Raw genomic sequence first — 57,325 nt, 5'->3', positions numbered from 1 at the left:
CCATGGGGCGACGGCAATATTGTCAGGAAATGCGATAGAAGAAAGTCTGCCTGATTCATGTACAAGCTTTAATTGGTTGGTAGGCTTGTTTAAATCGGTGAGTTGAAATATTTGTCCTTTTTCTAGTTGTCCGCCCTCTGTAGCAGAAAAATATATGACTCCATTATGAAACCATAAACCTTCTCCTCTGTGGATAAGAGCTGCGCCTTTTTGTTGACCTTGTAGCCTGCAGGTATCATCCATTGAATTGGGTTCATCAATATCGACCCAATGAATACTGTAGTTGGTATTGGCTCTGATATTTCTGCTGGTACTGAATTTAGGTTGTTCAGAAATGGCCATGGCTTGAAGCTGGCCAAAGCCAAAGGGAGTAGACCTGTCTGCTGGCAAGTATCTATAAAAGCAGCTGTCATCTCTGTCTTCGGTCATATAGCTGATGCCGGTACGAGGATCAAAAGCAAAAGCTTCACGATAAAATCGCCCCAGATTGGTCAATTTTTTAGGAGGAGATAATTTGGAAGCGCGATAGTCGCAGAGAAAAGCGTAACCATGCCCTTTGTCGGTACTTTCTTCACAGGAGATCCACCCCCAGGGTGATGGACCGCCGGCGCAGTTTCTGGTTGTACCCGCTAAAACCAGATTGCTGCTTAATACTTTCAGATTGTCCGGGCGAATAACGAGGCGACTAACGCAGCCATAGCTAGCTGGGTCATACAATAGCTCTTTTGTTGTAGTGGTTAATGTTGGACTGTTTTTTGAGTTCCACTGATCCAGTTCATGGTTTCTCATTAGAACGATATTGCCTTTGTCGTCCAGAAATGAAGCCATGCCGTCCGGGCTGCCGGGTACCATATAGCCATCAGACATTCTGTCATTGCAGGTTTGAAGAACCTTGTATGTAAAGCCTTCGGGTAAATCGAGAATATTATTGGTATCTTGCCTGAGAGGCTTGAAGAAGTTTCCGGTGCGGCATCCTGTCAATGAACCAAGAGCTCCTAAGGCTAAAAATGAAGAACTGCTTTGTAAGAGTTGACGTCGGTTGATAGCCATAGCGAGTATTTCCTGAAGATATTGTTTGATACTAAGCAGGACCATGTGACATCAGTGTTATCGGTTGAGAGGAAGGTTTCACCAGAGGTGGTTTGGTATCAGAGGCGGTTGTTCTGTGAGGCGTGGCTAATGTCAAAAATGAGGTTTCTAATTTAAGCGGTTTATACTTTATTATGTCGCGCTTGTTTTTGATTGATATTTGAAGGATTCATGTTGATAGATTCTCACTGCCATATCGACCGCCTTAAACTGGATACCTATGATGGTGATCTGGATAAGGCGGTAGCTGCCGCAAAAGAGGCGGGCGTTGACAAAATCCTCTGTGTTGGCATTGATCTGGAACACGCTGACCAGGTGGTCGGTATTGCCGAGAAATATCAAGATGTTTTTGCATCAGTAGGTATTCACCCGCTGGAGAAAGACGCTGCTGAACCTGATCTGGAAACCCTGCTGAAATATGCAAAGCATGAAAAAGTGGTGGCCATTGGTGAAAGTGGTCTCGACTACTATTACTCCGCTGATAATAAGGAAGTACAGCGGGAGCGTTTTCGCATCCACCTTCAGGCCGCCGCTCAGTCTCAACTGCCGATTATTGTTCATACCCGTGATGCCCGTGAAGATACGCTTGATCTGATCAGGCAGCATGGTGATCTGGATAGAGCAGGCGTACTGCACTGTTTCACCGAAAGTCTGGAAATGGCTCAGGCAGTCATGGAGATGAACTATATGATCTCTATTTCCGGTATCGTGACCTTCAGAAATGCCAGTGAGCTTCGGGAAGTGGTTAAAAATATTCCCTTAGATCGATTGCTGATTGAAACGGATTCTCCTTATCTTGCGCCAGTCCCAAATCGTGGCAAGCCTAATGAACCCAAGTACTTGCCGGATGTCGCACGATGTGTGGCGGGGCTTAAGGGTGTAACTGTGGCTGAACTGGCGGAAGCCACAACGGCAAACTTCTACCGCTTGTTCCCGAAAGCTCTGCGATAAACCCTTATCCCTTGATGGTTATGTTTTTTGTTATGATCATAACTATCAAGGGGTTATCGATATACGACAAAAGGAATAAATCTGCATAATACTTTTTGCTAATTGCTGTCCGGACGGGTGAGATTATTTGTAATTTTGTACCAGTTATTCCGGTTTCAGCCTCTCACGCCTATAGCATATCCATCTGACTGTCTTTATAATTGCGCCACCATTTTTCTATGGTAAGTCGTTACGGCATTACAAGGATAAATTGATATGCGAATGACAACTGATGTCGAGTCTCTTTGCAGTGATTCAGTGGTTGTTATCTGTTTCGGTTTACCTGGCTGAGTTTACACAATCTTGACTCATTCCGGGGGGGATAGGGTCGTTTTCGTGTGTCTTCAGTCAGGGTTGTAGTACGTGATCGGTCTTACCGAAGAGGCGGGTTTATTCCGGACCTGAACGTTGATTGATTAGGCGAAAAGTATGATCAAAATCAAACAGGGACTGGATCTTCCGATTACAGGAGCGCCTGAACAAAGCATTGCGGAAGGCCGAGCGGTACGCTCGGTCGCTGTAATTGGCTTTGATTACGTAGGTATGAAGCCTACTATGGCGGTCGCTGTCGGGGATCGGGTCAAGAAAGGGCAAGAGCTCTTTACAGATAAAAAGACACCGGGCGTGCGTTACACCGCACCGGCCTCTGGTACGGTGTCTGCGATTAATCGTGGTGAGAAGCGTATCCTGCAATCCGTTGTGATTGATGTGGAAGGCGAAGATGAGGTGACTTTCACCGAATACGCCGCTGATCAACTGAGCAGCCTGAACGCTGATAAAGTGGAAGAGCAGCTGAACCAGTCCGGTCTCTGGACGGCTCTGCGTACTCGTCCATTCAGCAAGGTGCCAGCTCTGGGCTCACGTCCCAACTCCATCTTTGTTACTGCCATGGATAGCAATCCGCTGGCGGCTAATCCTGAAGTGATTATTGCTGAACATGCTGAAGCCTTTGAACAGGGTATCTCTATCCTGGGCAAGCTGAGCGGCGGCAAGATCTTCCTGTGCAAGGCGCCGGGCGCTCGCATTCCAGCCGGTATCGCTACCGCTGAAGAATTCGACGGTCCTCACCCTGCCGGTCAGCCAAGTACTCACATCCACTTCCTGGATCCAGTGAGTGCCACCAAGACCGTATGGCAGATCAACTACCAGGACGTTATCGCAGTCGGCAAACTGTTCACCACCGGTAAACTGTTTACCGATCGTGTTGTTGCCCTGGCCGGTCCACAGGCTGAAAAGCCGCGTCTGGTTCGCACCCGTATCGGTGCCAACACTGACGAACTGACCGCTGGTGAAATGAAAGCCGGTGACAACCGTGTTATTTCCGGTTCTGTCTTCGGTGGTCGTACCGCTAAAGGTCCTTACGCGTATCTGGGTCGTTACCACACTCAGGTCTCCGTACTGGAGGAAGGTAATGAGCGTCTGTTCATCGGTTGGATCAACCCGACTGTAGATCGTCACTCGGTACTGAACGTTCTGACTTCCAAGCTGAGCAGCAACCGTCTGTTCAATTTCTCCACGACCACCAACGGCTCCGAGCGTGCCATGGTGCCAGTGGGTCAGTACGAGAAAGTCATGCCTCTGGACATTCTTGCGACTCAGCTGCTGCGTGCCATTGTGGTAGGCGACACTGACACAGCACAGAAACTGGGTGCTCTGGAACTGGAAGAAGACGATCTGGCTCTGTGCTCCTATGTATGTGCCGGTAAGTACGAGTACGGTCCAATCCTGCGCGACAACCTCACCCGTATCGAGCTGGAGGGCTAACCGGTTATGGCATTGAGAAAATTACTGGACTCGCTCGAGCCGCACTTTGTAAAAGGCGGCAAATACGAGAAGTTCTATGCTCTGTTCGAGGCAGCGGATACTCTGCTGTTCTCACCAACAGATAAGACCCATAACACGTCTCACGTCCGCGATGCGGTCGATCTGAAGCGTATGATGGGTATGGTGTGGCTGTGTACGTTCCCGGCCATGTTCTTCGGTATGTGGAACGTAGGTTTCCAGGCCAACACTGCTATTGCACAAGGTCTGGCGACTCTGCCGACTGACTGGCACGGTAACCTGATCAGCATGCTGGCAGGCAACGATCCGAGCAGCCTGCTGGATAATATGCTTTATGGCGCTGTTTACTTCCTGCCTATTTACGCCATGGTTTTTGCCGTGGGCGGCTTCTGGGAAGTTGTATTCGCCATCGTGCGTGGTCACGAAGTTAACGAAGGCTTCTTCGTAACCTCTGTCTTGTTTGCCCTGATCGTTCCGCCAAGCATTCCGCTGTGGCAGGTAGCTCTGGGTATTTCCTTCGGTGTTGTTATCGGTAAGGAAGTATTTGGTGGTACTGGCAAGAACTTCCTGAACCCGGCTTTGACGGGCCGTGCGTTCCTGTTCTTCGCTTATCCTGGACAGATCTCTGGTGATCTGGTGTGGACTGCGGCTGACGGCTTCTCCGGTGCAACTGCGCTAAGTCTCGCTCAACAGGGCGGTGTTGAGGCACTGCAACAGACAGTGACCTGGTTTGACGCTTTCTTTGGTACCGTTCAAGGTTCCATCGGTGAAACTTCTACCTTGGCTATCTTCCTGGGTGGTGCTGTGCTGCTGATGACCGGAATCGCTTCCTGGAGAATCGTTGCCGGTACGCTGCTGGGTATGATCGCTACAGCAACGCTGTTCAATATCATTGGTTCCGACACCAATATGATGTTCAACATGCCGTGGTACTGGCATCTGGTGCTGGGTGGTTTTGCTTTCGGTCTGATCTTCATGACCACCGACCCTGTGTCTGCGTCCATGACCAACACTGGCCGCTGGTATTTTGGTGCCCTGATCGGCGTCATGGTAGTTCTGATTCGTACCGTCAACCCGGCTTACCCGGAAGGTATGATGCTGGCTATCCTGTTTGCCAACCTGTTTGCGCCGCTGATTGACCACTTTGTTGTGGAAGCCAACATCAAGCGTAGGGAGGCTCGTGCACATGTCTAAGAAAGCGGGTAACGATAGCATTCAGAAGACGCTGATTATCACCGTCGTGCTTTCTCTCGTCTGCTCTGTGCTGGTATCTGCTGCGGCAGTTATCCTGAAGCCAAAGCAGGACGAGAATATTGTTCTGGACGTTCAGCGTAACATCCTGAACATCTCCGGTCTGACCAAAGACGCCAAGGCACTCAGCAACGCTGAAGTGGCTGAAATGTATAAGCAGATTCAGCCTCGTCTGGTGAACGTTGAGACAGGTAAATTTGTTAAAGCGTCTGCTGAAGACGTAGCGGCTTACGATCAGCGTGCTGCGTCCAAGCTGCCTAAAGAGTCAAAGACTCTGACCGGCGCTGAAGACATTGCCAGCATCAGACGTATGGCGAATGTGGCCAAGGTTTACGTTGTTGAGAAGAACGGCAAGCTGGACACCATGATTCTGCCAGTACACGGCTATGGCCTGTGGTCTACCATGTACGGCTTTATGGCTTTGGAAGCGGATTTGAACACCATTAAGGGCTTCGGCTTCTACTCTCAGGCAGAAACGCCTGGACTGGGAGGTGAAGTGGACAACCCGCTGTGGAAAGCCAAATGGCCTGGCAAGAAAATCTACGACACTAAAGGTGTAGTGGAAGCCGGTCTGGTGAAAGGTGGTGCTGATCCTAAGTCCAAGTACAAGGTTGACGGCCTGTCCGGCGCAACCCTGACCAGTAACGGTGTTACTAATCTGATTAAGTTCTGGATGGGTAACAATGGCTTTAAGCCATTCCTTAACAACCTGAAAGCGGGGGATGCGTAATGTCTGAGAAGACTAAAGATATCCTGCTGGAGCCGGTCGTAAAGAATAACCCCATTACCCTGCAGATCCTCGGTATCTGCTCGGCACTGGCGGTAACGACCAGCATGCAGGTGAGCCTGGTAATGGCTCTCGCGGTAATCGGCGTAACCGCCTTTTCCAACTTGGCTGTATCCCTGATCCGTAACTACATTCCGGGTAGCATTCGAATCATCTGTCAGATGACCGTTATTGCTTCCCTGGTAATTGTGGTGGATCAGATTCTGAAAGCTTACGCATACGACATCTCCAAGCAGTTGTCGGTATTCGTTGGCCTGATCATCACTAACTGTATCGTAATGGGTCGTGCGGAAGCCTTCGCCATGAAGAACCCGCCACTCCCTTCCTTCCTGGACGGTATTGGTAACGGTCTTGGTTACGGTGCGGTACTGATGATTGTTGCCTTCTTCCGTGAGCTCTTCGGTGCAGGCAACCTGTTTGGCATCGAAATTTTCCAGACCGTGAATAACGGTGGCTGGTATCCGCCTAACGGCTTGATGTTGCTCGCTCCTTCTGCTTTCTTCCTGATCGGCTTGCTGATCTGGGCTATTCGCAGCTGGAAGACTGATCAGGTGGAAGAGGCAGATTTCAAGATTGCATCTAATACCAAGTTCAGCGGGGCGCACTAAACCATGGAACATTACATCTCACTTTTCGTGAAAGCAGTGTTCGTAGAAAACATGGCGCTCGCTTTCTTCCTGGGTATGTGTACCTTCCTGGCCGTATCCAAGCAGGTTAAAACTGCAGTTGGTCTGGGTGTTGCGGTTATCGCGGTACTGACCATCACTGTACCGATCAACAACCTGATCTACCAGAACGTGCTGAAGCCAGACGCACTGGTAAAAGGTGTTGATCTGAGCTTCCTGGGTCTGATTACCTACATCGGCGTTATCGCTGCTCTGGTTCAGATTCTGGAAATGTTCCTGGATAAGTTTGTACCGGCTTTGTACAACGCTCTGGGCGTATTCCTGCCACTGATCACCGTAAACTGCGCAATCATGGGGGCTTCCCTGTTCATGGTTGAGCGTGACTACGGTTTCGGTGAGTCTGTCGTATACGGCCTGGGCGCCGGTGTTGGTTGGGCGTTGGCAATTGCCGCCCTGGCTGGTATCCGCGAAAAGCTGAAGTACTCTGACGTGCCTCCGGGTCTGCGTGGTCTGGGCATCACCTTCATTACTGTTGGTCTGATGTCTCTGGGCTTCCTTTCCTTCTCCGGCGTACAGCTGTAAGGAGACTGTGTAAATATGGATTCTACGATTGTATTGGGCGTAGTCATGTTTACCGTTATCGTGCTGACGCTCGTAGCGGTAATCCTGGCGGCTCGCTCCAAACTGGTAAGTACCGGTGATGTCACTATCGACATCAACGAAGACCCTGAAAAAGCAGTAACCACCCCGGCGGGTGACAAGCTGCTGAACACTCTGTCCAGTGCCGGCGTATTTTTGCCATCGGCTTGTGGCGGTGGTGGTACTTGTGCTCAGTGCAGGTGCAAGGTTCTGGACGGTGGCGGTGAAATGCTGCCAACCGAACGTTCTCACTTCACTAAACGTGAAGAGAAGGAAGGCTGGAGATTATCCTGTCAGGTTCCTGTAAAGCAGAACATGAAGATTGAAGTTGAAGAAGAACTCTTCGGCGTGAAAAAGTGGGAATGTGAAGTTATTTCTAACGATAACGTTGCTACTTTCATCAAGGAACTGGTTCTGAAACTGCCTGAAGGGGAAGATGTAAACTTCCGCGCAGGTGGTTACATGCAGCTGGAATGTCCTGCTCACGTGGTTGAATACAAAAACTTCGAGATTCAGGAAGAGTATCGTGGCGACTGGGATCGCTTCAACCAGTGGAAGTATGTGTCCAAGGTTGATGAAGAGACCATCCGTGCGTACTCCATGGCTAACTACCCTGAAGAGAAAGGCCTGCTGAAGTTCAATATCCGTATTGCTTCACCACCTCCGGGTGGCCCTGATGGCATTCCTCCGGGCAAGATGTCTTCCTACGTTTTCAACCTGAAGCCAGGCGACAAGATGTCTGTTTACGGTCCATTTGGTGAGTTCTTCGCTAAAGAAACCGAGAACGAAATGGTCTTTGTTGGTGGTGGTGCGGGTATGGCGCCAATGCGCTCCCACATCTTCGATCAGCTGAAGCGTCTGTCTTCCGATCGCAAGATCTCTTTCTGGTACGGTGCCCGTTCCCTGCGTGAAGCTTTCTACGTAGACGAGTTTGATAAGCTGGCTGAAGAGAACCCGAACTTTACCTGGCATCTGGCCCTGTCCGATCCTCAGCCTGAGGACAACTGGACTGGCAAGAGCGGCTTTATCCATAATGTGTTGTATGACAATTATCTGAAGGATCACGCTGCGCCTGAAGATTGTGAGTTCTACATGTGTGGACCCCCTATGATGAACGCTGCAGTGATCAAGCTGCTTCAGGATCAGGGTGTTGAGCCTGAAAATATTCTGTTGGACGACTTTGGTGGTTAATCCATAAAGTCTGAAAATAGGGTTTGGTAGTTGCTTCGGTAGCTCCAGAAAAAAACCGGTAACTCGAAAGGGTACCGGTTTTTTTGTATGTATACTTCTGAACTAAATTTCAAAGAGATTCATGAAAGCGATGAGTGATTCCAGCGAGCAAGTCAGCTCCATGTCGAAAGCTACGAAGACTTTCCTGACTGTGATAGTTCTGGTCATGACTATTGCTGGCTTTCTCAGGTTTCCCGATGATCGTACTCATGAAAGTCTGAATAACTCAATGGTGACAGCTGGAGCGAGCTTTGCTGTGGCCAGAAGTCTTGATGCGGCGATTTCGGTTGTGAAAAGTACTGAAGTTTCCATTGGGGTTGCATCGGTGGATCTTGGTCAGGTATTGAATCCGTTAAGTGATCTGATTGATAAGTTCTCATGGGTGATGACTGCAGCTGTAGGCTCGCTTGCCCTGCAAAAGATTCTAGTGTCGATGACTTCATCGACATTAGTTAATGTGGTCTTTGCTCTGGCAGGGTTTATATTTCTGGTAGTGCTTTGGAGCAAGAATACAAAAAACTTTAAGCCTGTCGTAATGAAAGTGTTCAAAATAGCTCTCCTGCTCAGATTTTTAGTGGTCGCAGCTGTCGGCTTGAGCCTGATTGTTGATCAGGTGTTTCTTAATGAGCAGATAGAAGAGTCTTCAACTCAGATAGAGTCGGTTTCAAAAGTAGTGACAGGTCTGGCCGAGCATAAGATTGAAGTTAAGTCTGAGCAGGAAGGGCAGGGCTTTATTGATTCAATAAAAAGTAAAATCAGTAACCTTTCCAGCCCTGGTGAAAAAGTCTCTATGATTAAGGAAAAAGTTGAAGACTCTATTCTTGGCTTTATGAACCTGATTGCACTGTTTCTGCTTAAAACCATTTTGATACCACTGGGCTTTTTAATGTTTCTTAAAGGTGTACTGTTTAGTGCTGGAAGTTTGAGATAGGTAACAAGAAAGAGAAGCTGCATTTACTTGCAGATGAGTATTTAGGTCAGTTCGGTAGTGGGGCTGAGCAGCACCCTTCGCTGCTTATAGCTTGAGATTTGTTTTTCTGTGTGCTTTTGGTTGCTTTTTAATCCGAGAAGATTCTGCACCGCCTAAACACTCCGTTACTGTACTTGTCAGGCCGGAAGCTGAAGTCTATATAATGCCGACTGGCTTCTGTCAGTTCTCCGATAACTTGTCTGCAATTATTCAGTGATGTCCCATTTTCTTCAAACACTTCCCTTGCATCCTGAAGGTTGTTGAGTGAGAAATGATAGTTTCCACAAGAGCTGGACATACTTACTTTTTCTTGTGTCTGGGGAGGAATTAATTCCATAAGTATATTGAGCTCAGGATCACTGCGCAGGCATACATCCTTTTCATTACCTTCAACACGGAAACTGATGGTGACCACAGGTGTGTGGATAGGACATAGGGAGGCGTTGTGACTCTCACAGACTGATAACCTCTCTGTGCCGTTGTCCTTAAGTACACCGGTACGGCTCAAAAACTGGTCAATACCACTGCCCTCAAGTATATTCCAGCTTATTCCCTCTTCATTAATCCCTATAATCTCTGGTGAAAAAGAATTTTCGATTAATATGTGATCCATAGCTTTGAGATAAGCAGGATCTGAGAAAGTTTTGCTTTCAGTAGCGTAAACTCTTTTTTCTTGCAGCTTTTTACGTTGATATTCTCTCTCTGAATGAGAAGTTGGTCTAGATCGAAGAAAATTTATTTTAGCTTCCTCTAATAGATCGAGTCTATATTCCTTGTCTTCTATTTGTTTATCAATTTCATATCTTTCGTAATCAACTAAAGAGGGGGCCTGTGGAGATAAAGAGATGGTTTTTGTTCCAGAATGGGTACTGTATTTATATTCACACTGGAGTTGATATTGTTCGAATTCGCTTTTTGAGCCATAAATAATACGCTTAGTTATTATTGCTGTTGAAAAAACTATAATACCTTGTCCTTTCAAAGGTGGAGTGCCACCTAATTTATCTGATTGAAGATATTTCCAGTGGCTTGGCATTCCGTCAACCAGGTCACTTTGCCAGTAATATGAGTGCTCATCAGTAGAGATGATTGGTCGAATAGCATTTCCATTCGGGCAGGAGTAACTGGACGATGCATGACTGATTGCAGATTGAGAAATTAATAAAATGCTGAATAATATTTTATCTTTAAACACTTTATATTCCTTTGAAAAAATGCCAATGATTAGAACAGTCTGAATATATTGTTTTTACTTTTGAATCACAGTTGAATGATTATTCAGTGTTGAGTAGATATGACAATGAGTCTATGTCAATCTCACCTGCCCTGGAATAATCGGTTAGGAGATTCAGGATGCTATCTTTAGTAACTGAGATGTTATTCGTTTTATTCGAAAACTCTAATGTGAGTTCACTTACAGTGGCTGCAAAGTCAATAATGGCTATCGAGCTGCAGGGTAGTCGTTTATCAATAATCATCAAGTCAGCCCCTGCCAGTAAAAAGTAGAAATCACTTACCAATTCATTCTCATAAAATATGAAAGTGATCGATGTGTTGGTAGCTATAGGGAAATGATATTTCTGGCAAGTTGCCTTCATACTATGCATGATGAAGCTATTATGAATCGTTTTGAGCATGAACGATTGAAGGTAATCAAGCAAAAAGGAATAAGTTGGAGTAGGGAAAATATAAGAATGTAGGCTTTTAATTAGCTTGTACGAATTCCCTGATTCTAAATAAGGAGAGCTGTAAGTAAAGGATTTTGAAATGTTATAATCGTTGATAGTAACAGAATTACGACTTCTACATTGATGTTTTTCAGACCAGTCTTCAGCTGAGGCATATGGTCTGTTTTCAGTATGATCTATTGAGTCAGAAATATTGTTTGCAGAAGATGGAAGTGTGTAAGTCAGAGAAAATATGTATAACAGTGCTAATAGTTTTTTTTTAGATTTCAGGTGAAAAAGCATTTTTATAATACTCACTTAAATTTATATTTTTTTGATTGTGGTTTTTCTTCGACATTAATGAAAGCTATTAGTTTCATTCTGATTTTTAATTGCAATGTATAACGAATGTCGTAATAGACTACTTTTTTAGCTAAAAAGGTTAGAGTGTTCTCCAAATTAAAGGTGAGTTATTTTTTACCATTTGTTTGATTGTGGTTCTCGTTGCTAAGAAAGTATCGATATAACTTCTAGTTAGAAAGTTGAAAACTAACAGGCAGAAAAGAAAATAGAAGCTAACATTTTCTATTACCCGCAACTTTCTTCGTGAGGTAAATATGTCTGAGTGGAAGTTTGGCAGACAGCTGATTATGCCAGCTGTTCTTGGCATGGTGCTCTTCTTAAACCATTTAACTGCTGATGCAAAAGGTTCCGAGCGGACCAAGAGGACTGATCCGGTCAGTATTCTTATCGGTAACCTGGAAGAGAATTTTTTTCCATTTCAACAACCGACCGATATTCCTGAAATCTCTGCCAGTTTTACCTATTCCGGCCAGCTGAATAAAGCGTCATCAAGACTGTTCTTCAGCATTCCCCATGAAGTGGCTGGGCCTGTGTTCCCTGAGCAGAATACCGATCAACAGACTTGTAACCCTATGGATACAGAAAGCTGCTCGGGAGGCTTTCGGCAATTCTATAGCTTTAGCGAGCTTGAAGGCTTTCCGGTAAAGACTATTCAACTGATCTGGAGTCCCAGAGGGAATTTACCGCTTTTACCTTCGGTTAATCAGGTCGCTGTGTATTTCCATCAGCAATCCATTTCCGAGATAAAGGCAATTGCTGCAGGAACCTGCACCCCGATGTTTATTGATTGTGACCTTAAGCAGTCTGCCCTCACTCCAGTTGCCAGCCAGTTTTTGCCGACAGGATTCAGTCAACCTGATGAGCAAAGCCTGGCCCCCTGGGCAGGAGCGAGTATGTTTGAAGCTACCAAACTACCAGCTAATGCAGGGGCGTTTACTCAGGTTTATTCATATGGTGCTTTTGCTGGTAACCTGGCTTTTCAGGGGCCAATCATCTCTGTTGATTTCATGAAGCAGCTGCCAGCAAATAGCCGACAGTGCTTTGATATCCCACACCCGCAAGAGTGGCAGGACAACAGTTTTTATCCTCAGCAATGGTGTCTGATGCGATACACATCATCAGCTGGTGACAGTTACTCTCTTTCCTTGCAGGATTTCACCGCAGGAAATCTGGGAACTAATGCCGCTGACAGACTGACTATGGGGATAACCACGCTGATAGCCTTTACGCTGCTCAGTATGACGATGTAGTTTCAGGCAATATTGACTGATTTATCTCTACTCGCTGTGATTCACTGTATTTGAAAGGGGATAGGCTAAGAAGGGCTTTTATCCCCGCACAAATCTCCGTATGATCTGCACCGCCATGACGGCACCCTATAAATCCTTCTATTAGCTATTGAACCTAATAAGGACATACCTTTGAAACGTCTGCTATCTACTACTGGCAAGGCTGTTGCCTTGCTGTCCATGTTTTTTGTATCTGCTCTTCAGGCACAGGAAACTTTTACCTTTACCGCCATTCCCGATCAGGATGAAACCCGTCTGCAGGAACGCTTTGGCAAGGTTGCTGATTATCTCGAAAAGGAGCTGGGCGTAGAAGTTAACTACATTCCGGTTAAAAGCTATGCTGCTGCCATTTCAGCCTTTAGAAACAATCAGGTGCAACTGGCCTGGTTTGGTGGTCTGTCCGGTGTCCGTGCCAGGTTGTTGGTGCCAGGCTCCAAAGCGCTTGCTCAGGGTTACGAAGACCAGTTCTTTAAAACGTATCTGATTGCGAATGCCAAAACCGGCTTCAGCGCTTCCAAAGCCTTCCCGGAAGATATTGCTGGCAGCAGCTTTACCTTCGGCTCCAAAGGCTCTACTTCAGGTCGACTGATGCCGGAGTTCTATATTCGTGAACACTTGAATGCAGCGCCGAAAGATGCTTTCAAACGTGTTGGTTTTTCCGGCGATCACAGTCGTACAATCAGTCTGGTACAGTCCGGCGCCTATGAAGTCGGCGCGGTGAACTACAAGGTTTGGGAGCGCGAACTGGCAGAAGGGAAAATCGATACCAGCAAGGTTGAGGTGATCTGGTCTACTCCTGAATATCCCGACTATCAGTGGAGTATTCGTGGCGATGTCGACAAGCGTTTCGGTGCCGGTTTTCAGCAGAAAGTGCAGACTGCATTGTTGAATATTGAACAGCCAGAGCTTCTGAAAGCGTTCCCGCGACAGTCATTTGTTGAGGCAGAGAACAGCTTCTATCAACCAATAGAAGACACAGCACGCAAGATCGGTTTGCTGGACTGATACTGTGACAAAGACCTGTCAGCCCTTATTCAGGCTGGAAAATGAGTCTTTGGGTTATGGTGATCATCAGGTTCTTCAGCCGTTCGATTTGACGGTCAATCAGGGCGAAAAAATCGCCCTGATTGGTCAAAGTGGTTCGGGAAAGTCGACACTGTTGCGCCATCTTCGAAGCTTGTCGCCTGATATCATTGCCTGGTGTCCTCAAGACCCCGGGCTTGTGCCAATGCTCAGCACCTTCCATAACACCTATGCAGGCAGCCTGGGGCAATACTCACTGTTCTATAACCTGTTGAACCTTGTTTTTCCCCAGAAGAAAGCTATCGCTGATGTTCGTGATATTCTGATGCTGCTGGGACTTTCAGAATACCTGTCTAAACCGGTGTCACAGTTATCTGGCGGACAAATGCAGCGGGTAGGACTGGCCCGGGCCATGGCTTCAGGACAATCCCTGTTTCTTGGTGATGAGCCGGTCTCTGCTGTGGATGAATATCAGGCTAAAGAGCTGATGAGGCTGATTTCGGAAAAGCACGACACCTGTATTGTTGCTCTGCACGATATCGAGCTTGCACTGGCATTCGCTACTCGTATTATTGGTCTGAAAGATGGCCAGATAATGATTGATCAATCCGCTGAAACAATCTCAAGCGAGCAGATCACCGCTCTATATTCGGCCGATAATGAAGACTGAAGCCGCTATTTTGCGCAGAAATTCTCTGCTGCTAATACTTCTGGCAATGCTTTGCCTGCCTCTTGCCGACCTTGAACTGTCCTTTCCTGATTTCTGGCCTGAGCTGTCCCGGCTTGGTATAGCGATAGTGACGCCAGAGGTGATTGATGGTTGGCAGTTGTTGTCTGTTCTGACAACAACGCTTAGTTTTGCTTTTCAAGGTGTAGTCATAGGTGCTGTCGCGGGTTTTGTACTGGCTCTTGGCTACGGTAATGCCTGGGTTCGTGGTTTTGCAGCCTTTATTCGAGCCATACATGAACTCTTCTGGGCACTGATTTTTATCCAGCTTACAGGGCTGACCTCCTTAACCGGGCTCTTGGCGCTGGCTATTCCCTATGCTGGAACCTTTGCCAAGGTATTCGGTGAGATCTTCGAAGAATCTGACCACAAACCACGGGATGCTCTTACAGGGAGCCGCTTTGTGGTGTTCTTCTATACAACGTTGCCGTTGGCCTGGCGAAGAATGGTTGATTATTCGGCGTATCGCTTTGAGTGCGGTATTCGTTCCAGTGTGGTTCTCGGATTTGTCGGTTTGCCAACCGTCGGTTTTCATCTGGAAAGTTTGTTCAGTCAGGGGGAGTACAGTCAGGCCGTTGCCATGCTGTATGCGCTGTTTCTGATCATAGGCTCTACACGACTATGGTTAATAAAGCAGCTGATACCTCTTTACGTTCTGCTTTCATTTGTCTGGTTGCCACCGGTTGCTGATATTCAGTGGTCAATGATCTGGCAGTTTTTCACCGTTGATATTGTCCCCGCACCCCTGAAATACAGTACTGGAAGTTTGTCAGACTGGTTCAGGTTGTTGTTCAGTAAGCAAATCGGCCCAGGTATTGCTAATACCATGATACTGACACAGTTATCATTGGCCATGACACTATTGTTTGCTGTGCTTTTAATTCCGTTAAGATCAAAACTGTTTTGTGGTAACGGTCGTATTGTTGGGCACAGTTTACTGGTTATGCTGCGAACGACACCTGAATACCTTTTGGCTTTTATCGGTGTCATTGTTCTGGGGCCGTCAATGCTTCCCGGTATGCTGGCGTTGTCTATTCATAATGCCGCTATTCTTGCGCATTTATCCGGCCGTTTTGTTGATCAATTGGCTTTTCGGGAAGACAGACCTTCTGGAATGCTGCTCTATTGCTATGAGGTGCTGCCAAGAATCTACCGGCAGTTTATGGCGTTGCTGCTTTATCGCTGGGAAGTGATTCAGAGGGAAAGTGCCATTCTGGGTATTTTAGGTATACCAACACTGGGTTTTTATATCGATTCTGCGTTTGAAGAGTTCAGGCTGGACAGGGCAATGCTTCTGATACTGGTTACAGCTTTGCTGAATGTCCTGATCGATAAGTGTGCACGGAGCTTAAGGCCAAGCAGCGGTTAAGTTTTAGAAATGGTTTCCAGAGACCCGGTTTATCTCAGTGGTTCTGACGGGTATGTTAGTTATTGCATGGGGTTATCCATCGGAATCCAGGTAACGCTGGTCATCAAAACTGCGAACCCAATCCGGAAGGTAGACGGTCAGTGCCCAAGCCAGAGGCAGAGCAGAAACACAATTGTGAACAACCATTGATCATGGGGAGATACTCACGACCTACAATTGTTTTACTTTTTCTGTTCAGGGGTCTGGAGTTCGCTTTGCAGAGCTGTAATATTCAGTTCGATTCTTGGTAGCTGTTGATCAAGAGTTTTAATCTCTTTCTTCACGCTTCTAGTCTGCCTTTGTTGCCTGAGTTCAAACAGCCTTTCTTCAATCTGATCTTTTCTGTTGTCCAGTGTGTTTATCTGACTTTCAATATTCTTCGTATTTATCAATGTTTGTAATTCTTTCATTTGATTACCAAGAGAAGTCACGGACTCCCTGAGAGCACTGATGTCTGCACCGGACTTTCTGGCTTCAAAAAGAGCCTGTTCTGCTTTTGCCAGTTGAGAGTAAAGCTGGTTATGTTTACTCTGTAACTGGACGCTACTCATGGTTTTGGTATCTGTGCCGGAAAAGTAAGGATGGGCAGCTGCCTGCTTTGCTGATAAGCGCTTGTCAGGATCTCTTTCCAGCATCCCTTTAATAAGGCTCTTAAATTCCGGGGATAAATTTCTGTTTTTGCTGACAAGCAGTTTAAAGCGAGCCAGATTTTTTTCATTAACAGAGATCTTCTTCAGTGTTTTACCATCAGGGTTAACTTTCATATCTGGTACCGGTGGTTCTTTTCCGGTGGCCATTTCAGCCAGCAGCATTCCCATAGACCAGACATCCGCTTTCTGACCGTACTTTTTTCCCTCAATCATTTCGGGTGCCATATAAATAGCTGACCCGGCAGTTCCGCGTAACCGGGCTGTGGAAGGGTCTTCATTGGTGGTGTGTGCAGCGTTACCATAATCGACCAGTGCTGCCTTTCCCTGATTGTTTACCAGAACATTTTCAGCCTTAATGTCTCTGTGTATGACACCGGCTGCATGAATGTCTCTCAACTGACTCACCAGTTGCCTGCTCAGATCTATTGTTTGCTCGGCGGGAAGGGCGCCTTCTTTTCTATCGCCTCTTTCTGTAAATTCACCCATAACGCTCGACAGGCTGCCTCCACCATGCTCCATCATTGTCTCGTGAAACTTCCCATCAGCACTGACTTTTGAGGCTGTGACGGGTAAGGCGCCCGGTGCGATATTTTGAATAGTGTTTTCACTGGAAATGGACTTGATCTGAGCCGCCTTGTCAGCCTCTGTGCCCGTCAAAGCTTGACGTTTAACGACATAGTGCTTGCCTAACTGCTGAGGTGAGCTGATTTTTGACTTGATTCTGAGCATTGATCTGAATTTTTCTCTCAGACTCTGCTTGCTCTCAACGACGGATTCCTGTGCCTGATAGACAGTACCAAAAGCACCTTCACCGAGTGTCTTGCCCTGGGTCAAGGCTGTTAAAGAGGGGGCAGACTTCACTTTGCCTGCCTGGTAGTCTGGCAGAATAGCTCTGGCATCGGTTTGCCTTGGCAGGGGCTCTATGATTTCAACCTTTCTGCTGGTAAGTGCTTTCAGTTTTGGCTGAGCCTGTTGATAGGCAGTCTTGATGAGACTTAGAGGGCTGAATTTAGTGACTTTTCTTTTTGAATGGCCAGTGATGCCTTCTTCTGAACAAGCTTTCTCTGTACTGGTAGGAGTTGGTTGCGAAGCTACTGAAATTGACCCGGTTGATTCAACAGCCATTGTTGCTTGTTCATCCTTGATAACTGGCTTTAATTATAGGATGAAACTGAAAATAGAGACTTTTAAGGGAGGAAATAGATAATAGTCGAAAAAAACAGTGATTTTTTTGCGCTGTTCTCTTTTTATCCAGTAAGATGGATTCTGCACATGATAAGTACCCGGACATACGAATTCATAAGCTATATTCCCGCCATTGGTGGAGATATAGCTACTTAATATTCGACTACGTGTGTCTGCACACTTAAACACCCGATGGATGTAGGAGTTTTCTAAACTCTTCTGGGTCAAAAAATAATAAAAAGCAGGGAATCATCCAAATGTTCAGCCGTAAATCTCTGGCGCTGGCTGTTGGCGCAGTAACACTCTCCATGACACTACCCATGGCCGCTGTAACAGCCCAGGCCGATAAAATCCTTCTAAAGACGCCCATTGCCTTTAACTCCAGCCTTCCCGCACTTGGTACACCTATTGTTAAGGTGTCAAATCAGCTGAAACTGATCAGTGGCGGCAAGATCAAAATGAAAATCTATGAGCCGGGCAAGCTGGTGCCGCCTCTGCAGATTCTGGATGCTGTTTCGTCCGGCAAGGTTAACTCCGGTTACGCCACCGCTGGCTACTGGAAGGGTAAGATGAAAGCTGCTTCGCTGTTTTCTTCTGTACCTTTTGGCCCGGAAGCCGGCGAGTATATGGCCTGGATGTACTATGGCAATGGTTTGAAGCTGTATCAGGAGATGTACGACACCAACGGTTATAACGTTAAGGTATTGCCTTGCGCGATTATCAGCCCAGAGACGTCTGGCTGGTACAAGAAACCGATCAATAAACCATCCGACCTGAAAGGTATGAATATCCGCTACTTTGGTCTGGGTGCCGCAGTATTGGAAAAACTGGGTGCCGGTACGGTTCAGCTGCCCGGTGGTGAAATCTTTGGCGCTTTGGAAAAAGGTGTTATCGATGGTGCTGAGTACTCTCAGCCAGCCATTGATAAACGACTGGGGCTTCAGAAAATCGTCAAGTACAACTACTTCCCAGGCTGGCACCAGCAGGCCACAGTCTTTGAGTTGCTGATCAACAAGAACACCTGGGCGAAGATGGATAACCAGCAACAGGCGATTGTTGAAACCACCTGTAAAGCCTCCATGGCCGACTCTATCGCTGAAGGTGAAGCCAGTCAGTACGCTGAAATGGAAGCCATGAAGAAGAACGGTGTTAAGCAGATGTACTGGAACCAGGAAATGCTGACCGCCTTTGAAACAAGCTGGAATGAAGTAGCGGTTGAGTATTCTGCAGAAGATCCGCTGTTTAATAAAGTCTGGAGTGATTTGTCCAAGTTCCGTACAGGTTATGACCTCTGGGAACAGCACGCCTTCCTGCCTCGCAAAACCAAGTAATTTGGTATGGCCCCGCCAGCCCGCTTAATGCGGGTTGGCTTTTTCAAGCAGTGCGAGGCGTAAATATGCAAACGAATACATCAGCCGGATGGATGCTGCGGCTGTCTTCTCTTATTGATAGTGGCATTGAACGTATCAGCAAAATAGTTTGCTGGGGTTATCTGTTACTGGTTCTTATTATTATTCTTCAGGTGGTGCTACGGAAGGGCTTTGCCAGCGGACTGATTGCTCTGGAAGAGTTGCAATGGCACCTGTTTGCTGTTGGTTTCCTGTTCGGCCTTTCTTACGCCCAGATAAAAAACAACCATATCCGTGTTGACCTGCTTCACCATCATTTTTCCGAAAGAAAAAAAGCCGTTGTTGAGATTCTGGGTATTCTTCTGCTGGCTTTTCCTTTTCTGGCAACACTGTTATGGCACAGTATTCCTTTTGCTTACGACGCCTGGCGAATTGATGAGTCGTCATCGTCGCCTTCCGGTCTGCCCATGCGCTGGCTGATCAAGTCAGCCATTCCGGCCAGTATGATGCTACTGATTCTGGCGATGTTCTCTTCATTGCTGAAAAAACTCGATGTCCTTGTCTCCTCCGGAAGAGAAGGTGGAAAGGGAGGTGTTCAGCATGGACGCTAATACGGTTCTGGTACTGGCCATGTTTGCCAGTTTTATTCTGTTGCTGATGTCAGGTTATCCGGTGGCCTGGGTGTTGGGTGGTGTAGCCATTGCTTTCGCCGGCATCGGTTATTTCTCTGATATCTATCTCGATACTATCACCGGGCTGGATTTTCTGACGTTGGGGCTGCTAGTTAATCGGCTCTATGATGTCATGGATAACTGGATACTGGTCGCTCTGCCCATGTTTATCTTTATGGGCATCATGCTTGACAATTCCGGTCTGGCTGAAAAACTGATGTCGTCTATTCAGGCGCTGCTGGGCAAGGTTCATGGTGGTTTGGCGATTACTGTTACCCTGATTGGTATTATTCTCGCTGCATCCACGGGCATTATTGGTGCCTCGGTGGTTTTGCTTGCGCTGATTTCTCTACCTGCCATGCAGCAGCAAAAATATCATCTGCCCACGGCACTCGGAACTATTGCCAGTGCCGGTACCCTCGGTATTCTGATTCCTCCCAGTATTATGCTGGTGATCATGGCTGACCAGTTAGGTTTGTCCGTGGGTGATCTGTTTATGGGGGCTGTTTTCCCCGGCTTGATGCTGGCGCTGTTCTACGTTTTGTTTATTGTGATTAAAGGCGTAGTCAAACCAGAAACAATGCCGATTCCGGAGCAGACCGATGAATACAACTGGAGTCTGGTTTTTAATCTGCTGAAAAACATTCTGCCACCGGTAGCCTTGATCGGCATGGTCTTGGGTTCAATTTTTGTCGGTATTGCTACGCCTACAGAAGCCAGTGGTATAGGTGCTTTGGGTGCGATGCTGCTGACCATAAAAAACGGCAACTTTAATTTTAAAATACTGCAACAGTCGTTAGAGCAAACCTTTAATACGACAGCCTATATCTTTGCCATTTTTATCGGAGCCAGTGCCTTTGCTCTGGTGTTGAGAGAACTGGGTGGTGATGAGTTGATTGAATCTGCACTGACCAGCCTGCCTTTCGGGCCTTATGGTGTGATTGCCCTGATTCTGCTGGCGGTTTTCTTCCTGGGTTTCTTCCTCGACTGGATCGAGATTACGCTGATTATTTTGCCGCTGGTGGCGCCGGTGGTGTCAGGACTGGACCTTGCCATTAATGGTTTTGGCTCTGTGGATAACCCGCAGCTGCTCTGGTTTGTCATACTGGTGGCGCTGGCCTTACAGACGTCATTTCTTACGCCTCCCGTCGGGTTTGCGCTGTTCTATCTTAAAGGCGTCTGTCCACCTGAAGTTACTCTGAAGCATATTTATGCAGGGGTCGTACCGTTTATCGGTCTTCAGTTACTGGCGTTAATGGTGGTCATAATCTGGCCGGAGCTGGTGACCTGGTTGCCATCTGTCGCCTATTAGATGAATCCTTGCGAAGAGGAAATAGTGATGAGAACTGCGTTGGTAACAGGTGCCGCCAGTGGTATTGGTAAAGCCATTGCCATCCAGCTGGCCCAGTCAGGTTATAAGGTACTGGCTGTGGACCAGCATGTCATTGCCGAAGCAGAGCTGACTCATTCGAAGAGTATCGAGACAGCTACCATCGATTTATCAGACTTTAAAGCCTGCCGAGCGCTGGTAAAAGACTTTGGTGCCGGTATTGATGTGCTGGTGAACAATGCTGGCTTCCAGCATGTCTGTGCTATTGAGGACTTTCCACTGGCAACCTGGCAGAAAATGCAGGATGTGATGGTGACTGCGCCTTTTGTGCTGACTCAGGCGGTCTGGCCAGCCATGAAAGCCAAGGGGTGGGGGCGTATTATCAATATTGCTTCTGTCCATGGGCTGGTGGCTTCTCTCTACAAATCTTCCTATATCACGGCAAAGCATGGCTTGATTGGTCTGACTAAAACACTGGCGCTGGAAGGAGGGGAACATGGTATTACGGCCAACGCTATCTGCCCGGGTTATGTCCGGACACCATTAGTAGAAAGTCAGATAGCCGATCAGGCGAGGTTATTGAATATTCCGGAAGAGCAGGTGATCAGTGATGTCATGCTGAAAAATGCTGCCATTAAAAGACTGCTGTCGGCTGATGAGATTGCCGCAATGGCCCTTTATCTTTGCACTGATGCAGCAGGCTGTGTGACGGGATCCAGTTGGACAATAGACCAGGGTTGGACGGCGCAGTAAGGATAAATATTCATTTATTATGGATTTTTGTCAGGCAGTCAACACGTAAGAATAACGATTCTCTTTTAGAGAACACCTGTGTAGTCTGTTTGGTTCATAAAAAAACACACTGGATTGTTGTGAGTATGTTTGAGCACTTCAAGGGAAAGTATGAAGTCGAGTTGAAGTTCCGACTGGAGTCACTAGAGTCATTCAGGGATCGTTTGATGGCAATGGCGCCTGAAATAATGCTGGAAGACAATATTGAGTCAGACTGGTATTTTGAATCTGGGCAATCAGGTCTGGCCAATCAGGAAAAATCTCTCTCTATTCGGGAAATGCAGCCAGCTGACATCAAACTCTGGATTGTAAAAGGGCCAGGACCGGATCGCTGTGAAGCGGTAGAAATCAATAATATCGCTATTGCCAAAAATATGCTGGCCACCATGAATTACCGACAGAGTCTGACTGTTCAGAAAGTGCGCAGCATTTATTTTCTGGGTGAATACCATGTAACCATTGATCAGCTTGAAGGCATTGGTGAGTTTGCGGAAGTGGCTGTCATGACCGATGACGTCGGGAAACTGGATGGCTATCGTCGTGATTTACATGCGCTGGCTAACCAGTTGGGCTTGAAAGAAGAGTTACTGGAGACCCGCTCCTATCGTGAAATATGTATGAACCATTCACTTTCTGATTGCGCCTGATTCTCTCTATTAGTAAACAGGATATTGCTCAGAAGCAGCCAGTCTGGCTGCCTCCGAGAACATTTCAGTTATCCGTGCCTGACTAATAACCTCTTAATGAGTCAATGTATTCCGGCAGGAACAGGGATATCTGCGGAACATAAGTAATCAACCCCAGGAACAGCAGCAGCAGGCTGAGCCATGGCAGACAGGCCTTGATTACCCAGCCCATACTCTGACCGGTTATACCCGCGGTCACAAAAAGATTTAACCCCACCGGTGGCGTTAGCATGCCAATCTCCATATTCACCACCATGATAATACCGAGGTGAATCGGATCTATACCCAGTTGTGTAGCAATCGGGAACAGGATCGGTGCCATAATCAGCAGAATGGCGGAAGGTTCCATAAAGTTACCCGCCATCAGCAGCAGCAGGTTCACCACGATCAGGAAGGCCCAGGGTGGCAGACCCATACTGACAATGCTTTCAGCAATGGCATGGGGAATACGTTCGGTGGTCAGAACGTGAGCAAACAGGAACGCGTTGGCAATAATAAACAACAGCATCAGGCTGGTTTTTACCGCGTCGCCTACAACCTTGTTGGTTTCCTTATTGGTCAGAGACTGTGGCAGTGCCAGCAACATCTGAACTGTATTTCGCAGACCGGCAACAATCAGTGATTCCCTGTCTTTACGCCAGGCTACACCTTTCAATGGACCAATATCGCGATAACCAAGCACTGCAATCAACCAGGCATAGACGGTTGCAACAGCTGCTGCTTCGGTAGGGCTGGCGATACCGCCATAAATAGAGCCCAGCACAATAACGATCAACATCAGGCCGCCCATGGCTTTACCTGCTGTGCTGAAAAGATGTCTGGCTCCCGGGAAAGGTTGTGAAGGCAGCTTCTTGATGCGGGCGGCAATATAAATAGCCACCATCAGAATACCGCCCATCATCAGGCCGGGAATCATACCGGCCATAAACATACGGGCAGCAGACACTTCGGTAGCAGACGCATAAACCAGCATCACGATAGACGGCGGAATCAGAATACCCAAAGTACCGGCATTGGCAATAACACCCGCTGCAAACGACTGTGGATAACCGGAACGCACCATGCCGGCAATAACGATACTGCCGATGGCGGCTACGGTTGCTGGAGACGAGCCGGAAACCGCTGCGAACATCATGCAGGCCATAACCGATGCCATCGCCAGACCACCACGGATATGACCGACGCAGGCAATGGCAAAATCAATCAGACGTCGTGCAACACCACCGGTCGACAGGAAGGCCGACGACAGAATAAAGAAAGGAATGGCCAGTAGCGTGTAATGTTCGGAGGTAGCCTCAAACATCTTCAGGGCGACAGATGCCAGTGAGTCACTGGAAAAGGCCAGAATGGTAACGATACTGGAAAGGCCCAAGGATATGGCGATGGGCAGGCCCAGAAACATGCACAGGAACAATAGAATAAACAGAGTTGCCGTAGCCATTAGCGTGCACCTCCATTCTGGTTCACATCATTGCTTGTTTTTTGAATGCTTTCAGTTTGTTCTTTATAAATTTCTTCAGCCAGCTTCATACTATCCTTGGCTTCATCAGCGTGGTGGAAGCCATCAGCTTCACCGGTAATCAGTTGTTTCATAAGCACCAGCAGGCGCACAGCCAGCAGAGAAAAGCCAATCACCAGAATGGACAGGGCAATCCACTTAGGCATGGGAACATCTTCCATTTCGATGCCGATCATTTTGATCTTGCTGACATAAATCCAGCTGCCGTAAACAAACAGGCCGGAATAAACCAGTCCCATCGCTACGGCGATCATGCCAGCTATACGACGAGGTGTTTCTGGTAACAGCTTAACGAAGGCATCAACACCGATATGAGCACCGGTACGTATACCCCATGAGGCACCAAAGAGTACAAACCAGGCTGCCATATAGAGGGTGACTTCCTGTGCCCAGAGCAGACCCGTGTTAAAGCCAAAGCGGAGAACGGTTTCAAAAAAAACCAGAAGTGTTATGGCGACAAGAAGCGTGCGGAGTATCGCTTCCTCCAGCCAGTGAAGAGCCTTTAGCCAACGGTCAGCATTAAGAAGGCGCAACTGCATGGGTGAGACCTGTCTTGTTCTTTTTCTGTGGGCAATATGCTGCCCGGGTGTATGCACCCGGACAGCGATCAATGATGAGAAAGGTGGGATTACTGTTTGTTGGAATCCAGAGCAGCCTGAATCAGATCCTTACCAACCTGACCTTCAAATTGCTTCCAAACTGGCTTCATCGCTTTAACCCACTGCGCACGCTCTTCAGCGCTGATGGCAATAACCTGGGTGCGGCCGGAATCGATAACGGCTTGACGATCAGACAGAGTCTTTTCAGCAGCGACTTTGTTACCGTAAGCAATGGCTTCTTTCAGAGACTGTTCTACAACCGGACGGATATCTGCAGGCAGGCCCATCAGGAATTCCTTGGAAGTAACGACCATGTAGTCCAGCAGACCATGGTTGGATTCAGTGATGAAAGGCTGAACTTCATGGAACTTCTTGGAGTAGATGTTGGACCATGGGTTTTCGGTACCGTCTACTGCTTTGGTTTGCAGCAGGGTAAATACTTCAGAGAAAGGCTTTTTGAGTGGAATACCACCCACCTGTGCAAACTGAGCGGCCAGAATATCGGAGGTCTGGATACGGAACTTCTTGCCTTTGGCGTCGGATGGCAGTTTCAGAGGCTCATAGGCGGACAGCTGCTTCATGCCGTTATGGATATAACCCATACCCACCAGGCCTTTCTTTTCCACGGACTTCAGCATGTTCTGACCCACTTCACTCTGCTGAAAGCGTTCAACGGCTGCCATGTCTTCAAACAGGAATGGCAGGTCAAATAGCTGCAGCTGTTTGGTGTACTTCTGGAACTTGGACAGGGAAGGTGCCGCCAGCTGTACATCGCCCAGCAGCATGGCTTCCAGTACCTTGTTGTCACCAAACAACTGAGAGTTTGGGTAAACCTTGACGTCTACCTGACCAGGCAGACGCTGCTCAACCAGCTCTTCAAAGCGGATGGCCATCTTACCCTTAGGGGTATTTTCCGCCACAACGTGGGCAAACTTGATTTCGATCGGGGCAGCTTGAGTAACCGGAGAGGTCAGGGCTGCACAGGCAACAGCAGCAGTCAGCAGGCTTTTAACAAATTTCATATTTATTGCTCTTATTGTGGTTGTGATTTTTTTTATTGGTGGGTGAATAAAAGCAAATGCTTTGCCAACTTTTTAATATTGGTCAAAAACATATATCTAACAATTAGATAGGGTTGTTTTGTGGGTTTTGGCGGGTTGTTAAATGGGTGAGGGTTCACCCATTTAATGTTTTCCGATGTGTTCAGAATGACACGTTATTGGTAAGGCTTAGTTCTGCTTGAACAGATCTTTCTCCAGGCCATGCTTCTTCATTTTGTCGTAAAGGGTTTTTCGGGCGATGCCTAAATCAACCATAGTATCTTTTATACGACCATGCTGGTCCTTTAGAGTCTGTTCGATAATCATGCGTTCAAACTGATCGATACGTTCCGGTAAAGAATTTCGAGCCTGTATCTCCTGATTTGCGTCCTTTGACTGACTGACAAAACTGCTCATACCGCCAGTAATGACATGTCTTTCCGCAGTGTTACGAAGCTCCCGCACGTTTCCGGGCCAGTGATGCTGAAGCAGTGAGTCCATCAGTTGAGCACTGGGTGGCTCATAGGTACGTTGATAGCGGGCAGCGGCAATCAGGGCAAAGTGTTCGAACAGTAAGGGAACGTCTTTCAGTCGGTCTCTCAGTGGTGGAATATTCAGGGTCACCAGATTCAATCGGTAATAAAGATCCTGACGAAATTCGCCTTGATCGGTCAGTTCCAACAGGTCAGTTTTGGTGGCGGCAATAATTCGAATATCCAGTGGAACCAGACTGTTAGTGCCCAGTGGTTCGACGGCGCGTTCCTCCAAAACGCGTAAGATTTTTACCTGCAGTGACATGGGCATGCTTTCTATTTCATCAAGAAAGAGTGTGCCTTTGTTTGCGTGCTCAAATTTACCGACCCGTTTTTTTTCAGCGCCGGTAAAGGCTCCGGCAACATGGCCAAAGAGTTCTGACTCAATCAGGTTTTCCGGTACGGCACCACAGTTAATAGCAACAAAGGGGTGACTTCGACGCGAACTCAGTTCATGCAATGAACGTGCAACCAACTCTTTGCCAGTGCCTGTTTCACCATGAATCAGGATATCTGCCGGAGTGTCCAGTACCTGATGAATCTGGTTTCTAAGTTGTCGTATACCGGGTGTATTGCCAAGAATACGGGGGCCAGGAGCAGACTGAGCTTCCAGCTCAACCCTGAGCTGACGATTTTCCTGAATCAAACGTCGGCGTTCCAGTGCCCGCTGAACAACAGAAACCAGATGCTTATTGGTGAAGGGCTTTTCGATAAAGTCATAAGCGCCGTCACGCATGGCATTAACCGCGGTGGATACATCACCATGGCCGGTTATCAGGATTACCGGAATATCCGCGTCAATAGCGTGAACCTGAGCCATCAGCTCAAGGCCATCCATAGGCGACATATTGATATCGGTAACAATGACGCCTGTATAGCTTCTGATATAGCTTTGTTCAATATGCTCCAGTGCCTGGTTGGCACTGGCGAAAGGCTGGCAGGGCAGGTCAGCCAGCTCAAAGGTCTGACTCAAGCTGTTGAGAATGGCTTTATCATCGTCGACGGCAATGACTTTAATGGCATTGGCTGAGGTATTATTCTTCATAACACTCCTGTGATTTTTTCTCATCCCGTTGGGTAACTGCTGAGCGGGTAGACTCCAGAAGTGGCAGGCAAACAGTGAAGCAGGCGCCCCCCTCCAGAGTATTATTGGCCTGAATCGAACCGTTAAGGGATTCAATAATATGGCGGCTGATGGAAAGGCCTAACCCAAGCCCCTGATCAATAGAGCGAGTAGTAAAGAAAGGTTCAAAAACCTGCTCGGCGTTGCCTTTTGGCAAGCCGCTGCCGTTATCAATCACCTGTAATTCAGCATGGCTGTCTTTTTGCCTCAACCTTATCCAGATAATCCCCGGCTCTCGACCTTTTGCCGCATCTATGGCGTTGGACAGCAGATTAACAATAACTTGCTCCAGTCGTACAAGGTCGGCACTGACAATAATCGGATCAACATTTGCCCTCTCGTGATGAAGTATGACATTGCTGTTGTTTAGACTCGGGCCAACAATTTTTAATGCCGCCGTCAGTGCAGTTTGCAAGTCAACAGGCTCGCCACTCGCTTCACTTTTTCGGGCAAATACCTTTAATTGACGAACAATACTGCTCATATGATCAGTCAGTTCCAGCACTTCACTCATGTTCTGGTGAGCGATGTCAGTGCGCTCCCGTTCGATGAATGCCATGGCATTTTCGGTATAGCTGCGAATGGCCGTCAGGGGCTGGTTGAGCTCGTGGTTGATGCCTGCCGACATTTGCCCCAGCACAGCCAGCTTCGCTGCCTGAACCAGCTGGTGATTAGCAGAGTTTAATTCCTGTGTGCGCTTTTGAACGGTTCGATCAAGGGTATCTCTGGCTTTTTTCATGGCCTGATAACGGCGCCGGCGTTCTCTGAGATACAGCCAGCCAAACAGTGCGAGTATTATTACCGTTGCGGTAATCATCGCCGCCATCAATGTTGCTGAATAAACCGATGTTGTACGAATAAACAGATAGAGCTGCCAGTCCGCTTCCGGCATTGCCACACGCTGAACCAGAAATTGTCTCGGAAGATACTTTGGCAGGCCCACCTGTCGAATCTGACTGTTACTCCCTTGCAGACTGTAAGGCAGCTCTTCTGCAAGAAACGTCAGTGGTTTCAGAGAGAGGTTATCGTAGCGGCGTTCCAGAGCCAGTTGTTGCTCTTGCTGATCTGATAGAGCTTCAAGGGTATGGAAGCGCCATTTGGGGCGAGTGCTGATAAATACGACACCGTTATTATCAGTAACGACAAAGGCCGCCTCATGGCGTTCCCATGGACTTTCCCAGGCTTCCTCTATGCCGTCCATATCCAGTTTTACGACCAGTACCCCTGCAGGCAGGCCATTGATATCAATTCGTCGTGAAAAGTAATAACCCCGTGTCTTGGAGGTGGTGCCCAGTGCAAAATAGTGACCACTGCCTTCCATAATGGCTTGTCTGAAATAGGGGCGGAAGCTGAAGTTTTTACCGAGAAAGTTGACTGGCGACTGCCAGTTGCTGGCAGCAATGGTATTACCTTGAGCATCCATAAGATAAATAACAGAGGCCTCGGAAGCCTCTGCCATTTGTTCAAGGTAGATATTGATATCCTGCTGCTGCCCCGCATTCTGAAGGCCTTCGACCAGCCGTGGATTGCCGGCCATGATTTCGGGCAGAGGCTGATACTGCTCTAGAAGGTATTGAATAGAGGTTCGATAGCGAAACAGTTCGTTGAGGGCGTTCTTGCGCAGCTCGGTATAACTGACCTGCATACCAACCCAGCCCGCCAGACTGACTACAGCAGTGGCCAGCAAACAGAGAAAGGCCGGCAGTCTGGTTTTGGTGTTCATGGCTACTCCCTGAGCCTGATGTTTTTGTTTTTAGCGGTACTGAGAATAGTACCAAGTCAAAAGTGGCAGTCACAGAGAGGTTATAACCATTCAGGCGTTTTTTGACGATATATGGCATTATTCTGTGATCAGACGACGATGTCTAACATTTGATGCCAGGAGCTCTGCAAAGCGGTAGCAGGCAAGTTAGTATGCTCAGTTTAAGAGATTATAATGATGACAAATTCCGCACGATTGATTTATGTCTATGATCCTATGTGCAGCTGGTGCTGGGGCTACAGGCCTACCTGGCTTGCGTTAAAAGAGCAATTAGCAGAACAGATTCCTGAGCTGACGATAGAGTATCAATTGGGTGGTTTAGCGCCTGATTCCGATGTACCTATGCCTGAAGACATGCAGCAGTTTTTAGCCAAGACATGGCATAAGATAGAAGAGCAACTGGGTACTGAGTTTAATCATGCTTTCTGGCAAGAGTGCCAGCCAAGGCGTTCAACCTATCCAGCCTGTCGAGCCTGTTTGATCGCCAGGGAGTTTGGTGTCGAACAACAAATGATATTTGCGCTTCAACAGGCTTATTATTTACAGGCAAAGAACCCATCCGATCACGATACACTCATTGATGCTGCTGTCAGTGTTGGTATCGATAAAACGCTTTTTATCGATCGACTATCGTCGGCTGAGCTGAATCAGGCTTTTATGACTGAACTGGATACTGTGCGACAGTTGCCTATTAGAGGCTTTCCTTCACTGGTGTTGCAGGCTAACGGGCAATACATAGGAATTCCGCTGGATTACCATAATCCAAAGACTAGTGTTGATGCGATCACTCAAGCTTTGCAATAACTCAAACTTTGTAATAACTCTTTTTTCTTATGCTCAAAAAGTCATAGGTTCCTTAAGGAACCGCCCCTGCTTGTCATGATGACCGTTATGATTTAATGGCCAGCCGCTTTCCCAGCCTGTGCAGGTTTCCAGCGTCAATGCCTAAAGCACGTGCGGTAGCTGCCCAGTTACCCTGATGCTCTTCAAGGGTTTGTTTGATCAGGTGTCGTTGAAATTCGTCTGTTGCTGTTTTCAGATCTTCGCCAGGCATTGTTTTCACCGGCTGCATTCTATGAGGGTGAGAGGCTGAAGCTGCTGGCTGGTCAACGGTATCCGTCAGATTAAGCGCGAAGTGTCGAGGCAGAATAGTCAGATATTTATCGGTACACTCCGCTTTCGCGAGAATCGCGGCCCTGTGAATAGCGTGTTCCAGCTCACGAACGTTACCAGGCCAGGAATAAGAAAGAAGCAGGTTCTGGCAGCCGGAATCCAGACTGAGATGCTCAAGCCCCAGTTGTCCCCGGCTCTTTTCAATAAAGAAACCAGACAGTAGTAGTACATCCTGCTCCCTTTCTCGCAGTGGTGGTACATGAACAGGAAAGACACTGAGACGATGGTAAAGGTCTGCTCTGAAATGACCGTCCATCACTTCCTGTTTCAGGTCACGGTTGGTAGCAGCAACAATGCGGGTATTTACCTTAAGGCTTCTATCGTCGCCCACTCGTTGCAGATCACCGTATTGCAACACTCTTAGTAACTTGGACTGCAATGACAGTGACAGTTCACCGACTTCATCAAGAAACAATGTGCCTTTGTCCGCCAGCTCAAATTTCCCCTTTCGGTTACTGATAGCGCCAGTGAATGCGCCTTTAACATGACCAAACAGCTCGCTTTCAGCCACGGATTCTGGCAGAGCAGCACAGTTCAGATAAACCATCGGCTGGCTAGCTCGAGTAGAAAAGTGATGAATGTTGGCTGCAACCAGCTCTTTACCTGTGCCGGTTTCCCCCAGAATCAGTGCTGTCATGTCTGTGGTGGCTACCACACTGATCTCTTTTTTTAGCGTATTCATGGCGGATGATTCACCGACCATCTCCATTGAGTTGCCAGACTTATTTGTTTCACTGGCCTCAGGACTGTTTCCCGCTGCCAGCTTTTCCAGTCGAACCATCATCAAGGCATTGTTCAGCGAGGCAGAGGCCAGAGCACTGACCATCCTGAGATCATCATTACTGAAGCTGTCGAACAGATGTGGGTCAAAACCATCGATGGTCAGTGCCCCGATCAACCGTTCATTGGCAATCAACGGTAAACCAATACAGGCGTGTACCTTCAGTTCACCTTCATGGGACTCAATCAGGCTGTCATAAGGGTCAGGCAAGTCACTGTCGGCCGGAAAACGAACAATGTCGCCAGCACGGGCAATGGCTTCCAGTCTTGGGTGTTCATTAATAGCAAAGTGTCGTCCACGGACATCAGCGGTCAGGCCATTAATGGCCAGAGGCAGAAACTTCTGTTGCTGATAGACCAGCAGGGCGGAAGCATCACAATTCAACAGGTTACGAACGGTGGTCAGTAGTCGTTCAAACCGGTCGCTGCTGGAAATTTCACTGGTCAGATCCAGTGCCAGTTGAGTGAGATCTTTATAGCTGAGAGAGGGCTGCATAGCTTCCGATTACTTCGTTATCACGGCATACAAAATAGTCATATTAACAGTGTGCTGTCTTATTGACTGTGTTTAGTGTTTGTCATTATGACACCTATAAACTAAAAATATCAACAAAATCAACAAGATAAAAGTTGGCACGCTGCCTGCAATATAGAAAACATATTCTGATTTCTAATGCTTTCGAGCGGAGCCACTATTATGTCCATTCATATTAAAAACAACATTCATTGGGTTGGCCAACGTGACTGGGAAATCCGTGACTTCCACGGCACCGAATACAAAACCGATAAAGGCACCAGCTATAACAGTTACCTGATTCGTGAAGAAAAGAACGTGCTGATTGATACCGTCGACAGCAAGTTCAGCCACGAGTTTGTTCAGAACCTGGAACAGGAAATTGATCTGAACGACATCAACTACATCGTAGTCAACCATGCAGAAGAAGACCACTCGGGCGCCATGGCAGCACTGCTGGCAAAGATCCCCGGTACGCCGATTTACTGCACTGAAAATGCTATTGATTCCATTGTCGGTCATCATCATCAGCCAGACTGGAATTTCAGAACCGTAAAAACCGGTGACAGCCTGGACATTGGTAACGGCAAACAGTTGGTGTTTGTTGAAGCGCCTATGTTGCACTGGCCTGACAGCATGATGACCTATATGACCGGCGATGCGGTGCTGTTCAGTAACGATGCGTTTGGTCAGCACTATTGTGATGAGCGCCTGTTCAACGATGAGGTGGACCAGACTGAATTGATGGAGCAGTGCCTGCGTTACTACTCAAATATTCTGACACCGTTCAGCAATCTGGTGATTGCCAAGATCAAGGAAGTGCTCAGCTTCAATCTGCCGGTGGATATGATCGCGACGTCTCACGGTATTGTATGGCGTGACAACCCGATTCAGATCATTGAAAAGTATCTGGAATGGGCTGACGACTACCAGGAAGACCGCATCACCATCTTCTACGACTCCATGTCCAACAACACCCGCATGATGGCTGACGCCATTGCACAGGGTATTCATGAAGTGGACTCAAAAGTCGGGGTGAAGGTGTTTAACGTTTCCCGTCATGACAAGAACGAAATTCTGGCCAACGTATTCCGATCCAAAGGTGTGCTGGTGGGTTCATCCACTATGAATAATGTCATGATGCCGAAAGTGGCAGGCATGCTGGAAGAGATCACCGGTCTGCGTTTCAAAAACAAGAAAGCCGGTGCTTTTGGTAGCTACGGCTGGAATGGTGGTGCGGTTGACCGTATTCATACCCGCCTGACCGATGCCGGTTTTGAAACCGCTGAAGGTTTGAAGAGCAAGTGGAAACCGGACGGCAAGGCTATTGCTGAATGCCGTGCCCATGGTCGCAAGGTTGCACGACTTTGGGCTATTAGGGATCTGTCGTCTGAAGCGGTTTTTCCTACCGAAATGTCGCCAGCGATTGAGGCTAAGCAGTCATGCTGTGAAAAAACAGATGCTGCAGAAGTAAGCACCTGCACACCTGAAACCCGCACAGAATCAATCCAGCAGCCAGCTGCTCAGAAGCAGGAACAAAGCTGTAGCTCAACCGACGATATGTCATCCATGCTCTGCACCGTCTGCCAGTGGATTTATGATCCGGAACAGGGAGAGGTAAATCAGGGTGTTGCCCCCGGAACACCCTGGTCTGAAGTTCCGGATTACTTCCTTTGCCCTGATTGCGGGCTGGGTAAACAGGTATTCGAAGCTGTGAAAAACGAGGCGGCAGCATGAGCATGGAGCCAACAGAAAAGGGCGTTGTTATCGTAGGCAGCGGCTTTGCTGCCTACCAGCTGGTGCGCATGATTCGCCGTCAGGATCGGGCTGTTCCTGTCACGGTGGTCACCGCTGACAGTGGTGATGATTATTCCAAGCCTGACTTGAGTCACGTGTTCAGCAAACAACAGCGGGCCAGTGATCTGGTGAAGCAGTCAGCGGCAGACTTTGCCAGCGAGCAGAATATCACTCTGCTGACTCATACCCGGGTTGAGCAGATTCTGCGGGAAGAGAAGTGTCTGGTCACAGCGACTCGAACCATCAGTTACGACAAGTTGGTGCTCGCCACCGGAGCCAGCCCTTTTAAACTGCCAATTGAAGGCGACGGGGTTGATCATATGATTACCCTCAATAGTCTGCAGGAATACGACAATGCTCATGAGCAGCTGGCTAAAGCAAAGAAAGTGCTGGTGGTGGGTGCTGGTCTGGTGGGAACCGAGATTGCCATGGATCTGCTGTCAGCGGATCGCAAGGTGATTCTTAATGACCGAGCCGAACGATTGATTCCCGGTTTGCTGCCTGAGTTTGTCGCTAATCAGCTGTTTCGCAGCCTTGCGGCTGAAGGTTGCGATCTGGCTTTGGGGACTGAACTGGTTCGTGTTAATCGAATGGAGCAGGGCTTTGAAGTGTTGCTCGCCAATGGTCAGAGCTATCAGGTAGACGCCGTGATTTCAGCGGCAGGCCTTGTACCTCATAAACAGCTGGCAGAGCAGGCAGGCTTGAAGACGGGGCGTGGCATTATAGTTAATAAGCAATTACTGACGTCTGATTCGGCTATCTATGCACTGGGTGATGTGGCCGAGATTGAAGGGCAGGTAATGCCTTTTCTTCAGCCCATCATGCTCAGTGCCGGGGCGTTGGCCAATACTCTGGTCGGTAAGGAAACCAGTGTTCATATGCCTGCCATGCTGGTGAAAGTGAAGACTCCGGCCTATCCCATCCAGCTGGCGGGTCGTACAGCAGGCGATGACCTGAGCTGGAAAGTGGATGTGTCTGGTCAGGGCATGCTGGTGCAGAGTTACGATGAAGCGGGTCAACTGGCAGGCTTTATCACTACCGAACAGCGTATGCCGGAAGGTTTTCCATTACTGCGACAGCTGCCCGCTGTGATTCAGGGAGTGTAAGCCATGCAGCAACGTATCAGCTTTGCAGAGCCGGAAAGGCTCACGGAGATCTTTGATTCAGAGACTCGGCAGGAATGGCAGAACACCAACTACATTCTTAACTGTCTGGCATTGAAAAACGACACCGTTATTGCGGATCTGGGTGCTGGCACCGGGTATTTTAGTAGCCTGTTTGCAGAAACCGCAGACAAGGTTTATGCGCTGGACTGCGAACCCAATATGGTTAGTCATATGGTGCAGCGATTTGAAGCTGAGTGTAAGGGAAATGTTGAAGCCAGGCTGACAGATGCCCTGAAACCCTGCCTGCCGGATGCTGTTGATGTTGTATTTCTGGCAAATGTTTACCGCTTTATTGAACAGCGAGATCTATTCTTGAACCATCTTTATCAACAAGCTGACAAAGACACCGAGTTTGTCTTTGTCGACCTTGACAGTGAGCACGCCAGAGTCGGTTTTGATCGAGTGGTCAGTGAGGTTCGACAGGCCGGATTCGAGATTACATTCAGCGACAGAGAGTCCTGTCCATCCCACTATGTTTTAAAGTTTCGTCAAGCATAGAGCATTAATCGTTCAGTATTTATTAAGGGCGTTCATCGCCCGGAGGTTAACCGTATGAGCCATTTCCGTATTCCTGCAGACTGGACCATTCAGCGTTCCACACCCTTTTTTACCAAGGGTAATGTGCCGGATGCACTGCTCACTCATCACAATACGGCCGAAGGCGTATTCGGCCAGCTCTGCGTGATGGAAGGTACTGTTACTTACTTTGGTTTTCCCGACAGTGAAACCCTGGAGCCGGAGGTGACGGTAGTTATTAATGCGGGACAGTTCGCTACCAGCCCACCTCAATACTGGCACCGTATTGAAATCAGTGACGATGCCCAGTTCAATATTAACTTCTGGTCATCTACTGACAAGAAAGACGAGCCAATGTTTTATACAAAATAATGTCGATTCATTGTATTAATGCGCAGAACAGAAGAAACAGCCGTTGTTTTCTGCCTCTCTGAGGAGAGTGCTGCCTGCATTCGCAGGCTTTGAGGTTATAACATCTTCATTAAGAATCAGGCTTGGTTGCAACTCGAATCTTTACGAAGCAGGAAGCGAGCGACAGCTTTACCTAAAGTAATATGGTTCTGTCGTGAGAAGTGCACACCATCAATACCATCAGTGGTAATAATCTGACCTGCATCCAATAAGTGAATATCTGTATGTTTATCAGCTTCTTTTAGAAAAGCAGCTGCTATTTGCTTCGATGGTGTCTGGGCACCATCGAATATACCGTGCAGCGGTGTATTCACTGTTGAACCAATAGGTGGCGGAACAATCAGCAGCACTTGGGGAGCACGATAGGCTGAATACAAAATGTTGTCTTGTTGGCGTGCTTTTTCTGCCAAAGCGAAGGCTGCCTCAGCTATTTCCTTGGGAGAACGTTCGTATGATGGAGCAAGGTCATTGGTTCCGAGCATGATAACAATCCAGTCCAGTGGTGCATGCTTTGCCATTGAGTTGACTATATCCCGGGAGCCGTTGAATGCTTCTTTCGTTAACTCACCGACGGCCTGCCCTGCATCCAGATTAATAGTGCGACTGATTAACCCGTCAGCGATAACAGAAGCAGGGTGCTGGTTGTTGAGCGTCGACTCCAGAATGCTGGTCCATCGCTCATATTTTGCATACCGTCGTGCCGGAAAGCCTTCGGCGACAGGTTTCCAGCCCCATGTGTTTGAATCACCAAACACTAGTACCTGTTGCTTGTTTTCGTGCCAGCATTGCCGATCAGTACGTTCTCTGTCTGAAGTAGTGTTCGCATAAAGTGGTGTCGTAAAAATACTGAAAATAAGGATCGTAATAAACGACACAAATACATGGACACTTTCATGTTTTCGAATGGTACGAGTCAACGTCTTCACCTCAGTTAATTTCAGGCTGTATTGTGATGAGCTGTCAGCTTGTTTACAAAAGAATTTCTCTCATTTATAAGTAACATCTATTCATCTTTATGGATTTTGTTATGAGTCCTCGTCTTCCTTCTCTCGTTGCGTTGAAGGCTTTTGAAGCTGCTGCCAGGCTAGGCAGTTTCAAAGCAGCTGCTGAAGAACTTCACGTCACACCAACAGCTATTTCACACCAGATTAAAACCCTGGAAGAGCAGCTTCAGACAGCTTTATTCACCCGTCGTATACGCAGTATTTATCTGACAGACGCAGGTAAGGCGTTATCCCCCACGATCACCCGTGCCTTTGGTGACATCAGCGAAGCTATTGATGTTGTTACTGCTCGGAATCAGGTCATCACGCTGTCGACAACACCCTCCTTTGCTACGTTGTTTCTGGTGCCGCGACTGATTGATTTTTATGAGAAATATCCACAATACAGTGTGCAGCTCGATACCAGTACTCAGTCGCTGGATTTACAGCGAAACCGACATATTGATCTGGTTATACGTTACGGAAGTGAAACGCCCAGGGGCGGTGTCGGAGAATGTTTTTTGCAGGAAACATTTGGTGCTTACGTGGCATCCTCGATGGTTCTCGACAGAAGTGCGATTAGGGAATTGCCGCTCATTGAAACGGAATGGCAGCAAAATGTGCTTCAGGAAGTCAACTGGACAAGTTGGATACAGAAAGCCCGGTTCGAATGGATGACTAATAATATTATTCGTTTTAAAGAAGAGTCACATGTGTTGCAGGCTGCTGTAGCAGGCAAGGGTATAGCTCTGGCCAGCTCGGTTCTGGTGGAGGATTTTCTGACCCGTAACTTATTGAAAGCCTATCAGCCAGAGGTTCAGGTCGACGGTAGTCGATATCAGATAATCTATCGACCCGAGAGTATTCAGCACAGAAAGGTGATCGATTTTATCCATTGGCTGCAAACAGATTCGGCAGTAGTGCCGCTGTGACTGGATTATTTATAAAGTAATTAAACTCATCTATGATGAGTAATATTCAGCTGCCAGATGACAATGGATAAATAGAATGGAACATGATTCCGTAATGAGGTGGGTTCATGAATTCCGTTCTGGTGATTAACAGTAGTGCACGACAGCAGCGTTCTATTACACGTCAGCTTATTGATACACTGCTGAACGAACTGACTGACAATATAGAGACCGATGTAGTTCATCGTGATGTGGGAGCGCAACCTCCTGGATTTATTGATGAGCAATGGATTGATGCAGTATTTACCTCGCCACAACAACGATCTGCCAGTCAGCAAGCCAGGTTGGCCGAGTCTGAAAGGCTTATCGCTGAGCTCAAGAATGCCAGTATCATTGTTATTGGTGCCCCTATGTATAACTATGGTATGCCCGCTGCATTAAAGGCCTGGTTTGATCAAATCATTCGTGTTGATAAAACATTTTCATTCGATCTGAGTCGAGGAGATTATCCGATAGAGCCTCTCCTTAATGATAAAACACTTGTCTTGCTAACGTCTAAAGGTGAGTTTGGCTTTAGTCCGGAAGGTCCTCGCGCTATGCATAATCATTTGGACAATCATATTCAAACCCTGTCACGTTATCTGGGTGCTTCCAGAACCCATGAAGTTCATGTGGAATATCAGGAATTTTCGGATGATCGCCATCAGTATTCTCTGAATGCTGCACGGCTTAAAGCAAAAGAACTGGGCATCAAACTGCGTTCTTAACTTGTTACCCATCGAATCATTAAGTAGAAGAGGCTTTATTCAAATGAAATCCAATATCAACGCTTCAGATTTGACCAGGCCAGGTATTATTGAATATGTTACTTTTCCAGCGCTCCCTGATATTCAGGACTATGAGATTATCAATGCGCTTGAAATAACCGATGCGGTACTTAATAACATTGATGGCTTTATTCACCGCTACTGTTCACAGCAGGATGATGGCTTCTGGGCAGAAACTGTTTTCTGGCGCGATCGTGAAGCCGCCGAAAGCGGCTTGAAAGTATTTCTGGCTGACCCGCGAAGTCAGTCATTGCTTCAACTCATTGATTCACAGAACGTTGTAATCCGCTACAGTGAAGTGTTTGCAGGCAATGCAGGGTTAAGTATATAGGCGCAGGCAATTGAATATGAGAAGCAGTGCTCCGAATTCACCGGAGCGCGTGAGAAGTATTATTTTGCTGGTGGAAAAAATGCATCGGAGTGGTCGTCTTGCTGGATCAGTAGTATGCAGTCTTCTTTACTGGTGCAGCGGTCATTGTGTAATTCGCCCCCCTTTTGAGAAACGTATGACCCTGGAGGAAGTTGTTTCCACTCGCCCTCAAACTTATGCTCCCAGACGCCCTGAATAGTGACTCCGTTGTAATTGTGTGAATGGCCATGGACTCCCACTTCAAAACCTGAAGGCAGTTTTAAGTATGTACCATTGGCACCAGCTTCACGGTCTCCCCATATGACAGCGTATTCAATGGGTGTTTCACCCAGTTGCTGCCATTGAATTTCATTAGTTGCGAGCATCTTGTTTTCAGTTGTGTGCGCCATAGCTGTGGTTGTGGTCAGAATGGATGAGGTAATCAGTGCCTGACAGAGTTTATTCAGTTTCATGGAATCTTCCTGGTTGTTAATAGTGATCCGTGTTAGACAGTTTATCGATAATGACAGTTTGTGGAATTTGCAGGCGTGAAATCTATGAATGCACAAATGCCTATTGAGCTTGAAAGCAGAGATCTCCTTGTTATTCACGCCATGGTGGAAGCAGGTACTCTGGAAGCAGCAGGTCGACTATTAGGGCGGGATGTCTCATCCGTTTTTCGTTCGATCAAACGTATTGAGAAGCAACAGGGAATAGTTCTCTTTAATCGATCGCAAAATGGTTATTCAGCATTGCCTGTAACAAGGATGCTTGCACAACAGGGGGCTCATATTCTGGAGGCGATCGGCATAGCCAATCAGATACTTCGGAATAATGAGCAGACCCTTCGTGGTCAATTGACGATTACATCCACAGATTTGCTGGTTCAATACCTGCTGCTGCCCTGTTCAGAGGTTTTCAGTGCAGAATATCCGGAAGTTTCCTTGAGTTTCGACACGCGAAACGATGAGGCACAGTTGTGGGAGCGCAACATAGATTTGGCATTGCGTCCAACCAATCAGCCCCCGAATGCTATGATTGGCCACTACCTGGCAGAGTTGCAATATGCGGTTGTCAGTGCAAAACACTATAAATCATCGGGCGACAGACAAAAATGGCTGATTCCTGGAGGGGCTATCAACAGGCACTGGAGTCGACAGTGGGTGGAGAATCATAAGCAAAAAAATGATACATGCACTGCTTTTGATTCAATGGCCGCTCTGGTGAATGCTTTGCAAGGTGGTTATGGGGTCGGAGTAGTTCCGAGGCTCGATACGGTGGTGAGAGGTATGGATATACACGATAGCTACACGGTGAGTGACACTACGCAACTCTGGCTGCTCTATCATCCAGATAATAAAGGAAATCCGGTGCTGAAAGCTTTTATTCAATCGTGTCAGGCTTATGTGCAAGCTCGATTGAGAAACACCTGTAAAGCAGTAACATGAAAGGATTTGACATTTGTTATTCGCAGGTTCTCTAAAAGTAAGTGTGTAGACACACGTAATCGAATATTAAATGGCTGCTTGCCCGCCTGCGGCAGGCAAGCAGCTTATGAATTCGTATGTCTGGGTACGTAGTATCGCTCATCTGAGCATATCTACGTATTTTTTGATCTATGTCGTATGTCGCATAATTAAACACGTAAAAAAATTGCATCTTTAAGTGCTTCTGAATAAGAATGGCGGCAGTACAAACTGCATCACCATTTTCAGATTGAGTCAGGGGGACGCCTGACCAATAAGTACGAAAAATAAGATGCAAAAAAAATATATGTTTAGATGAGGCGTTATTAATGTTCTGTGTTCAGTGCGAGCAAACCATTCGAACTCCTGCCGGTAACGGTTGTTCCTACGCTCAGGGTATGTGCGGTAAAACGTCCGAGACCTCTGACCTGCAAGACGTTCTGATTTACATGCTGCAGGGCGTTTCCTGGTATGCGACCAAGGCTCGTGAACTGGGCATTAAAAACGACGCTGTTGATGCGCTGGTACCGCGTGCATTCTTCGCCACACTGACCAACGTAAACTTTGATAATGACCGCATTGTTGCTTTCATCCGTGAAGCCAACGCTGCCCGTGATCTGCTGAAAAAAGCCTGTGCTGAAAAAGGTATCGACTTCTCCGATGCCACGCCTGCCGCTACTTTCGAATTGTCTGAAGATATGGCCGGTATGCTGCAACAGGCCCCGGTCATGCTGCCTAACCGCGGTAAGGAAGAAGCCGGTGAAGACGTTGTTGGTCTGCGTTTGCTTTGCTTGTACGGTTTGAAAGGTGCTGCAGCGTACATGGAACACGCTCGCATCCTGCATGAGACCGATGAAGCCATTTACGCTGAATTCCACCAGATCATGTCCTGGCTGGCCACTGATTCTGTTGAGATCAATGCGCTGCTGGAATGTTCCATGCAGATTGGTCAGCTGAACTACAAGATTATGGAGATGCTGGACCGTGGTCAGACGACTGCGTTCGGCCATCCTGCGCCTGCACAGGTAAACGTTAAGCCGGTTAAAGGTAAGGCGATTCTGGTGTCCGGTCACGACCTGATCGATCTACAACACCTGCTGGAACAGACTGAAGATAAAGGCATTAACATCTACACCCACGGTGAGATGCTGCCTGCGCACGGTTACCCTGAATTGAGAAAACACAAGCATCTGGTCGGCAACTACGGTTCCGCATGGCAGAACCAGCAGCATGAATTTGCTGAATTCCCAGGCGCTATCCTGATGACCTCTAACTGCATCATCGATCCTAATGTTGGTGATTACGGCGACCGTATTTTCACCCGTAACATTGTTGGCTGGCCTGGTGTTCAACACATGGAAGGTGAAAGCTTTGACGCTCTGATCAACAAGGCACTGGAACTGCCAGGCTTTGAGTTTGACGAAATTCCACACACTATCCTTACCGGTTTTGCCCGTAATGCTTTGATGGAAGCGGCTCCAGCGGTTATCGAAGGTGTTAAGGCTGGCGATATCAAGCACTTCTTCCTGATCGGTGGTTGTGACGGTGATAAGTCTGAACGTGCTTACTTCAAGGAATTTGCTGAATCTGTGCCACAGGACAGCCTGATCCTGACGCTGGCTTGCGGTAAGTTCAAGTTCAACAAGCTGGAGTTTGGCGATATTAACGGCATTCCTCGTTTGCTGGACGTAGGTCAGTGCAACGATGCTTACTCTGCCATTCAGCTGGCTCTGGCTCTGGCTGAAGCGTTTGAGTGTGGTGTGAATGATCTGCCATTGTCTTTGATTCTGTCCTGGTTTGAGCAGAAGGCGATTGTTATCTTGCTGACCCTGCTGTCTCTGGGTATCAAGAACATTCACACTGGCCCAACTCCGCCAGCGTTCCTGACCGAGAATCTGCTGGGTGTGCTGACTGAACAGTTTGATCTCAAGCTGACGACAACGGTTGAACAGGATCTTGGCGCAATCTTGAACACTGCTGCCTGATACGCTTCAACCCGCTCGGAATCTTGTGTGGCTCTGCCCGCTCCACCGATGCTTTCCTGCATCGAGTCGCTCATCGGACATCCTTGTCCTTTGGCAGAACCACACAAGACCCCGAGCTACTACAGAGTCAACGCTAGAGATTATTTATGCATCAAGATGCCAGTCATAAGGAATGGGAAAGTGCGCCACTGCAATGGGCGGCTGTAGATGGAACAACCAACCTGATTTGCCAGAAGGTGATTCAGGAAACCCACGACGTTAAAACCTTTGTTTTCCAGACACCGAAGCTATCCCGCTTTAATTATAAGGCTGGTCAGTTTGTGACCTTGCAGCTGGAGATTAAAGGCGAGCCTGTTTCCCGAACTTATACCATCAGCTCTACGCCTTCTCGTCCTTATACCCTTGAGTTAACGATTAAGAAGGTTGACGGCGGCAAGGTGTCTGGCTGGCTGCTGGATAATCTTAAGGAAGGTCATCGTGTAGTTGCTACGGCACCGGCTGGTATTTTTAACCTTGCCGATGTTGATGCTGACAAGGTTCTGTTCCTAAGTGCTGGTTGTGGCATTACACCAATGATGTCCATGAGCCGCTGGTTACAGGACACCTGTTCAACGGTTGATGCCCGCTTTATTCACAGTGCCCGTTCGGAGCAGGATATTATTTTCCATAACGAATTGGAGTTGATGGCGAAGAAGTCGTCTTTCTTCAGTGCGGATTATGTACTGGAAGATAAGGATGGCTTTCTGACTCAGGAAAAACTGCAGCAACTGGTACCTGACTTACACAGTCGTACGATCTTTGTCTGTGGTCCCGCGCCTTATATGGAAGCGGTGAAAGTTATGGTGGCTGAGTCCGGCTTTAATATGGACAACTACCATGAAGAAAGCTTTGGTGGCGAGATGATGCCGAAGAAAGAGGCGTCACTTGTCAAAGAAGGTGAAGCCGGTTTAAGTGTCAGCCTGCAGAAGAGTGGCAAGGTGGGTGTGGTTAATCCGGGTGACCTGTTGATAGATGCATTGGAAGCCCAGAAGGCTCCCGTAGTTGCAGCTTGCCGTGCCGGTGTCTGTGGTGCCTGTAAGGTTCAGATCATTGACGGTGAAGTGGAAAGCTCCAGCCAGATGACACTGACACCTGAAGAAATTGAGCAGGGTTATGTATTGTCCTGCTGTTCAACGGTTAAATCTGATGTAGCTGTGGCCGTATAAATTGAGCCTTTAGCTTCTTTAGAAAAAGAAATTAATAAAAAACCTGTTTCTGTATAAAACGGAAGCAGGTTTTTTATTATTCAAACCCAGTCGTTAATTGTTCACCCTTTAAGTGGATCAGAGTGACTATATTTTCTTCTTGTGTCGTATGACCCTGGCGATAAATATTCTGCAGATAATGGCCTGGTGAATCCCTTTCTTGTTCAAACTGATAGCGATCGCTGTCCAGCTTATACCAGTGTCCATCCTTGCTACGACGGAAGCAGACAAAGTGGCTGCTGAGACCGGTACCGATAATAATCCGGTCACTTGTCATGGCATCCAGATCATTTGCTAGTTGCTGACTCATTACGGCACTGGTGAGTGTGATATCTTCAGCCTTTATGCCGGTTGCAGTGGGGTCAGCTTCCGATAGTGCCTGCTTTAAAAAAGGTAAGAACTCTTCGCCGTCCATAGGGTCGCCTGAACCTGTGAGAGGAAGCATGGGTTTACCTAAAAAAGCATTGGCTGCATGAAAAGGGCAGAAATGTTTCTTCTGGGGCTCTATATAGAATGGGGGGCCATTCTCTGCCAGGGGAGTGTGCAGGAGAATGTAATTGACGGGCGGTTGAGTAACTGAATTCGCTATCAAACCGTTGATCAAGTCAGCTGTTGCCTGATAGGAGTCACTCTGTAGCTCTGAGCGGGCATTGAGAGTGAGTGATGCTGAAAACCGCTGTAATTTGGCGGCAAATTCAGCTTGTGATGAGGAGTGCTGACAGTGCTTCAGAAAATCCCGGATTTTGACTTCGCTGTCATGCAGAAAATGCGTGAATGCCTCCTGAGAGGTAAATGTGTCGGCTAGTTTGTCCTTGATGATCTCTGAAACAGTTTTTAACTCTGTTTGTAAAAATGCTGTGTCGGTCGTAATGGCGTGAAGGGTTGTCCTCAGCTCACCGACGGTTTCAGTTGATAGTTTAAGCTGCCTAAGTTGACTTCCTCTTTGCGAAGGCAGGCTTGCGACAAAGTGTTTGAGACCGGTATTCAGACGTGTCGACTTTCTTCCGTTGAATAACCCTCTGAGCTCACAGAAAGAACCATCACTCTCTTGCCCGAGCTTTGCAGCGTCTGGGAGCCCTGTAATCGAGTGTCTAAGCTCGCAAAATTTCTGTAGATCCATAGGAAGAATAAACTCTGTTTGCCTGAGTCACTTATCGGCACATCTCGAAAGCGAGCCAGTCACTTAAGACCACTCCTTAAGGTATTCTTTATCTGCTTTCACTGCCGGTTTGAGAAGGATACCAATGGTGGAGGCATCAACGTGCAAGCCTTTAAGCCATGCTGCACATGCTGCACAGTTTCGAATGCTGGCACTGACGGTGGTGTCGAAGATATGGTTTGCATATGTTTTGATCTAAGTACCCGAACATATGAATTCATAAGCTATATCCCCGCCACCGGCGGGGATATAGCCATTTAATATTCGATTACGTGCGTCTACACACTTATGTTGTTTAAAATAACTTATTCAGCAGCCACTCATGGTATCTGTTTTGGTAAGACGGATCATTCTCATTATTTCCAGTTGCTGGTTTCTGGTGACTGGCTGTTCTCATCAATATGAACGGGGTGATAAACCTTTTCCCGCTGGCAGCTGGCTGTTATTAAACCCGGAAGACTATGGCCATGATATTATTTTCAGTGCTCTGATGATTGGTTCTGCTCAAAGTGATGACTCGGAATTTCAAAAAGGTCAGGTAATGTTCGCTTTGATAGAAAAAAAATCGAAGTCATGGTTGCACAGACTATATCGGGCAGGGTTATCTTCAACCGTTGATTGCCAGCACTAATTGGGCGCTTTTTATTGAAGGTGAGCATATGGGGGCGATTCAGGTAAGGAGGGAGCTGCTGGAGCTGACACCTGTCGAAGGCAAGCCTCTTCGGTTTGTGCAGCAAAACGAAGAGATACTGGATCAGGAGTTGGAAAAGAGGTGCCAGAAGAAATAACGAAAAATTTTAAAGCTAAATTCTATCTGAGTAATTGAAATAACGTCTACGCAACGTCAAGCTCCCACTAGTAGTGGAATGGGATGATAGTTCCAGAATATTCGTAGGATAGTTAAGCATACTTAATTTGGTGAAACAGATAGAGCTGTATTGCTTATCAAAATATAAAGAACTTTTTATAAAAAATATTGTCCCACTATGGTAAACGGGACAGAATAAATCACCCTGTGAGTTGTTTCTGCCTAAGATTGCTTAATTGTTCATTTGAAAAGGCTGGAATATGCGAGGTTATTGGTTTTTCATTTTATGTATGTTGCTAACGCCAGTATTTTCTTTGGCTCAAGGTGCTTCTGGAGAGCCGGAGACAAAAGCGTTAACCCAGGAAGGTGAAATTGAGGCTCTTTCGAAAGATTTCAGACTTTATCGTGCAACCCAAATGGTTCCTAGTAGATTTGAGGATGACGATGAAGTTCGATATCTTGATGCCATAAAAGTCAAATTAAATAATTATGTTTATAATAAAAATGAAATTTATGATCTCTTTGAATCAGCGCTTGCGCTAAGAAAAACTGCATTAATTGATGTTTTTCTTTACAGTGAACGTAATTTCCCCATAGCCGATGAATCACTCGGTGATTGCTTTAAACTGATGAAAGAAATAAAGCGGAGTCTTCGCTTTCCAGAGAAAATAAAAAAACACACTGCAATCTTATCCAGGATTATGTCAGTAGTTGATCGAAAAGTACTATTGCAGCACTTGATTGATTATGCAGATTATGAAAGTTATCTGGATTTGTGGGAAGCATTTCTGGATTTAAATAAAAATCGAGAGATTTATTTTTCAGAAAAACAGCTTGAGCAAATTCTCTCTTATGATTATTTCGAGCCAACTCTGGCTGTTTTTGATAAGAAGAAACGGCGCCCTCTATTGTTAATGATGTTCGCTCATCCATCCTTTAATGAAGCGTTTCAGCGTTATATGAACAATGTAACAGAAAGGCAGGCAAATATTTCAAAGCTCGCTACAAGAAATATGATGGCGCTGAGTTTTGCCAAATTTGTTTATGAACACCAGACAAATAAGGACGTTGATTTCAGCGCTTCATCAGAGCAGCAAACTGGCGTGCATGACCGCTCATGGGACATGGGCGCTAACATGGCGAAAGTGATCAGTGGTTACTGGGAAGGGCTTGATCATGAAGAAAAATATTCTGTGGTTAAAACCGCCCTGAAAGCTGACTACAGTTCGCAGGTCGATGTCTGGCTGCAAGCTACTGTGTTTGGTTGGAGGTCTTATCTGCATCTGTTGACGGAAGCAGCCCGAACACCGAGTGGCGCACTTGCTGTGCTGAACAATATTCCAGAGTTTATGCACAGTAAACTGTGGGAAGAAACTGAACTTCTGTATACTTTATTTAATTACGAAGATGAAGAAATTACCAAAATACTTCATGCCGCTTCCATGCAAGAGGAAAACAAGGACAGTTTTGATGCTTACTTTGGTAAAGCCATAGCCTTTGGCCCAGACATCCGACATTCTTTTTATATGATTCATTCCGGCTTTAATATTGATTTTAAACGTCACAGAGAGACTTATAATGATCATCTTTTGAATATTTTTCGCTCGAGGGTATTTGTTCGTTTTGATACCTGGCTTCAGCTGAAGGAACTCTGGTCTTCGTTCTATTTGAATGACGGATTCTCATCGTCAACATTAGAGACAGAGTATCAGGAAGGGTATCGTTCATCAGAGGGTATATTTGCGTCGCTTGTTCAATATTTCGCGAGCTCATCGGGTGATTCATTGTCGACAGACAGAATCGACTTGTCCGAATTGATGAAAACATTGTCCCATGGAAATATAACGGCTGATACTATTGCTCTGATTGTGCTTGAGTCGGATAGAAGGGGAGAAGACCTTCCTGATGGTCTTTTCGAGTTTGCATTCAACGATGTGATTACTCTGATGAATTTTTTACACGAAGGCTCAAACCCGGATGACGAGTACGGGGAAACATATGATCGAGAGAACCTTCTCGACCTGATGCGAATCATTACCGCTAACCTTACCAGAATGGCTAAGCGTGACTTCGCAATGTCGAACAGGCCGATTTTGGAAGTAAGAGAGCGTTCTTATCATGACGATAAGTATGAAAATGTTGGACATCTTGTCAATGAATTTTGGGATGTGAACTTGTACCCTGTTGAGTTACAAAAGATTTTGATAAACGAATTTTTACCTTTCTTGTCGATTGATACATATTGCCAGATCGTCAGGAAATCAATCGAAAGTAACCTGGAATTCCTGAGCTATCTGAATGAATCAGAGGAGAGTCGACAACAGTATTTTGTTGATTCGCAGGAGTGTAGTGAGTAGTGATAGGCTCAACTCAAGAGGTTGAGCTGCTGATTTCTTTCGATTTAAGTGTCATCATCGGAGCCTTCACTCATATAGCCAGTGTAATGTCTCTCGCTGATGCTTTGGATAATATCTTCTGCTGTTACCCGGTGTTTAGGGTTCTTGTTTAGCATTCCTTCAAAAAGGTCTTCTGCAAGCTCTGACTCAAAAGGCGTGTTCTCAAGAATATAGAAAACTTTACGTGCAATAACGTTGTGGAGGTGTTCAAACCCGTTGCAGAAGTGGGTCTTTAAATTTCCGTCTGTATCTTCGATATTTTTTATTAAAATTGGCAGTTTGCCTGTTTCAGCTAATTCAGGAAACAGTTCTTTTTCTGTTAATAGCCAATACATAAGGCAGCCCAGCGACCAGATGTCTGAGGCGGTCAGCCAGCCAGCCAGCTGGCCAGTCTTCTTTCCAGCCAGGAACGGCGAGCCAGTTAATATCACGGTACTGAGGTGTACCTTTTCTCTCTTGATTGATTTCTCTCGACTTTAATTCGCAAGCTTCGCCAAAGTCGATGATTTTGATCTGACCCTTTTCACTGACCAGAGTATTCTGGTGCTTGATATCTCTGTGAACAATCTGTTTTTCATGGATGTATTTTAATCCTTTTGCGACTTCTCCAATAATCCTCAACATCTCACCCTGATGACAAATGAATGGAGCTTTCAGGTTTTTTGCTGAGTATAAGGCTTGTATTTCATACAGGCTTTTACCCCCATATTCTAAATTAAGAGTGGGCAACTCTGCTGACTCGTCGAAAGAAAGCAACTTAATAATGTTTGGGTGTGACAGGCTTGCCAAGATATGTCTTTCCCGAATGATAGCCTGTTTTTCCTTCTCAGCTAACTTTGCAGGCGAGGCTGTATGGCAGGAAGAGAGAGGGGCTTTTTGTACAAAAAAACCTTTGTCAGCCTTCAGAACAGAGACACTTCTGAATCCACCTCTCAGAAAGACAACAGCATTACGCTTAGGTTGCTCAGCATCCTTCTGAAGAGATAGGTTAGCCAAGCCTGCATCAATGCTTTTACTTTTTGGAAGTGGTGTTGCCATATGAAACGTAGCGGGGTTCCCCTGGGGTGTCAGTATCCATAACGAGGTTGTTTTATTAAGGTCAGAACAGCAATAGTTGATCGTCGACAATCTGGCTGAAATTATAGTCAGTGAAGGGTAAGATGGCGTCTGCAACGGGTTGAAGCTGCTTCTCTATATAGTGCTGGTAATCAATATTTCCGGTCTGAAACTCAATGGGTTCAGGGCCATTGGTCGTGATGAGATAGTTAATCCAGCCCTTGTTGGCATAACGGGCAGATTTTCCCTGCTGTAAATAGAGTTCATCGGCTCTACGTGCCGCCTTAACCTGTGGTGGAATATTCTTGGTATACTCTTTCAACTTTTTGCGCAATCGTTTTCGATAGACCAGCTGGTGATCTCGCTTGCCCGCTAAAGTCTCAGTGACCGTTTTTTTGATTAAGTCGACTGGCGACAGATCATTAAAAACCAGTTGATAAAGTTCTGTTTGAAACTCTTTGGCTAATGTCGTCCAGTCTGATCGAACAGTTTCCAGCCCCTTGAAGACCATTTCAGTTCCTGAATCGGTCTGCTTCAATCCGGCGTAACGTTTTTTGCTGCCAGTCTCGGAACCTCGTATCGTCGGCATCAGAAAACGACAGTAGTGGGTTTCATATTCCAGTTCCAGAAAGCAATCGAGATTAAAATCGTTTGTCAGTGTTTCCTGCCAGCGTTGATTGATCATGGTGACCAGAGACTGACCAATAGCGTCAGCCTGCTGGTGGTTGAGCTGGTCGTTCAACAACACAAAGGTAGAGTCTGTGTCGCCGTAAATCACCTTATGACCTTCCGCTTCTATCCATTTTGCGGTTGTCTGCATAATACTGTGACCACGCATGGTAATAGAACTGGCCAGACGAGTGTCGTAGAACCGGCAACCACCGGAGCCTAAAACACCGTAAAAGGAGTTCATCAGTATTTTAATGGCATGAGAGCGAGCACTGTCTTGTTCTTTTTTGGCTTCGTCACGTTGTTGCCAGAGTGAGGTAATGATCTCTGGAAGAAAGTGCTGGTCTCTTGAAAACAAGCCACCGCGAAAACCCGGGATAGCATCCTGTGGATTCTGCAGCCCCTCAATCAAACCCAGAGGGTCAATCCTGAAGGTACGAATGATGGCTGGATAAAGGCTTTTAAAATCCAGAACCAGAACATTCTTATAAAGACCCGGAATGGAGTTCATCACATAGCCACCAGGCGAAGCTAAGCCACCGCCTTCAGGCAGATTAGGTGCGATATACCCTGCGCGGTGTAGCTTTGGTAGATAGAGATTGGTAAAGGCCTGAACCGAACCACCCATTCGATCCAGTTCAAGGCCGGTTAAATGACTGCGCAAGCGAAGAAAATCAAGCAACCGTGTTTTCTCAAACACCTCGGAAACAAGGCGACAGTCTTCCAGATTATATCGAGCCAGCTTTTGCTTGTTATGCAGGAAATCATGGTTAATGGCGGCCATGCGATTGTCGACATCTTCAGTCTGCTTTCCTTTGCCAAGCAGTGCCTGAGCCACAAACTCGAGGCTGAAACTGTCAAAGTGATAGATGGCCGCTTTGAGGGCATCTATACCATCTATTACGGTACGACCAGGAATGTCAATAAAGCCCTGATTGATTTCACCTTTTCTGTCCCGCCAACGGGCAGAGCGATTACCACGGCCAATGGTCAGAGAGATCTGGTGATAATCAGCTCTTTTAACCAAAAGGCGACAATCAAAGTTGATGACATTCCAGCCAATAATAATGTCTGGATCTACGGCACTTAATTCATCGATGAATGCAGATAACAACGCTTTTTCATCTTTAACCCAGCAAATCCAGTCTTCAGAGGGCTCCGGGTTACCAATCATGATGACTTTTTCATAATGATCACCCTGCAAACCAATAGAGTAGAGTTCCCCATCGTAAGAGCATTCAATATCCAGTGATACGACAGAAAAATCAGGTGCGAACTGAACTGGACGAATTTGACCTTCCGTTACTTCCAGATAACCTACCTTTTGTGTAGCAGAGCCTGTGAACTCCATGTCGCCGTAGACAAATCGTTCCATCAAAAAGCGGTCGTGCAGACGGATATCTGATTCAAACAGGCCGATGCCCTTTTGCCGTAATAGATATCGGGCTTTGGACGCGCCTTTTATAGTCAAGAAATAGAAGGCAGTAACGGGTTGTTGATCAAAGCGTTTTAACGTCAGCTCTTTGCTTTCATAAGGCAAACCCGCTTTCTGCAACACAGAACGTATACATTCATGGTCAGACTGACTGGAAAAGAAGACAGGCTTTTCATTGTCAATCATTAACCGGACAGCCTGCGATTCTCCCCGAAGCCAGAGCTCTATGCGAGTCGTGTTCCCGATGTCATAACTGTTACGGGAAATAAGAAAACCGCGCTGGATGGATGCTGGCATACTGTCCGTCTATAAGATGCTGGAATACCATCATAAATCAGAGCAGTGCTGGTCAGCAAAATAAGCCAATGTTGAGTAACCCTATATTTTTCAGGCATGGCAACTAATGCATATTGGTTAATGTGAGAGGTGCGGTTAGTGGTTATTAATACTGCGACTTCAGCGAATAACAAATTTCATATTTATTAATCTATTAATTGAATGATGTCGTCTGTAAAATACGAGCAAAATGAGCAGATGCTCACACGAACAAGAAAGCTAAAGGGAACTATGCTTCCAGCCTGATGTGGTTGAAATCCTCGTGCGGTAGCGTGGTTAAATATCTGCAGGACTTATAACGGCTCGCCCGCCTTTGTTGAGAACATGGGTGTAAATCATCGTCGTATTAACATTTGTGTGTCCTAACAGCTCCTGTACCGTTCTAATGTCGTAACCATTTTCCAGAAGGTGTGTCGCGAAACTGTGCCGAAAGGTATGGCAGCTTGCCGGTTTATTAATGCCTGCTTTATGAACAGCAATCTTGACCGATTTCTGGATGTTCCGTTCACTGATATGGTGACGACCTGAACGTCCGGTGATGGGGTCTCTCGATATTAGTTGGCTGGCAAAAACATATTGCCAGGCTAACTCATTTCCAGCGTTAGGATATTTCTTCGCAAGTGCATTGGGCAGATGAACGAAGTTAATGCTTTTAAGCTGAGCTTCTTCATGAAGCACTCTTGATTTATCTATATGAAGTTTAAGTGAAGGGATGGCGACCTTTGGTAGAACAGTCATACGGTCTTTACCGCCTTTGCCATGACGAACAGTAATTTCCATTCTGCCGAGATCAACGTCTTTAATTCGAAGTCGCATGGCTTCCATAAGTCGTAAGCCGGAACCGTACATAAGTTGAGAAACCAGTAACGGAGTATCTTTCATATGTGCCAAAACCCTGTTGACCTCATCAGCAGAAAGCACAACAGGTAATTTCTTTGGTTTTCGGGCATTAAGCCAGTCGCTTATTGTTATGTTTTCATATCCCAATACGTGTTTATAAAGAAAGACAATGGCACTGAGCGCTTGTTGTTGGGTACTGATGGCCACGTGATGTTTCATCACAAGATGAGTTAGAAAATCTCTGACGTGATTACCTTTCAAAGAGTCAGGGTGTTTCATTCCATGAAATTTAATGAATTTTTTTATCCACCACCAGTAAGACCTTTCTGTCGACAAAGAGTAGTTTGCGCTACGAATTGCGATACGGAACTGTTCCTGAAGTCTCATTGCTTATACGAACTGTTTTTCTACAAAGACAGAAAAATAGTTCGTATAAGCAATTTTGCCAGTATATTTTCAAGCTTACTGCCCGAGTGTCTCCAGATGGATCGGAAAAGCCTCTTCTCATGAACGGCAATTATATGAAAGCTGTTTTGCGAACTCGAATTTATGTGCATTTTTGGCACTCTAGCCTTTGAACGTTGATGCTCTAAGGGTTAGAGTGAGTTTTTAAATAAAGGTACAGTAGGTTATATGTCGCTTGGGCGTATAAGCTGCTGTTATGTTTTTTAATCTAATTATGGAGTTATATGCAGAATCAAAATCGGGATAATTTCACCCCAAATACAAAACGTATTATGGCTGAGCGTGTTGGGTGGAGATGTTCATTTCCTGGTTGCAATATAAGCACAGTCGGCCCTGATTCTGATGATCCTACTAAAAGAATTAATAATGGAATTGCAGCGCATATATATGCAGCTGCACCGAATGGGCCGCGATTTAATCCAGAAATGACAAGAGACGAGAGAAGACACATAACTAATGGTATATGGATGTGTCGCAATCATGGAAGTCTGATTGATGTAGATTATACAGAGTACTCTGCTGCAACCTTGATTAAATGGAAAGAGCAAGCAGAAAGAAATGCCGCTGAAATTTTAAAGGAACCAGCATTAGAAGGTAATTTGAAAGGTAGCTCTTTAATACAGATAGGCAGCAAGAATATCCTGTATGCTCGCTGGAAATCAATACATCAAAAAAAATGGGATTTTGAGATTGTAAAATCAGAGATTGGCAATAGCTGCACTATAAGTGAATATGTTCTATCTTTTAGCTCTCTCCCAGAAAGTGAGCAATATGTAGTTTCAGAATCACAAGGTGATGCTCGGAAAATAAAAGATATAGAGCTCACTATAAACTCTGAAAATAAAAACATTCTTACTATAAGTGTTGAAGATAAAATAACCCCAACAGATCCTAGAAAATCAGGCACTGATATGGCTATCGGTCCTGATGGTGACATTTTTGTTGAGAATGGTAGTTTTGCGCATGTCAGTGGGATTGAAAATGCGAAGCAAATGATCTCAATATGCATGAGCACTTTGAAAGGTGAGATAGAAAGTGAAAAGGATTTAGGTTCACTCGCAACTGAATACTACAACAGAAACTCTGATGATCTGATATTGTTTTCTAGGCTCATCAAACTTGAGTTGATAAGGCTTTCACTAATCCCAATTGAAAGGAACTTTAACAAGGAACTCAGACCATCTCTTCCATTTATTAAGCGCTTTTTAGAAGTCAGTATTGTAAGTAAAGAGCTAATCCATAGCAGGATTCAAGCGTCAGTAAAACTTGAATGGGGGCATGGTGAGCAGTGGGAAGGGTTAATTCCAATATTTGTACTAACAAAAACATAACAAGAAAATCCAGGTGACGCCTACGGCGCACCTGATTTAGGCGTTAAGTGTCTGAGATCAAATTTATCATCTGGGATATTATAACTATAACAATTGTGTCTCTGTGAGATCTTTTACTGTAGATATATAAATTTATTTTTTAGCAAAATGGGTTTAATTAAAATGAAATATAAAATAATTGTCCTGCTTGTAGCGGCATTAACTATTGCTGGTTGTAGTTCTTCAAAATATAAACATAGTGTCAAACCTTCTGATTACACATTCTTAGACATTAATATTACTACTCAAGAGGATGTAAGAAATATGATGGGGGAACCAATACATATTGACAATAATTCTGATGGCAGAAGTGTCTTTTTATATTCTGCACCGTATGGAAGGAAAACTGCTCTTGTATTTTCAAAAGAAGAGATCTTAGAGAAAATTCTTGTATTCGAAAAAGATCAAGTACAATAATCGACACTTAACAAGTGCATCGTTGGGACTGTCGCCTGCGGCGCCAGCCCCACATGCAGGCGTTATGCCCACTAAAATAATAAGGAGTTAACTTTGAATTTTGAACTCTGGTCTTTGTTTTTCTTATCTTATCTATTCATCACGTTAGCGCCGGGACCGAATGTACTCTTCGTAGTACAGAACGCCGTGAAAAACGGATATAAAGAAGCAACTTTGTCTATTCTTGGCAACTTATCTTGCCAAGCTATTATCGTGGTTCTTGTAGCCTTCGGAGCTGGAGCAGTACTAGAGCAATCTCCTTTTGCATTCCTTATTCTAAAAATTATTGGTGGTGTGTATCTAATATATCTTGGAGTAATGGGGTTACTGAAAAACAGTAAAAATAATTCAACGTCTAGCCAAGAAGAAACTTTGAGTAAAGTTCCTTCAAACTTCAAGTCAGGTTTTTTGGTTTCAGCAAGTAATCCTAAAACTGTTATATTTTTATCTGCATTTTTGCCACAATTTATATCTAGTGATTACCCCATACCATCTCAGTTCATATTAATGTTCTTTACCATCAGCATTATTGTGGCTTCAGTTCACTTAACTTATTCGTATCTTGCTAGAAATATATCAAGCTCAATGAAAAGCACTAGATTCGGCAACACATTCTCGAAAATCTACAACAGTGCCTTTATTGCATTTGGTGGCGGCCTTATCTTCAGCACCAAGTAAACGTGAGCATAACAAGAGCTTTAAGGTCGTTACGGGCTTCGCCCTCCACTGGGACGCCTTCGGCGCCCCTTAAGCAGGCGTTAGGTGCAGGAGTTAATTCAATTTATGCGGATACCAATAGTAATAATATTACTTTCATCTCTTCTTATTGGTTGTGGTTTTTTTGGTGAAAAAAGAGATGAAGTTTGGTTTATGGAAAACTTCCAAAAAATAATTCAAATTAAAGGAGATGTAGAAAGCCTAAATGGACTAAATTATGTTTCACTTCCATGGAAGGGTAACTCTTATAAAGAGTTTGATCATGAACCAACTAAGGTAGAGATTGATAAATATACTGAGATATATTCAAAAATGAAAAGTCTAGGAATTCAGTCTGTATCTATAGATAGAAAAACAGGAAGTATGGATTTTATAACATATGAGGCGGGTGTATTTGGTGACATCCATCAATCATATGATTTTGTCATCAATCCGGATAGTTATATAAAAATTATTGCCACAGAGACTTGGCGATGTAAGCAAACATCTATCCAAAATTGGTATGTCTGTGAAGAACCTATTTTAAAATAATGCACCTAACAAAAAATTCCATGGGACTGTCGCCTGCTGCGCCAGCCCCTGAATTTGGCGTTATGTGTAAAAACAAAGTTCATCATTTATCATGAAGAGTGGAAAAAAACGAAAGCAAGAGATACTTGCCAAACGAAGGGCAAAGCAGAATGATGTCTTATTAAACCCTTATGAAGATATGCAGAGCCTTCCAGAAGGAACAATTCGAGCAGATCACAAAGAGCTTTCTCACAATAACACTTATGGCCCACTTCCATACTTCTATATTGACAAGTGTTATATTTGTGTTGACTGCAAATCTGAAGAGATGTGGAGTGCTAGGGATCAAAAGTGGTGGTATGAAATAGCTAAAGGGTGCATTGACTCAACAGCAATCCGCTGTTTTTCGTGTAGAAATATAATCAAAGCCGAAAAAGATCAACAAAAATCCCATATGGAAGAGAAGGCATTAGAGAAGCCCCATCCAAATAAATCGTTTCTTCAAAAGCTAGATCGTAACAAACGCAAAATATAAACACATCAGGCAGTGTGCCATTTTACACATAACAAGAACTTGGTGTTCGCCAGCAAGCTGGCTGGGACGCCTACGGCGCCCCACAAGTGGGCGTTATGTTTCTAAATCGGTATCGAGCATGAATAAAGAATTAACAAAAATATCAAAATTTCTTAGTTTCATTCTTCGGCACAAACCTGAAGCTATTGGAATATCATTGGATGAAAATGGATGGGCTTATATTGATGAAATACTCGATAAAAGTTCAGAGGAAAACATTTCCAAAGAAAATATACTTCTTGCTGTTGAAACAAATGATAAGCAAAGGTTTAGCATTGATGCCTCTGGTCAGAAAATCAGAGCAAACCAAGGTCATTCTATCGTAGTGGACTTAGAGCTTGCCGAAAATGAACCTCCTGAAATATTATTCCACGGTACTGCCAGCAGGTTTTTGCCATCTATCCGAGAGCAAGGACTTATAAAACAACAAAGACAGCATGTACATCTGTCACAGTTCAAAGAAGTTGCCCAATCGGTTGGTACAAGATACGGGAAGCCAGTCATTTTTAAAATACCAGCTAAGAAAATGTACGCTGAAGGTTATAAATTCTACAAATCAGCTAATAACGTTTGGCTTGTCAATGCTGTCCCTGCAAATTACTTAACCGAAACATAACAAGTGCTTCAAATGGGACGCCTACGGCGCCCCTTAAGCAGGCGTTATGTTCCTAAAATCATCAATCACTATGAAAGAATTAATCGACAGATTCATATATCTAGATCTAAGTACTAAGAACAAGTACATGATGCCTTTTTGGATCTTTATCTTTTCCACTGTAGTCATAATTATCTTTGACCTTTTTATACTCGATAAAGTAAGAAAAGAGGTGGTTGTTATCTCTAGTCAATATGTGAAGGAGTTTAGAGATAGTCATTGTATCGTTGAGCTTGAAGTAGATGGTAACAAGATAATAAAGCGTACAGACCCTGATACTTGTAATTATCTTTTCGATGGAAGAAAGTTAACTCTCTCTGAGACTAAAATTCTAAAAACGTGGATTGCATTATATAGCCCTATAGGGCAAAACCTCACTGGTGCATCATTTGATAGAGCAAGCATGAGTCAAGTTATTTATATGCTTTTTTCTCTCATGATTTATTTCATGACAAAACAGCCAATAGATATTCAAAATGTGGAAAAAGGGAATCTCTTTTTTGAAAAGATGTTTTTTTTAGCAATTATCAGTGTCGGCTATCAAATTATTGTCGCATAGTTAGGTAATCGTAGAATCGGAACATAACAAGTGACTGTGGCCTATAGTCAAGTTTTCAGGTGATATTTTCTCCCCAACATGTCCCGTTTTTCAGCATAGTATTCAGGATGACAATCAT

54 protein-coding genes (1 of these 54 cut by a window edge) are annotated in these 57,325 nt (G+C 46.0%); 38 read left to right on the top strand and 16 right to left on the bottom strand.

Annotation, left to right across the window (positions count from 1 at the left end; genetic code table 11):
* Positions 1-1,050, bottom strand: partial view of an alkaline phosphatase PhoX gene (locus EOPP23_RS19690; RefSeq protein ID WP_194842689.1) — the 5' portion only. It extends 216 nt beyond the left edge of the window; 1,050 of the gene's 1,266 nt are visible here — the first part of the coding sequence; the start codon lies at positions 1,048-1,050; its stop codon lies beyond the left edge, outside the window.
* 210 nt (positions 1,051-1,260) lie between these two features.
* Here EOPP23_RS19690 and EOPP23_RS19685 point away from each other — a divergent pair, with 210 nt between their 5' ends.
* From EOPP23_RS19685 to EOPP23_RS19650, 8 genes are all read left to right on the top strand, one after another.
* Positions 1,261-2,040, top strand: coding sequence for a TatD family hydrolase (locus EOPP23_RS19685; protein WP_153767710.1), 780 nt, complete (start codon positions 1,261-1,263; stop codon positions 2,038-2,040).
* 468 nt (positions 2,041-2,508) lie between these two features.
* On the top strand, positions 2,509-3,843 hold the full coding sequence (locus EOPP23_RS19680; protein WP_153767709.1) for a Na(+)-translocating NADH-quinone reductase subunit A: 1,335 nt from the start codon (positions 2,509-2,511) through the stop codon (positions 3,841-3,843).
* Between the two features lie 6 nt (positions 3,844-3,849).
* Positions 3,850-5,055: an NADH:ubiquinone reductase (Na(+)-transporting) subunit B gene (locus EOPP23_RS19675; protein ID WP_153767708.1), complete on the top strand. Its 1,206-nt coding sequence runs from the start codon at positions 3,850-3,852 to the stop codon at positions 5,053-5,055.
* Entirely contained in the window at positions 5,048-5,842 is a 795-nt protein-coding gene (locus EOPP23_RS19670; protein WP_153767707.1) for a Na(+)-translocating NADH-quinone reductase subunit C, read from the top strand. The genes EOPP23_RS19675 and EOPP23_RS19670 overlap by 8 nt, the downstream gene beginning before the upstream one ends.
* The gene (locus EOPP23_RS19665) at positions 5,842-6,507 is read left to right on the top strand and encodes an NADH:ubiquinone reductase (Na(+)-transporting) subunit D (protein ID WP_153767706.1); all 666 of its coding nucleotides are present in this window, start codon (positions 5,842-5,844) and stop codon (positions 6,505-6,507) included. The genes EOPP23_RS19670 and EOPP23_RS19665 overlap by 1 nt, the downstream gene beginning before the upstream one ends.
* Before the next feature lie 3 nt (positions 6,508-6,510).
* The gene (gene nqrE / locus EOPP23_RS19660; RefSeq protein ID WP_153767705.1) at positions 6,511-7,107 is read left to right on the top strand and encodes an NADH:ubiquinone reductase (Na(+)-transporting) subunit E; all 597 of its coding nucleotides are present in this window, start codon (positions 6,511-6,513) and stop codon (positions 7,105-7,107) included.
* Positions 7,108-7,122: 15 nt separating this feature from the next.
* Positions 7,123-8,355 (top strand): NADH:ubiquinone reductase (Na(+)-transporting) subunit F, encoded by a 1,233-nt coding sequence (gene nqrF, locus EOPP23_RS19655; protein WP_153767704.1) that lies wholly within the window; start codon positions 7,123-7,125, stop codon positions 8,353-8,355.
* Between the two features lie 130 nt (positions 8,356-8,485).
* On the top strand, positions 8,486-9,325 hold the full coding sequence (locus EOPP23_RS19650) for a hypothetical protein (RefSeq protein WP_153767703.1): 840 nt from the start codon (positions 8,486-8,488) through the stop codon (positions 9,323-9,325).
* Positions 9,326-9,452: 127 nt separating this feature from the next.
* Here the strand turns inward: EOPP23_RS19650 and EOPP23_RS19645 are convergent, their stop codons facing one another.
* Positions 9,453-10,559 carry a hypothetical protein gene (locus EOPP23_RS19645; RefSeq protein ID WP_153767702.1) on the bottom strand — a complete coding sequence of 369 codons (1,107 nt, stop codon included), beginning with the start codon at positions 10,557-10,559 and terminating at the stop codon, positions 9,453-9,455.
* Positions 10,560-11,648: 1,089 nt separating this feature from the next.
* Between EOPP23_RS19645 and EOPP23_RS19640 the strand changes: the two genes are divergently transcribed.
* The 4 genes from EOPP23_RS19640 (at position 11,649) to EOPP23_RS19625 (ending at position 15,802) form a co-directional block, all read left to right on the top strand.
* Positions 11,649-12,644, top strand: coding sequence for a hypothetical protein (locus tag EOPP23_RS19640; protein ID WP_153767701.1), 996 nt, complete (start codon positions 11,649-11,651; stop codon positions 12,642-12,644).
* Between the two features lie 219 nt (positions 12,645-12,863).
* Positions 12,864-13,688, top strand: coding sequence for a putative selenate ABC transporter substrate-binding protein (locus tag EOPP23_RS19635; RefSeq protein ID WP_153767911.1), 825 nt, complete (start codon positions 12,864-12,866; stop codon positions 13,686-13,688).
* Between the two features lie 4 nt (positions 13,689-13,692).
* Complete coding sequence (locus EOPP23_RS19630) at positions 13,693-14,376, top strand: ATP-binding cassette domain-containing protein (RefSeq protein WP_370514835.1); 684 nt, start codon at positions 13,693-13,695, stop codon at positions 14,374-14,376.
* Positions 14,366-15,802, top strand: coding sequence for an ABC transporter permease (locus EOPP23_RS19625; RefSeq protein WP_228550809.1), 1,437 nt, complete (start codon positions 14,366-14,368; stop codon positions 15,800-15,802). The genes EOPP23_RS19630 and EOPP23_RS19625 overlap by 11 nt, the downstream gene beginning before the upstream one ends.
* Before the next feature lie 221 nt (positions 15,803-16,023).
* Here EOPP23_RS19625 and EOPP23_RS19620 read toward each other — a convergent pair whose 3' ends face one another.
* Positions 16,024-17,616: a serine/threonine-protein kinase gene (locus tag EOPP23_RS19620; RefSeq protein ID WP_153767699.1), complete on the bottom strand. Its 1,593-nt coding sequence runs from the start codon at positions 17,614-17,616 to the stop codon at positions 16,024-16,026.
* A gap of 317 nt (positions 17,617-17,933) precedes the next feature.
* On the opposite strand from EOPP23_RS19620, the gene EOPP23_RS19615 reads away from it, so the two are divergent.
* From EOPP23_RS19615 to cyaB, 5 genes are all read left to right on the top strand, one after another.
* The gene (locus EOPP23_RS19615; RefSeq protein WP_153767698.1) at positions 17,934-19,007 is read left to right on the top strand and encodes a TRAP transporter substrate-binding protein; all 1,074 of its coding nucleotides are present in this window, start codon (positions 17,934-17,936) and stop codon (positions 19,005-19,007) included.
* A 65-nt stretch (positions 19,008-19,072) separates the two neighbouring features.
* Entirely contained in the window at positions 19,073-19,636 is a 564-nt protein-coding gene (locus EOPP23_RS19610; protein ID WP_228550808.1) for a TRAP transporter small permease subunit, read from the top strand.
* Complete coding sequence (locus EOPP23_RS19605) at positions 19,626-21,008, top strand: TRAP transporter large permease subunit (protein ID WP_153767697.1); 1,383 nt, start codon at positions 19,626-19,628, stop codon at positions 21,006-21,008. The genes EOPP23_RS19610 and EOPP23_RS19605 overlap by 11 nt, the downstream gene beginning before the upstream one ends.
* 27 nt (positions 21,009-21,035) lie before the next feature.
* Complete coding sequence (locus EOPP23_RS19600; protein WP_153767696.1) at positions 21,036-21,779, top strand: 3-hydroxybutyrate dehydrogenase; 744 nt, start codon at positions 21,036-21,038, stop codon at positions 21,777-21,779.
* 125 nt (positions 21,780-21,904) lie between these two features.
* Positions 21,905-22,465: a class IV adenylate cyclase gene (cyaB, locus tag EOPP23_RS19595; protein ID WP_153767695.1), complete on the top strand. Its 561-nt coding sequence runs from the start codon at positions 21,905-21,907 to the stop codon at positions 22,463-22,465.
* Positions 22,466-22,547: 82 nt separating this feature from the next.
* Here cyaB and EOPP23_RS19590 read toward each other — a convergent pair whose 3' ends face one another.
* The 5 genes from EOPP23_RS19590 to EOPP23_RS19570 all read right to left on the bottom strand — a co-directional run bounded on the left by EOPP23_RS19590 (position 22,548) and on the right by EOPP23_RS19570 (position 29,041).
* Complete coding sequence (locus tag EOPP23_RS19590) at positions 22,548-23,945, bottom strand: TRAP transporter large permease (RefSeq protein WP_153767694.1); 1,398 nt, start codon at positions 23,943-23,945, stop codon at positions 22,548-22,550.
* The gene (locus EOPP23_RS19585) at positions 23,945-24,562 is read right to left on the bottom strand and encodes a TRAP transporter small permease (RefSeq protein ID WP_153767693.1); all 618 of its coding nucleotides are present in this window, start codon (positions 24,560-24,562) and stop codon (positions 23,945-23,947) included. The genes EOPP23_RS19590 and EOPP23_RS19585 overlap by 1 nt, the downstream gene beginning before the upstream one ends.
* Before the next feature lie 89 nt (positions 24,563-24,651).
* Entirely contained in the window at positions 24,652-25,644 is a 993-nt protein-coding gene (locus tag EOPP23_RS19580) for a TRAP transporter substrate-binding protein (protein ID WP_153767692.1), read from the bottom strand.
* A 207-nt stretch (positions 25,645-25,851) separates the two neighbouring features.
* Positions 25,852-27,240, bottom strand: coding sequence for a sigma-54 dependent transcriptional regulator (locus EOPP23_RS19575; protein WP_153767691.1), 1,389 nt, complete (start codon positions 27,238-27,240; stop codon positions 25,852-25,854).
* Positions 27,230-29,041: an ATP-binding protein gene (locus EOPP23_RS19570; protein WP_153767690.1), complete on the bottom strand. Its 1,812-nt coding sequence runs from the start codon at positions 29,039-29,041 to the stop codon at positions 27,230-27,232. Before EOPP23_RS19570 ends, EOPP23_RS19575 begins: the two co-directional genes overlap by 11 nt.
* A 213-nt stretch (positions 29,042-29,254) precedes the next feature.
* On the opposite strand from EOPP23_RS19570, the gene EOPP23_RS19565 reads away from it, so the two are divergent.
* Positions 29,255-29,884 carry a DsbA family protein gene (locus EOPP23_RS19565; RefSeq protein WP_228550807.1) on the top strand — a complete coding sequence of 210 codons (630 nt, stop codon included), beginning with the start codon at positions 29,255-29,257 and terminating at the stop codon, positions 29,882-29,884.
* A gap of 85 nt (positions 29,885-29,969) precedes the next feature.
* On the opposite strand, the gene norR is transcribed toward EOPP23_RS19565, so the two are convergent.
* Entirely contained in the window at positions 29,970-31,529 is a 1,560-nt protein-coding gene (norR, locus tag EOPP23_RS19560) for a nitric oxide reductase transcriptional regulator NorR (RefSeq protein ID WP_153767689.1), read from the bottom strand.
* A 201-nt stretch (positions 31,530-31,730) separates the two neighbouring features.
* Between norR and norV the strand changes: the two genes are divergently transcribed.
* From norV to EOPP23_RS19540, 4 genes are read left to right on the top strand one after another with little or no spacing between them, the layout of a single operon-like run.
* Complete coding sequence (norV, locus tag EOPP23_RS19555; protein WP_153767688.1) at positions 31,731-33,284, top strand: anaerobic nitric oxide reductase flavorubredoxin; 1,554 nt, start codon at positions 31,731-31,733, stop codon at positions 33,282-33,284.
* On the top strand, positions 33,281-34,450 hold the full coding sequence (norW, locus tag EOPP23_RS19550; protein WP_228550806.1) for an NADH:flavorubredoxin reductase NorW: 1,170 nt from the start codon (positions 33,281-33,283) through the stop codon (positions 34,448-34,450). Before norV ends, norW begins: the two co-directional genes overlap by 4 nt.
* Positions 34,451-34,453: 3 nt before the next feature.
* Positions 34,454-35,008 (top strand): class I SAM-dependent methyltransferase, encoded by a 555-nt coding sequence (locus EOPP23_RS19545; RefSeq protein ID WP_153767687.1) that lies wholly within the window; start codon positions 34,454-34,456, stop codon positions 35,006-35,008.
* A gap of 54 nt (positions 35,009-35,062) precedes the next feature.
* Positions 35,063-35,398 (top strand): DUF1971 domain-containing protein, encoded by a 336-nt coding sequence (locus tag EOPP23_RS19540; RefSeq protein ID WP_153767686.1) that lies wholly within the window; start codon positions 35,063-35,065, stop codon positions 35,396-35,398.
* A gap of 116 nt (positions 35,399-35,514) precedes the next feature.
* Here EOPP23_RS19540 and EOPP23_RS19535 read toward each other — a convergent pair whose 3' ends face one another.
* Positions 35,515-36,354 (bottom strand): SGNH/GDSL hydrolase family protein, encoded by an 840-nt coding sequence (locus tag EOPP23_RS19535; RefSeq protein WP_194842687.1) that lies wholly within the window; start codon positions 36,352-36,354, stop codon positions 35,515-35,517.
* Between the two features lie 110 nt (positions 36,355-36,464).
* Here EOPP23_RS19535 and EOPP23_RS19530 point away from each other — a divergent pair, with 110 nt between their 5' ends.
* The 3 genes from EOPP23_RS19530 (at position 36,465) to EOPP23_RS19520 (ending at position 38,489) form a co-directional block, all read left to right on the top strand.
* Entirely contained in the window at positions 36,465-37,352 is an 888-nt protein-coding gene (locus tag EOPP23_RS19530) for a LysR substrate-binding domain-containing protein (protein WP_194842686.1), read from the top strand.
* A 107-nt stretch (positions 37,353-37,459) separates the two neighbouring features.
* Positions 37,460-38,098: an FMN-dependent NADH-azoreductase gene (locus tag EOPP23_RS19525; RefSeq protein ID WP_153767683.1), complete on the top strand. Its 639-nt coding sequence runs from the start codon at positions 37,460-37,462 to the stop codon at positions 38,096-38,098.
* Positions 38,099-38,141: 43 nt separating this feature from the next.
* Complete coding sequence (locus EOPP23_RS19520; protein ID WP_153767682.1) at positions 38,142-38,489, top strand: hypothetical protein; 348 nt, start codon at positions 38,142-38,144, stop codon at positions 38,487-38,489.
* Positions 38,490-38,548: 59 nt separating this feature from the next.
* Here the strand turns inward: EOPP23_RS19520 and EOPP23_RS19515 are convergent, their stop codons facing one another.
* Entirely contained in the window at positions 38,549-38,980 is a 432-nt protein-coding gene (locus EOPP23_RS19515) for a DUF4437 domain-containing protein (RefSeq protein WP_153767681.1), read from the bottom strand.
* A gap of 84 nt (positions 38,981-39,064) precedes the next feature.
* Between EOPP23_RS19515 and EOPP23_RS19510 the strand changes: the two genes are divergently transcribed.
* The 3 genes from EOPP23_RS19510 to EOPP23_RS19500 all read left to right on the top strand — a co-directional run bounded on the left by EOPP23_RS19510 (position 39,065) and on the right by EOPP23_RS19500 (position 43,163).
* Complete coding sequence (locus tag EOPP23_RS19510; protein WP_153767680.1) at positions 39,065-39,955, top strand: LysR family transcriptional regulator; 891 nt, start codon at positions 39,065-39,067, stop codon at positions 39,953-39,955.
* A gap of 347 nt (positions 39,956-40,302) precedes the next feature.
* The gene (hcp, locus tag EOPP23_RS19505; protein ID WP_153767679.1) at positions 40,303-41,958 is read left to right on the top strand and encodes a hydroxylamine reductase; all 1,656 of its coding nucleotides are present in this window, start codon (positions 40,303-40,305) and stop codon (positions 41,956-41,958) included.
* 146 nt (positions 41,959-42,104) lie between these two features.
* On the top strand, positions 42,105-43,163 hold the full coding sequence (locus EOPP23_RS19500; protein WP_153767678.1) for a hybrid-cluster NAD(P)-dependent oxidoreductase: 1,059 nt from the start codon (positions 42,105-42,107) through the stop codon (positions 43,161-43,163).
* Positions 43,164-43,239: 76 nt separating this feature from the next.
* Here EOPP23_RS19500 and EOPP23_RS19495 read toward each other — a convergent pair whose 3' ends face one another.
* The gene (locus EOPP23_RS19495) at positions 43,240-44,322 is read right to left on the bottom strand and encodes a hypothetical protein (RefSeq protein WP_153767677.1); all 1,083 of its coding nucleotides are present in this window, start codon (positions 44,320-44,322) and stop codon (positions 43,240-43,242) included.
* Positions 44,323-44,683: 361 nt separating this feature from the next.
* Here EOPP23_RS19495 and EOPP23_RS19490 point away from each other — a divergent pair, with 361 nt between their 5' ends.
* From EOPP23_RS19490 to EOPP23_RS19480, 3 genes are all read left to right on the top strand, one after another.
* The gene (locus EOPP23_RS19490) at positions 44,684-44,992 is read left to right on the top strand and encodes a hypothetical protein (RefSeq protein ID WP_153767676.1); all 309 of its coding nucleotides are present in this window, start codon (positions 44,684-44,686) and stop codon (positions 44,990-44,992) included.
* Positions 44,976-45,149 carry a hypothetical protein gene (locus EOPP23_RS19485; RefSeq protein WP_153767675.1) on the top strand — a complete coding sequence of 58 codons (174 nt, stop codon included), beginning with the start codon at positions 44,976-44,978 and terminating at the stop codon, positions 45,147-45,149. The genes EOPP23_RS19490 and EOPP23_RS19485 overlap by 17 nt, the downstream gene beginning before the upstream one ends.
* Positions 45,150-45,429: 280 nt before the next feature.
* Entirely contained in the window at positions 45,430-47,526 is a 2,097-nt protein-coding gene (locus EOPP23_RS19480) for a hypothetical protein (protein ID WP_153767674.1), read from the top strand.
* Positions 47,527-47,570: 44 nt separating this feature from the next.
* Here EOPP23_RS19480 and EOPP23_RS21675 read toward each other — a convergent pair whose 3' ends face one another.
* The 4 genes from EOPP23_RS21675 to EOPP23_RS19460 form a co-directional block, all read right to left on the bottom strand.
* On the bottom strand, positions 47,571-47,900 hold the full coding sequence (locus EOPP23_RS21675) for a hypothetical protein (RefSeq protein ID WP_153767673.1): 330 nt from the start codon (positions 47,898-47,900) through the stop codon (positions 47,571-47,573).
* Positions 47,863-48,603 carry a protein kinase gene (locus EOPP23_RS19470; protein WP_153767672.1) on the bottom strand — a complete coding sequence of 247 codons (741 nt, stop codon included), beginning with the start codon at positions 48,601-48,603 and terminating at the stop codon, positions 47,863-47,865. The genes EOPP23_RS21675 and EOPP23_RS19470 overlap by 38 nt, the downstream gene beginning before the upstream one ends.
* 61 nt (positions 48,604-48,664) lie before the next feature.
* Positions 48,665-51,022 carry a DNA polymerase II gene (locus tag EOPP23_RS19465; protein ID WP_153767671.1) on the bottom strand — a complete coding sequence of 786 codons (2,358 nt, stop codon included), beginning with the start codon at positions 51,020-51,022 and terminating at the stop codon, positions 48,665-48,667.
* Positions 51,023-51,337: 315 nt separating this feature from the next.
* Complete coding sequence (locus EOPP23_RS19460) at positions 51,338-52,288, bottom strand: integron integrase (RefSeq protein WP_153767670.1); 951 nt, start codon at positions 52,286-52,288, stop codon at positions 51,338-51,340.
* Positions 52,289-52,590: 302 nt separating this feature from the next.
* Here EOPP23_RS19460 and EOPP23_RS19455 point away from each other — a divergent pair, with 302 nt between their 5' ends.
* The 7 genes from EOPP23_RS19455 (at position 52,591) to EOPP23_RS19425 (ending at position 57,207) form a co-directional block, all read left to right on the top strand.
* Positions 52,591-53,697 (top strand): hypothetical protein, encoded by a 1,107-nt coding sequence (locus EOPP23_RS19455; protein WP_228550805.1) that lies wholly within the window; start codon positions 52,591-52,593, stop codon positions 53,695-53,697.
* 162 nt (positions 53,698-53,859) lie between these two features.
* Positions 53,860-54,153: a hypothetical protein gene (locus EOPP23_RS19450; protein ID WP_153767669.1), complete on the top strand. Its 294-nt coding sequence runs from the start codon at positions 53,860-53,862 to the stop codon at positions 54,151-54,153.
* A gap of 93 nt (positions 54,154-54,246) precedes the next feature.
* Positions 54,247-54,870, top strand: coding sequence for a LysE family translocator (locus EOPP23_RS19445; protein WP_153767668.1), 624 nt, complete (start codon positions 54,247-54,249; stop codon positions 54,868-54,870).
* Positions 54,871-54,954: 84 nt separating this feature from the next.
* Positions 54,955-55,440, top strand: a complete 486-nt coding sequence (locus EOPP23_RS19440) for a hypothetical protein (protein ID WP_194842685.1) — start codon at positions 54,955-54,957, stop codon at positions 55,438-55,440.
* Between the two features lie 91 nt (positions 55,441-55,531).
* Complete coding sequence (locus EOPP23_RS19435; protein ID WP_153767666.1) at positions 55,532-55,954, top strand: zinc-ribbon domain containing protein; 423 nt, start codon at positions 55,532-55,534, stop codon at positions 55,952-55,954.
* A gap of 118 nt (positions 55,955-56,072) precedes the next feature.
* Complete coding sequence (locus tag EOPP23_RS19430) at positions 56,073-56,609, top strand: RNA 2'-phosphotransferase (RefSeq protein ID WP_153767665.1); 537 nt, start codon at positions 56,073-56,075, stop codon at positions 56,607-56,609.
* Between the two features lie 127 nt (positions 56,610-56,736).
* Positions 56,737-57,207, top strand: a complete 471-nt coding sequence (locus tag EOPP23_RS19425) for a hypothetical protein (protein WP_153767664.1) — start codon at positions 56,737-56,739, stop codon at positions 57,205-57,207.
* The last annotated feature ends 118 nt before the right edge of the window (positions 57,208-57,325 follow it).

The organism is Endozoicomonas sp. OPT23, from assembly GCF_009653635.1.
Taxonomy (GTDB): domain Bacteria; phylum Pseudomonadota; class Gammaproteobacteria; order Pseudomonadales; family Endozoicomonadaceae; genus Endozoicomonas_A.
The sequence above is the reverse complement of the archived record's forward strand: the minus strand, read 5'-3'. Positions and strand labels throughout refer to the sequence as shown.

What these genes read in the sequence shown, in the direction of transcription:
- EOPP23_RS19685 (WP_153767710.1), top strand. Translation starts at nt 1,261, where the DNA reads ATGTTGATAGATTCTCACTGCCATATCGACCGCCTTAAACTGGATACC.
- EOPP23_RS19680 (WP_153767709.1), top strand. Translation starts at nt 2,509, where the DNA reads ATGATCAAAATCAAACAGGGACTGGATCTTCCGATTACAGGAGCGCCT.
- EOPP23_RS19675 (WP_153767708.1), top strand. Translation starts at nt 3,850, where the DNA reads ATGGCATTGAGAAAATTACTGGACTCGCTCGAGCCGCACTTTGTAAAA.
- EOPP23_RS19670 (WP_153767707.1), top strand. Translation starts at nt 5,048, where the DNA reads ATGTCTAAGAAAGCGGGTAACGATAGCATTCAGAAGACGCTGATTATC.
- EOPP23_RS19665 (WP_153767706.1), top strand. Translation starts at nt 5,842, where the DNA reads ATGTCTGAGAAGACTAAAGATATCCTGCTGGAGCCGGTCGTAAAGAAT.
- nqrE (WP_153767705.1), top strand. Translation starts at nt 6,511, where the DNA reads ATGGAACATTACATCTCACTTTTCGTGAAAGCAGTGTTCGTAGAAAAC.
- nqrF (WP_153767704.1), top strand. Translation starts at nt 7,123, where the DNA reads ATGGATTCTACGATTGTATTGGGCGTAGTCATGTTTACCGTTATCGTG.
- EOPP23_RS19650 (WP_153767703.1), top strand. Translation starts at nt 8,486, where the DNA reads ATGAGTGATTCCAGCGAGCAAGTCAGCTCCATGTCGAAAGCTACGAAG.
- EOPP23_RS19640 (WP_153767701.1), top strand. Translation starts at nt 11,649, where the DNA reads ATGTCTGAGTGGAAGTTTGGCAGACAGCTGATTATGCCAGCTGTTCTT.
- EOPP23_RS19635 (WP_153767911.1), top strand. Translation starts at nt 12,864, where the DNA reads ATGTTTTTTGTATCTGCTCTTCAGGCACAGGAAACTTTTACCTTTACC.
- EOPP23_RS19625 (WP_228550809.1), top strand. Translation starts at nt 14,366, where the DNA reads ATGAAGACTGAAGCCGCTATTTTGCGCAGAAATTCTCTGCTGCTAATA.
- EOPP23_RS19620 (WP_153767699.1), bottom strand. Translation starts at nt 17,616, where the DNA reads ATGGCTGTTGAATCAACCGGGTCAATTTCAGTAGCTTCGCAACCAACT.
- EOPP23_RS19615 (WP_153767698.1), top strand. Translation starts at nt 17,934, where the DNA reads ATGTTCAGCCGTAAATCTCTGGCGCTGGCTGTTGGCGCAGTAACACTC.
- EOPP23_RS19610 (WP_228550808.1), top strand. Translation starts at nt 19,073, where the DNA reads ATGCAAACGAATACATCAGCCGGATGGATGCTGCGGCTGTCTTCTCTT.
- EOPP23_RS19605 (WP_153767697.1), top strand. Translation starts at nt 19,626, where the DNA reads ATGGACGCTAATACGGTTCTGGTACTGGCCATGTTTGCCAGTTTTATT.
- EOPP23_RS19600 (WP_153767696.1), top strand. Translation starts at nt 21,036, where the DNA reads ATGAGAACTGCGTTGGTAACAGGTGCCGCCAGTGGTATTGGTAAAGCC.
- cyaB (WP_153767695.1), top strand. Translation starts at nt 21,905, where the DNA reads ATGTTTGAGCACTTCAAGGGAAAGTATGAAGTCGAGTTGAAGTTCCGA.
- EOPP23_RS19590 (WP_153767694.1), bottom strand. Translation starts at nt 23,945, where the DNA reads ATGGCTACGGCAACTCTGTTTATTCTATTGTTCCTGTGCATGTTTCTG.
- EOPP23_RS19585 (WP_153767693.1), bottom strand. Translation starts at nt 24,562, where the DNA reads ATGCAGTTGCGCCTTCTTAATGCTGACCGTTGGCTAAAGGCTCTTCAC.
- EOPP23_RS19580 (WP_153767692.1), bottom strand. Translation starts at nt 25,644, where the DNA reads ATGAAATTTGTTAAAAGCCTGCTGACTGCTGCTGTTGCCTGTGCAGCC.
- EOPP23_RS19575 (WP_153767691.1), bottom strand. Translation starts at nt 27,240, where the DNA reads ATGAAGAATAATACCTCAGCCAATGCCATTAAAGTCATTGCCGTCGAC.
- EOPP23_RS19570 (WP_153767690.1), bottom strand. Translation starts at nt 29,041, where the DNA reads ATGAACACCAAAACCAGACTGCCGGCCTTTCTCTGTTTGCTGGCCACT.
- EOPP23_RS19565 (WP_228550807.1), top strand. Translation starts at nt 29,255, where the DNA reads ATGATGACAAATTCCGCACGATTGATTTATGTCTATGATCCTATGTGC.
- norR (WP_153767689.1), bottom strand. Translation starts at nt 31,529, where the DNA reads ATGCAGCCCTCTCTCAGCTATAAAGATCTCACTCAACTGGCACTGGAT.
- norV (WP_153767688.1), top strand. Translation starts at nt 31,731, where the DNA reads ATGTCCATTCATATTAAAAACAACATTCATTGGGTTGGCCAACGTGAC.
- norW (WP_228550806.1), top strand. Translation starts at nt 33,281, where the DNA reads ATGAGCATGGAGCCAACAGAAAAGGGCGTTGTTATCGTAGGCAGCGGC.
- EOPP23_RS19545 (WP_153767687.1), top strand. Translation starts at nt 34,454, where the DNA reads ATGCAGCAACGTATCAGCTTTGCAGAGCCGGAAAGGCTCACGGAGATC.
- EOPP23_RS19540 (WP_153767686.1), top strand. Translation starts at nt 35,063, where the DNA reads ATGAGCCATTTCCGTATTCCTGCAGACTGGACCATTCAGCGTTCCACA.
- EOPP23_RS19530 (WP_194842686.1), top strand. Translation starts at nt 36,465, where the DNA reads ATGAGTCCTCGTCTTCCTTCTCTCGTTGCGTTGAAGGCTTTTGAAGCT.
- EOPP23_RS19525 (WP_153767683.1), top strand. Translation starts at nt 37,460, where the DNA reads ATGAATTCCGTTCTGGTGATTAACAGTAGTGCACGACAGCAGCGTTCT.
- EOPP23_RS19520 (WP_153767682.1), top strand. Translation starts at nt 38,142, where the DNA reads ATGAAATCCAATATCAACGCTTCAGATTTGACCAGGCCAGGTATTATT.
- EOPP23_RS19515 (WP_153767681.1), bottom strand. Translation starts at nt 38,980, where the DNA reads ATGAAACTGAATAAACTCTGTCAGGCACTGATTACCTCATCCATTCTG.
- EOPP23_RS19510 (WP_153767680.1), top strand. Translation starts at nt 39,065, where the DNA reads ATGAATGCACAAATGCCTATTGAGCTTGAAAGCAGAGATCTCCTTGTT.
- hcp (WP_153767679.1), top strand. Translation starts at nt 40,303, where the DNA reads ATGTTCTGTGTTCAGTGCGAGCAAACCATTCGAACTCCTGCCGGTAAC.
- EOPP23_RS19500 (WP_153767678.1), top strand. Translation starts at nt 42,105, where the DNA reads ATGCATCAAGATGCCAGTCATAAGGAATGGGAAAGTGCGCCACTGCAA.
- EOPP23_RS19495 (WP_153767677.1), bottom strand. Translation starts at nt 44,322, where the DNA reads ATGGATCTACAGAAATTTTGCGAGCTTAGACACTCGATTACAGGGCTC.
- EOPP23_RS19490 (WP_153767676.1), top strand. Translation starts at nt 44,684, where the DNA reads ATGGTATCTGTTTTGGTAAGACGGATCATTCTCATTATTTCCAGTTGC.
- EOPP23_RS19480 (WP_153767674.1), top strand. Translation starts at nt 45,430, where the DNA reads ATGCGAGGTTATTGGTTTTTCATTTTATGTATGTTGCTAACGCCAGTA.
- EOPP23_RS21675 (WP_153767673.1), bottom strand. Translation starts at nt 47,900, where the DNA reads ATGTATTGGCTATTAACAGAAAAAGAACTGTTTCCTGAATTAGCTGAA.
- EOPP23_RS19470 (WP_153767672.1), bottom strand. Translation starts at nt 48,603, where the DNA reads ATGGCAACACCACTTCCAAAAAGTAAAAGCATTGATGCAGGCTTGGCT.
- EOPP23_RS19465 (WP_153767671.1), bottom strand. Translation starts at nt 51,022, where the DNA reads ATGCCAGCATCCATCCAGCGCGGTTTTCTTATTTCCCGTAACAGTTAT.
- EOPP23_RS19460 (WP_153767670.1), bottom strand. Translation starts at nt 52,288, where the DNA reads ATGAGACTTCAGGAACAGTTCCGTATCGCAATTCGTAGCGCAAACTAC.
- EOPP23_RS19455 (WP_228550805.1), top strand. Translation starts at nt 52,591, where the DNA reads ATGCAGAATCAAAATCGGGATAATTTCACCCCAAATACAAAACGTATT.
- EOPP23_RS19450 (WP_153767669.1), top strand. Translation starts at nt 53,860, where the DNA reads ATGAAATATAAAATAATTGTCCTGCTTGTAGCGGCATTAACTATTGCT.
- EOPP23_RS19435 (WP_153767666.1), top strand. Translation starts at nt 55,532, where the DNA reads ATGAAGAGTGGAAAAAAACGAAAGCAAGAGATACTTGCCAAACGAAGG.
- EOPP23_RS19430 (WP_153767665.1), top strand. Translation starts at nt 56,073, where the DNA reads ATGAATAAAGAATTAACAAAAATATCAAAATTTCTTAGTTTCATTCTT.
- EOPP23_RS19425 (WP_153767664.1), top strand. Translation starts at nt 56,737, where the DNA reads ATGATGCCTTTTTGGATCTTTATCTTTTCCACTGTAGTCATAATTATC.